At 65.0% G+C, this 56,824-nt stretch carries 52 protein-coding genes (2 of these 52 only partly in view); 14 read left to right on the top strand and 38 right to left on the bottom strand.

Annotation, left to right across the window (positions count from 1 at the left end; genetic code table 11):
* From N7E70_RS03325 to N7E70_RS03350, 6 genes are all read right to left on the bottom strand, one after another.
* Positions 1-360: the beginning of an SMP-30/gluconolactonase/LRE family protein gene (locus tag N7E70_RS03325; protein ID WP_263005534.1), read on the bottom strand. 510 nt of this gene lie to the left of the window's left edge; only the first 360 of its 870 coding nucleotides appear in the window; the start codon lies at positions 358-360; its stop codon lies beyond the left edge, outside the window.
* Between the two features lies 1 nt (position 361).
* Positions 362-997, bottom strand: coding sequence for a 2-dehydro-3-deoxy-6-phosphogalactonate aldolase (locus N7E70_RS03330; protein WP_263005535.1), 636 nt, complete (start codon positions 995-997; stop codon positions 362-364).
* Positions 994-1,935 carry a 2-dehydro-3-deoxygalactonokinase gene (locus N7E70_RS03335; protein ID WP_263005536.1) on the bottom strand — a complete coding sequence of 314 codons (942 nt, stop codon included), beginning with the start codon at positions 1,933-1,935 and terminating at the stop codon, positions 994-996. Before N7E70_RS03335 ends, N7E70_RS03330 begins: the two co-directional genes overlap by 4 nt.
* Positions 1,932-2,699: an SDR family NAD(P)-dependent oxidoreductase gene (locus N7E70_RS03340; protein WP_192312741.1), complete on the bottom strand. Its 768-nt coding sequence runs from the start codon at positions 2,697-2,699 to the stop codon at positions 1,932-1,934. Before N7E70_RS03340 ends, N7E70_RS03335 begins: the two co-directional genes overlap by 4 nt.
* A 255-nt stretch (positions 2,700-2,954) precedes the next feature.
* Complete coding sequence (locus tag N7E70_RS03345) at positions 2,955-4,298, bottom strand: putative bifunctional diguanylate cyclase/phosphodiesterase (protein WP_263005537.1); 1,344 nt, start codon at positions 4,296-4,298, stop codon at positions 2,955-2,957.
* A gap of 189 nt (positions 4,299-4,487) precedes the next feature.
* Positions 4,488-5,129 (bottom strand): ferric reductase-like transmembrane domain-containing protein, encoded by a 642-nt coding sequence (locus tag N7E70_RS03350; RefSeq protein ID WP_263005538.1) that lies wholly within the window; start codon positions 5,127-5,129, stop codon positions 4,488-4,490.
* A 106-nt stretch (positions 5,130-5,235) separates the two neighbouring features.
* On the opposite strand from N7E70_RS03350, the gene N7E70_RS03355 reads away from it, so the two are divergent.
* The 3 genes from N7E70_RS03355 (at position 5,236) to N7E70_RS03365 (ending at position 7,442) form a co-directional block, all read left to right on the top strand.
* On the top strand, positions 5,236-5,883 hold the full coding sequence (locus N7E70_RS03355) for a TetR/AcrR family transcriptional regulator (protein ID WP_263005539.1): 648 nt from the start codon (positions 5,236-5,238) through the stop codon (positions 5,881-5,883).
* Positions 5,884-6,030: 147 nt separating this feature from the next.
* Entirely contained in the window at positions 6,031-6,975 is a 945-nt protein-coding gene (gshB, locus tag N7E70_RS03360; RefSeq protein WP_263005540.1) for a glutathione synthase, read from the top strand.
* Between the two features lie 65 nt (positions 6,976-7,040).
* On the top strand, positions 7,041-7,442 hold the full coding sequence (locus tag N7E70_RS03365) for a VOC family protein (RefSeq protein ID WP_182574473.1): 402 nt from the start codon (positions 7,041-7,043) through the stop codon (positions 7,440-7,442).
* A gap of 124 nt (positions 7,443-7,566) precedes the next feature.
* Here the strand turns inward: N7E70_RS03365 and cml are convergent, their stop codons facing one another.
* Together cml and N7E70_RS03375 are read right to left on the bottom strand one after the other, a co-directional pair.
* Positions 7,567-8,751, bottom strand: a complete 1,185-nt coding sequence (cml, locus tag N7E70_RS03370; RefSeq protein ID WP_263005541.1) for a CmlA/FloR family chloramphenicol efflux MFS transporter — start codon at positions 8,749-8,751, stop codon at positions 7,567-7,569.
* Between the two features lie 350 nt (positions 8,752-9,101).
* A complete protein-coding gene (locus N7E70_RS03375) occupies positions 9,102-10,142 on the bottom strand; it encodes a sensor domain-containing diguanylate cyclase (protein ID WP_263005542.1) in 1,041 nt (346 codons plus the stop codon).
* A gap of 282 nt (positions 10,143-10,424) precedes the next feature.
* Between N7E70_RS03375 and N7E70_RS03380 the strand changes: the two genes are divergently transcribed.
* Positions 10,425-11,957, top strand: a complete 1,533-nt coding sequence (locus tag N7E70_RS03380; protein WP_067955681.1) for a YifB family Mg chelatase-like AAA ATPase — start codon at positions 10,425-10,427, stop codon at positions 11,955-11,957.
* 258 nt (positions 11,958-12,215) lie between these two features.
* On the opposite strand, the gene N7E70_RS03385 is transcribed toward N7E70_RS03380, so the two are convergent.
* The 9 genes from N7E70_RS03385 to dnaK all read right to left on the bottom strand — a co-directional run bounded on the left by N7E70_RS03385 (position 12,216) and on the right by dnaK (position 21,710).
* Entirely contained in the window at positions 12,216-12,845 is a 630-nt protein-coding gene (locus tag N7E70_RS03385; RefSeq protein ID WP_442866491.1) for a transglutaminase-like cysteine peptidase, read from the bottom strand.
* Between the two features lie 300 nt (positions 12,846-13,145).
* On the bottom strand, positions 13,146-14,417 hold the full coding sequence (locus N7E70_RS03390; RefSeq protein WP_067965868.1) for a polyhydroxyalkanoate depolymerase: 1,272 nt from the start codon (positions 14,415-14,417) through the stop codon (positions 13,146-13,148).
* A gap of 293 nt (positions 14,418-14,710) precedes the next feature.
* The gene (locus tag N7E70_RS03395) at positions 14,711-14,998 is read right to left on the bottom strand and encodes a DUF1330 domain-containing protein (RefSeq protein ID WP_055982026.1); all 288 of its coding nucleotides are present in this window, start codon (positions 14,996-14,998) and stop codon (positions 14,711-14,713) included.
* Positions 14,999-15,144: 146 nt separating this feature from the next.
* Positions 15,145-15,846, bottom strand: coding sequence for an orotidine-5'-phosphate decarboxylase (pyrF, locus tag N7E70_RS03400; protein WP_067955685.1), 702 nt, complete (start codon positions 15,844-15,846; stop codon positions 15,145-15,147).
* Positions 15,843-16,439 (bottom strand): NADPH-dependent FMN reductase, encoded by a 597-nt coding sequence (locus N7E70_RS03405; protein ID WP_263005587.1) that lies wholly within the window; start codon positions 16,437-16,439, stop codon positions 15,843-15,845. Before N7E70_RS03405 ends, pyrF begins: the two co-directional genes overlap by 4 nt.
* Positions 16,440-16,529: 90 nt before the next feature.
* Complete coding sequence (pmtA, locus tag N7E70_RS03410; RefSeq protein WP_263005543.1) at positions 16,530-17,135, bottom strand: phospholipid N-methyltransferase PmtA; 606 nt, start codon at positions 17,133-17,135, stop codon at positions 16,530-16,532.
* 99 nt (positions 17,136-17,234) lie between these two features.
* A complete protein-coding gene (dnaJ, locus tag N7E70_RS03415; RefSeq protein ID WP_192312766.1) occupies positions 17,235-18,368 on the bottom strand; it encodes a molecular chaperone DnaJ in 1,134 nt (377 codons plus the stop codon).
* Between the two features lie 165 nt (positions 18,369-18,533).
* Positions 18,534-19,625 (bottom strand): acyltransferase family protein, encoded by a 1,092-nt coding sequence (locus N7E70_RS03420; RefSeq protein WP_263005544.1) that lies wholly within the window; start codon positions 19,623-19,625, stop codon positions 18,534-18,536.
* Between the two features lie 168 nt (positions 19,626-19,793).
* A complete protein-coding gene (gene dnaK / locus N7E70_RS03425; RefSeq protein WP_067955694.1) occupies positions 19,794-21,710 on the bottom strand; it encodes a molecular chaperone DnaK in 1,917 nt (638 codons plus the stop codon).
* Between the two features lie 214 nt (positions 21,711-21,924).
* On the opposite strand from dnaK, the gene N7E70_RS03430 reads away from it, so the two are divergent.
* Positions 21,925-23,037 carry a zinc metalloprotease HtpX gene (locus N7E70_RS03430; RefSeq protein WP_263005545.1) on the top strand — a complete coding sequence of 371 codons (1,113 nt, stop codon included), beginning with the start codon at positions 21,925-21,927 and terminating at the stop codon, positions 23,035-23,037.
* Positions 23,038-23,361: 324 nt separating this feature from the next.
* Here the strand turns inward: N7E70_RS03430 and N7E70_RS03435 are convergent, their stop codons facing one another.
* From N7E70_RS03435 to infC, 13 genes are all read right to left on the bottom strand, one after another.
* A complete protein-coding gene (locus N7E70_RS03435; RefSeq protein ID WP_067955699.1) occupies positions 23,362-24,060 on the bottom strand; it encodes a spermidine synthase in 699 nt (232 codons plus the stop codon).
* 116 nt (positions 24,061-24,176) lie between these two features.
* Positions 24,177-25,115, bottom strand: coding sequence for an IS481 family transposase (locus N7E70_RS03440; protein WP_263005546.1), 939 nt, complete (start codon positions 25,113-25,115; stop codon positions 24,177-24,179).
* A gap of 87 nt (positions 25,116-25,202) precedes the next feature.
* Positions 25,203-26,189, bottom strand: coding sequence for a Gfo/Idh/MocA family protein (locus tag N7E70_RS03445; protein ID WP_263005547.1), 987 nt, complete (start codon positions 26,187-26,189; stop codon positions 25,203-25,205).
* Between the two features lie 90 nt (positions 26,190-26,279).
* On the bottom strand, positions 26,280-26,858 hold the full coding sequence (locus N7E70_RS03450) for a YceI family protein (protein ID WP_263005548.1): 579 nt from the start codon (positions 26,856-26,858) through the stop codon (positions 26,280-26,282).
* A gap of 69 nt (positions 26,859-26,927) precedes the next feature.
* Positions 26,928-27,506, bottom strand: a complete 579-nt coding sequence (locus N7E70_RS03455; RefSeq protein WP_442866492.1) for a cytochrome b — start codon at positions 27,504-27,506, stop codon at positions 26,928-26,930.
* Between the two features lie 57 nt (positions 27,507-27,563).
* Positions 27,564-28,163 (bottom strand): nucleotidyltransferase family protein, encoded by a 600-nt coding sequence (locus N7E70_RS03460; RefSeq protein ID WP_263005550.1) that lies wholly within the window; start codon positions 28,161-28,163, stop codon positions 27,564-27,566.
* Positions 28,164-28,181: 18 nt separating this feature from the next.
* Positions 28,182-30,587: a phenylalanine--tRNA ligase subunit beta gene (pheT, locus tag N7E70_RS03465; protein ID WP_263005551.1), complete on the bottom strand. Its 2,406-nt coding sequence runs from the start codon at positions 30,585-30,587 to the stop codon at positions 28,182-28,184.
* Positions 30,584-31,015 carry an ASCH domain-containing protein gene (locus N7E70_RS03470; RefSeq protein ID WP_067955708.1) on the bottom strand — a complete coding sequence of 144 codons (432 nt, stop codon included), beginning with the start codon at positions 31,013-31,015 and terminating at the stop codon, positions 30,584-30,586. The genes pheT and N7E70_RS03470 overlap by 4 nt, the downstream gene beginning before the upstream one ends.
* On the bottom strand, positions 31,012-32,097 hold the full coding sequence (gene pheS / locus N7E70_RS03475) for a phenylalanine--tRNA ligase subunit alpha (protein ID WP_263005552.1): 1,086 nt from the start codon (positions 32,095-32,097) through the stop codon (positions 31,012-31,014). The genes N7E70_RS03470 and pheS overlap by 4 nt, the downstream gene beginning before the upstream one ends.
* 114 nt (positions 32,098-32,211) lie before the next feature.
* The gene (gene rplT / locus N7E70_RS03480; RefSeq protein WP_067955711.1) at positions 32,212-32,613 is read right to left on the bottom strand and encodes a 50S ribosomal protein L20; all 402 of its coding nucleotides are present in this window, start codon (positions 32,611-32,613) and stop codon (positions 32,212-32,214) included.
* 34 nt (positions 32,614-32,647) lie between these two features.
* The gene (rpmI, locus tag N7E70_RS03485; protein WP_018430570.1) at positions 32,648-32,851 is read right to left on the bottom strand and encodes a 50S ribosomal protein L35; all 204 of its coding nucleotides are present in this window, start codon (positions 32,849-32,851) and stop codon (positions 32,648-32,650) included.
* A 209-nt stretch (positions 32,852-33,060) separates the two neighbouring features.
* Positions 33,061-33,687 (bottom strand): methyltransferase family protein, encoded by a 627-nt coding sequence (locus N7E70_RS03490; protein WP_192312789.1) that lies wholly within the window; start codon positions 33,685-33,687, stop codon positions 33,061-33,063.
* Positions 33,688-33,814: 127 nt separating this feature from the next.
* A complete protein-coding gene (gene infC, locus N7E70_RS03495; protein ID WP_192319763.1) occupies positions 33,815-34,351 on the bottom strand; it encodes a translation initiation factor IF-3 in 537 nt (178 codons plus the stop codon).
* Between the two features lie 199 nt (positions 34,352-34,550).
* Between infC and N7E70_RS03500 the strand changes: the two genes are divergently transcribed.
* The 4 genes from N7E70_RS03500 (at position 34,551) to N7E70_RS03515 (ending at position 37,883) form a co-directional block, all read left to right on the top strand.
* Complete coding sequence (locus N7E70_RS03500; protein WP_192312792.1) at positions 34,551-35,324, top strand: alpha/beta hydrolase; 774 nt, start codon at positions 34,551-34,553, stop codon at positions 35,322-35,324.
* 4 nt (positions 35,325-35,328) lie between these two features.
* Positions 35,329-36,471 (top strand): benzoate/H(+) symporter BenE family transporter, encoded by a 1,143-nt coding sequence (locus N7E70_RS03505; protein WP_263005553.1) that lies wholly within the window; start codon positions 35,329-35,331, stop codon positions 36,469-36,471.
* Between the two features lie 121 nt (positions 36,472-36,592).
* Positions 36,593-37,033 carry a DUF2852 domain-containing protein gene (locus tag N7E70_RS03510; RefSeq protein WP_067955719.1) on the top strand — a complete coding sequence of 147 codons (441 nt, stop codon included), beginning with the start codon at positions 36,593-36,595 and terminating at the stop codon, positions 37,031-37,033.
* A gap of 91 nt (positions 37,034-37,124) precedes the next feature.
* Complete coding sequence (locus N7E70_RS03515; RefSeq protein WP_192312798.1) at positions 37,125-37,883, top strand: M48 family metallopeptidase; 759 nt, start codon at positions 37,125-37,127, stop codon at positions 37,881-37,883.
* 131 nt (positions 37,884-38,014) lie between these two features.
* Here N7E70_RS03515 and N7E70_RS03520 read toward each other — a convergent pair whose 3' ends face one another.
* Positions 38,015-38,902, bottom strand: coding sequence for a LysR family transcriptional regulator (locus tag N7E70_RS03520; RefSeq protein ID WP_246340766.1), 888 nt, complete (start codon positions 38,900-38,902; stop codon positions 38,015-38,017).
* A gap of 296 nt (positions 38,903-39,198) precedes the next feature.
* Here N7E70_RS03520 and N7E70_RS03525 point away from each other — a divergent pair, with 296 nt between their 5' ends.
* The 5 genes from N7E70_RS03525 to N7E70_RS03545 are packed head-to-tail and all read left to right on the top strand — an operon-like array spanning position 39,199 to position 44,310.
* Positions 39,199-39,858: a phosphoribosylanthranilate isomerase gene (locus N7E70_RS03525; protein ID WP_263005554.1), complete on the top strand. Its 660-nt coding sequence runs from the start codon at positions 39,199-39,201 to the stop codon at positions 39,856-39,858.
* Between the two features lie 29 nt (positions 39,859-39,887).
* Positions 39,888-41,138 (top strand): tryptophan synthase subunit beta, encoded by a 1,251-nt coding sequence (gene trpB / locus N7E70_RS03530; protein ID WP_067955725.1) that lies wholly within the window; start codon positions 39,888-39,890, stop codon positions 41,136-41,138.
* Positions 41,139-41,140: 2 nt separating this feature from the next.
* On the top strand, positions 41,141-41,983 hold the full coding sequence (trpA, locus tag N7E70_RS03535) for a tryptophan synthase subunit alpha (RefSeq protein WP_067955727.1): 843 nt from the start codon (positions 41,141-41,143) through the stop codon (positions 41,981-41,983).
* A 36-nt stretch (positions 41,984-42,019) separates the two neighbouring features.
* Entirely contained in the window at positions 42,020-42,943 is a 924-nt protein-coding gene (gene accD / locus N7E70_RS03540) for an acetyl-CoA carboxylase, carboxyltransferase subunit beta (protein ID WP_182574466.1), read from the top strand.
* Positions 42,944-42,978: 35 nt separating this feature from the next.
* On the top strand, positions 42,979-44,310 hold the full coding sequence (locus tag N7E70_RS03545) for a bifunctional folylpolyglutamate synthase/dihydrofolate synthase (protein WP_067955730.1): 1,332 nt from the start codon (positions 42,979-42,981) through the stop codon (positions 44,308-44,310).
* A gap of 76 nt (positions 44,311-44,386) precedes the next feature.
* On the opposite strand, the gene trxA is transcribed toward N7E70_RS03545, so the two are convergent.
* The 7 genes from trxA to ahcY all read right to left on the bottom strand — a co-directional run.
* Entirely contained in the window at positions 44,387-44,707 is a 321-nt protein-coding gene (trxA, locus tag N7E70_RS03550) for a thioredoxin (RefSeq protein WP_067955731.1), read from the bottom strand.
* 74 nt (positions 44,708-44,781) lie between these two features.
* A complete protein-coding gene (gene addA, locus N7E70_RS03555) occupies positions 44,782-48,312 on the bottom strand; it encodes a double-strand break repair helicase AddA (protein ID WP_263005555.1) in 3,531 nt (1,176 codons plus the stop codon).
* Positions 48,309-51,434 carry a double-strand break repair protein AddB gene (addB, locus tag N7E70_RS03560; RefSeq protein WP_263005556.1) on the bottom strand — a complete coding sequence of 1,042 codons (3,126 nt, stop codon included), beginning with the start codon at positions 51,432-51,434 and terminating at the stop codon, positions 48,309-48,311. Before addB ends, addA begins: the two co-directional genes overlap by 4 nt.
* On the bottom strand, positions 51,431-52,135 hold the full coding sequence (locus tag N7E70_RS03565) for a nucleotidyltransferase family protein (protein ID WP_263005588.1): 705 nt from the start codon (positions 52,133-52,135) through the stop codon (positions 51,431-51,433). The genes addB and N7E70_RS03565 overlap by 4 nt, the downstream gene beginning before the upstream one ends.
* Before the next feature lie 35 nt (positions 52,136-52,170).
* The gene (tsaE, locus tag N7E70_RS03570) at positions 52,171-53,679 is read right to left on the bottom strand and encodes a tRNA (adenosine(37)-N6)-threonylcarbamoyltransferase complex ATPase subunit type 1 TsaE (RefSeq protein ID WP_263005557.1); all 1,509 of its coding nucleotides are present in this window, start codon (positions 53,677-53,679) and stop codon (positions 52,171-52,173) included.
* 5 nt (positions 53,680-53,684) lie between these two features.
* Positions 53,685-56,234: a sensor histidine kinase gene (locus N7E70_RS03575; protein WP_263005558.1), complete on the bottom strand. Its 2,550-nt coding sequence runs from the start codon at positions 56,232-56,234 to the stop codon at positions 53,685-53,687.
* Positions 56,235-56,429: 195 nt separating this feature from the next.
* Positions 56,430-56,824 carry the end of an adenosylhomocysteinase gene (ahcY, locus tag N7E70_RS03580; RefSeq protein ID WP_067955742.1) on the bottom strand. It continues 1,006 nt past the right edge of the window, so the window shows 395 of its 1,401 coding nt (coding positions 1,007-1,401); the start codon falls outside the window, past its right edge; its stop codon occupies positions 56,430-56,432.

Raw genomic sequence — 56,824 nt, forward strand, 5'->3', positions numbered from 1 at the left:
CTCGGCCTTCTTGCCCATGGTGCCGAACCACAGCGCGCCGCACGGATGCACGCGCGCGTCGTTCGAGCGTGTGCCGGCATTGGCGGCCTCAACCGACATATGCAACGTCAGCTTGCCGATTGCAGCATCGCGGACATGCAGCCCGGTTTCGGTCAGCAGCAACTGGCGCTCGCCGTCGATCGTGGCAATCGCGCTCGCCATCTCGGCGAGCTGATGGATGCGCGTCTGTCCGCCGGACAGCTTCTTCTCCAGCATCCGGCTGTTCAGGATGTCGAACCAGTAGAGCGTGTCGGTGGCGGGATCGTAGGTCGGGCCCTCGCCGAGCTCGCAGGCCTCGTCGGACAGGATGCTGGCCGCCATGTCAGGCACCCTTGCCGATGGCGTCCCAGCCGGCCACTGCCGCCCGGGCGCGCTCGCCGACGTCGGCAGCACTCATGCCCGGCTTGTAGAGGCTGGAGCCAAGGCCGAACAGTTGCACGCCGACCTTGGCGTAGGCGGCGAAATCGACCTCGGACACCCCGCCGACAACGCCGATCTGCGTCTCCTTGGGCAGAACGGCTCGGATCGCCGAAATGCCGCCCGGCCCGAGCACGCTCGCCGGGAAAAACTTCAGCGCCGAAGCGCCCAGCCGCAGTGCCAGGAACGCGTCGGTCGGCGTCATCACGCCGGGCATCGTCACCATTTTGTGCGCACCCGCGCGGCCCATCACCTCGGCATCGATGTTGGGGCTGACCAGCAGCCGCCCGCCGGCATCGTGAAGCCGATCGACATCCTTGGCCCACACCACGGTGCCGCCGCCAACCAGTGCCGCAGGCAGCGCCCTGGCTAGGATCTCGATCGAGCGGAACGGATCGGGCGAATTGAGCGGCACCTCGATCGCCTCGATACCGGCATCGAACACCACCTGGCCAACGCCAAGCGCCTCCTCCGGTTTCAGTCCGCGCAGGATGGCAACCAGCCCGCGACCAAGCTCGGGGAACGGTGCAGTCACGCTCATTCAGCCACTCCTTCAGCCAGCATCCCATTGCGGCGGGCAGCGGCCACCAGGCCGGCCAGCACCGCTTCATCGGCATCGGCGATCGTCACCGCAATGCCGGCGAGGCGCATCGCCTCGGCGTAGAGCCCGCCCAGCGCGCCGGAGACGACAAGCACGACAGGCGTTTCGCGCCGGCCGAAGCGCCTGACCGCCGAGGCAACCTCGGCGCCGATCAGCAGGCCCGAAAGTGCCGCTGCCGCATCCTCCTGGCCGAGTCCGGAGAGCAGGCCGGCGGCGCGGATGCCGAACAATCTCGCGCCGATGTCGCCGTCGGACAGCGCTTCCCCGCACCAGTCGCGGAAGACCTTGCTGTCCGGCGACACCTTTGCCGGCTTGTCGCCGATCGAGTGGCGCAGGATCGAATGCTGAGCCAGCACCGAGAACATCTCGCCGGTCGGCCAGGTGCCGAAACCCTGGATGGCGCCGCCCGCGGCGGTCACCCATTTGCAATGCGTGCCGGGCATGCAGACGAGATGGCTGCCCGCTCCGATCAGGGCGGCAATGCCGGCGAGCTGGGTCTCCTCGCCGCGCATGACATCGGGCGCCCGCGGGTCGCGCTGGGCCAGTCCCGGCACGATGCGGACGTCGCGGCCGGCACCCGACACGGGCACGGCGGCGCCCAGAATGTCGCCCAGCGACGACGGCACGTCGACATAAGGCGCCTCGACCCAGCCCTGGCGCGCACCTGCCATGCCGCAGACGATCGCCGGCAGGTCCTTCACAGCGCCCATGTCCTGCAGCTGCCTGTCGAGAACCGTGGCAAAACCCTTGTGCTGCGCCGTGAGCAAGCCCTCGTCGCTGCGCCGTTCGTCCAGCACCGCGCCCTTGGCGTCGAGCAGCCAGACACGCAGCCTGGTCGTGCCCCAGTCAACGGCCGCTATCGTAGGAGTAGCACTCACAAGATACCTCCATCGACGATCAGCGTCTGTGCCGTCAGCATTTTCGACGCGTCCGAAGCCAGGAAAAGCACCGGCCCGACCATGTCTTCCGGCAGCATCATCCGCTTGATGCACTGGCGCGAGATATGCGCCTTGAGCGACTTCTCGCTGACCCACAATTCGCGCTGCCGCTCGGTGATCACCCAGCCCGGCGCCACCGCATTGACCCTGATGTTGTCGGGGCCGTAGCGCCCGGCAAGCCCCTTGGTCAGGCCAACGATCGCAGCCTTTGCCGCCGTGTAGGCCGGCATGGCGCCGATGTTGAGCATATAGGAGGTCGAGCTGAAATTGATGATCGAGCCGCCGCCGGCCTTGACCATGCCCGGCGCCACCGCCTGGATGGTGAAGAAATGCGGCCTGATGTTCACCGCCTGGTTCTCGTCCCAGCTCTCGGGAGTGACATCTGATACCTCGTGGCGCAGGTCGTTGGCAGCGTTGTTGACCAGAACCGTCACCGGGCCATGCTCTTCCTCGGCCCGGCCGACGGCCCGGCGCAGCTCCGAGATGTCGCGAAGGTCGGCGCGCAGATAGAGCGGCCGGTTGCCGGTCGCCTGCTCGATCTCGTCACACAGCTCCTGGCTCGGCTTCAGCGCGATGTCGATGAAGGCGACCTTCGCGCCCTGCCGGGCAAACGCCTCGGTCAGCGACGCACCGATGCCGGTGCCGCCACCAGTGATCAGCACCGACTGGCCCTCGAGATCAGGAAAACGTGCCGATGGCATCATGATCTTTCCCCTCGCCTCGCCCACTTCCCCCCAAAACCGGACATGCCCACCGTCATAGAGCAAGATCGCAAGAAGTGAGAACCGGTTTTCGGAAAAGATCGTGCTCGCTCACGGAATATTCGGAGCATCCTGCCGGAGCCTCGAACGGGAACAGTCTATCACGCCATGCTCCCGGACCGGCGCCCCGACCTTGTGTTCGCGACGGGTGCAGCACAGCCACCGCGCGACGCGAGAAGTGATGTCAGGACATGGCGGTCAGACCGCCCGGGCGAAGCTCCCGCCGCGATGGGCTTCGCGCAGATAGCCAAGCGTGGCGGCGGCGTCGGCCGGACGGCCGAACAGATAACCCTGCCCGCCGGCACAGCCGAACTGCGTCAGCCGTTCCGCCTGCGCCTCCATCTCGATGCCTTCGGCGACGACATCCATGCCGAGGCCTTCGCACATCGCCAGGATGGCGCGGATGATGTGTTCGGATGGCCGGTCTTCGAGGATCGAGGCAACAAAGGCGCGATCGATCTTGAGCTTGTCGAAGCGGAATTCGCGCAGGCGCCCGAGCGACGATTGGCCGGTGCCGAAATCGTCGAGCGAGACACGGATGCCGACGCGCCTGAGATCCTCGACGATCTTTTCGGCCGAGGCGGGATCGGTCATCAGGCCGGTTTCGGTGATCTCGATCTCGAGGCGGCGCGGGTCGAAGCCGGTGCGCTCGAGGATCGACAGAATGTGCAGGCCGGTGTTCTGGTCGACCAACTGCGACGGCGACAGATTGAATGACAGGAACATTTCCTTCGGCCAGCTGCGCGCCGCTTCCGCCGCCTTGCGCAGCACCAGCTGCGACAGCGGGCCGATGATGCCGCGCTCCTCGGCGATCGGGATGAAGACTGCCGGCGAAACGAAGCCGAGGTCGCGGTCGGTCCAGCGTGCCAGCGCCTCGAAACCGATGGTGCGGCGGCTGTTGAGATCGACGATCGGCTGGAAATGCGGCGCGACATCGCCGGCGGCAACCGCACGGCGCAGCGCCTGCTCGATGCGGGTGACGCGCTTGGCCGCCTCCTCCATCTCGCGGGTGTAGACGACGACGCGGCCGCGACCCGAGCGCTTGGCGTGGTAAAGTGCTGTCTCGGCCTTGCGCACCAGCGTCTCTGTGGTGTCGTCGCTCGAATGGAACAGCGAGCAGCCGACCGACGCCGACAGGCGCGCCGTGCGCTCGCCGACATCGTAAGGTGCCGACAGGATTTCGATCAGCATGCGCGCTTTCTCGGCCGCCGCATCCTCTGAGAACACCAGCGGGTAGAGGAAGGCGAACTCGTCGGCGCCGATACGCGCCACCGCCGAATAGCCATCGCAGGCGGCGCTCAGCCGCATCGCCACCTGGATCAGGATGTCGTCGCCGGCGCGGTGTCCGAACAGGTCGTTGATCGGCTTGAAGCCGTCGAGATCGAGGATGCCGACGGTGAACGGCGCGGGGTCCTCGGCGCGGTCGCCGATCAGCCTTTCGACCTTGTCGAAGAAACGACGCTGGTTGCCCAGCCCGGTCAAGGCATCGGTGAAGGCCAGATCCGCCGTTTCCCTGTCCGAATGGCTGACGCCGATAGGCATGCTTTGTCTCTGTTCTGCTAATATTTGCAACTGTTGCAGCACAGTGCCAGCAAAGCGTTTAGGAATTGTATTCAATCAGCTTGCCGTCCGGATTTCGACACGGCGTCGAAACCGGTTTCAGCGATGGCAATCCGGCGCTGCCAAAATGCTGGATCCAGGCGCCAGTCAGCCATCAAATTGACGCGCAAGCTAAGCGCCTTGCCCGGCCACGTCGCGCTTGCGGCCACACAATTGGCTCATCAACCGGAGCGCGATCGCGGCAAGGATCAGTGCCATGTAAGGCCAGTACATTCCCGGGTTCAGCACCGCCCGGCGCCCGAAATTGACGACAAAGAAGACAGCCAGGAACCAGGCGCCACCGCCGTGGATGATGCGCCAGGCTTTCGGCCCGATCGCGGCAGCCGTCCGGTCGAACGACGTTGCCGCCATCAGGATGATGGCGAGATAGCCGGCGCCGCCGGCTATGAAGGCGGCGGGCGCCGTGAGCTCGTCGAACAGCACCGGGTCGAGCTGCGACAGTGCAATGATGGCGGCGGCATGGACGCCGTGCGAAAAGGCGAAGGCCAGGCCGAAATGGCGGCGGTTCGCCCTGATCCAGCGCGACATGGCCGATGGCCAGAGCCAAGCCAGGCTCGAGGCGGTGAAGGCGAGCACGAACAGCATGAGTGAGGCGCGTGCGGTGAGCCTGATCACCATGCGCGCGCCGTCGACTGGATCGCCTGCCAGGCCGGCAGCAGCGCCGCACGCCGCCAACACGACCAAGCCAAGCCAGGCTGTCAGCCGCCAGCCGCTGGGCGGCCATCTCGAGGTGCTTTCGGGCCAGACCCGCATGATTTTTCCTCCTATGTAATCGCTGATTACATTCGGTTGCAAAGAACTGTCAAGTCGATGTTTACGCCGCTTACATTTCGGCCCGCCGACCGCTACTAGAAGAGGCATGACCAACTCTTCCCGCGCGGCGTATCATCACGGCAACCTCGTCGAGGAGCTCATCGCCGCCACCATCGGGATGATCGAGGAGAAGGGCGTCGACGCCGTTTCGGTGCGCGAAGCCGCAAAGCGCGCCGGCGTTTCGCCTGCGGCCCCCTTCCGCCATTTCGCCAACAAGACAGCTTTGATGACTGCGGTGGCCGAGCAGGCGATGGGCCGCTTGACCTTGTCGGTCCAGCAGGAGCTGTCGGCGACCGGCGACGCCGACCCGGTCGAGGGCCTGCGCGCCATCGCGCGGGGCTATCTCGCCTGGGCGCTCGCCAATCCGACGCATTTCGACGTCATCGCCTCGCGCACGTTGATCGACTTCCACGGCTCGCCGAAACTGACCGGCGAAACCGAGGCGATCCGCCTGGTCATGCTCGACCTGATCGCCCGCGGACAAGCGTCTGGCCGAATATCTGCAGCCCTTGCCCCCGACGCGTTGATGCTGTCGGCGCGCGCCTTCATCTATGGCCTGTGCCGGATGTGGATCGACGGCCACTTTGCCGAATGGCATGTCGAAAAGCCGGCCGGGCAGGCCATGGCCGAAGCGGTCGAGCTGTTCATCGACATGATCGGCGGGCGCCATGCGACGAACCTCTCCGGGACCTAGCATCGGCCAGCCGATGCATCGGGTGAACTTGTTCGCACCCGCCGCCATTGCATAAGGACGGCAAATTGCTACATCCTCGTCACCGCAGAGCGCGACCGGAGCCCGGCTCGCGCGACAAGATTACCGAAAGCCGCGCCGGAGACGTCCATGCCGCTCAAGATCGCCGTCCAGATGGACCACATCTTCACCGTCAACATCGCCGGCGACACGTCGTTCGCGCTGTCGCTGGAGGCCCAGCGACGCGGCCACGAACTCTACCACTACACGCCCGACCGGCTGTCGATGCGCGATGGCAAGGTCTTTGCCCGGATCGAGAAGCTCGAGGTCCGCGACGTCAAGGGTGACCACTTCACCCTCGGCGAGCCCGTCCGCACCGACCTGTCGGAGATGGACGTGGTCCTTTTGCGCCAGGATCCGCCCTTCGACATGAACTACATCACCACCACCCACATGCTCGAGCGCATCCACCCCAAGACGCTTGTCGTCAACGACCCGGCATGGGTGCGCAACAGCCCGGAAAAGATCTTCGTCACCGAATTCGCCGACTTGATGCCGGAGACGCTGATCACCAAGGATCCGCAGGAAGTGGCCGCCTTCCGCAAGGAGTTCGGCGACATCATCGTCAAGCCGCTCTACGGCAATGGCGGCGCCGGCATCTTCCACCTGCACGAGGCCGACCGCAATCTGTCGTCTCTGCTCGAGATGTTCGGCCAGCTGTTCCGCGAACCCTACATCGTCCAGCGCTACCTCAAGGACGTGCGCAAGGGTGACAAGCGCATCATCCTGATCGACGGCGAACCCGCCGGCGCCATCAACCGCGTGCCGGCCGAGCACGATGCCCGCTCCAACATGCATGCCGGCGGGCGGGCCGAGAAGACCGAGCTGACCGCACGCGAGCGCGAAATCTGCGCCCGCATCGGCCCGTCGCTGCGGGAACGCGGTTTCATCCTCGTCGGCATCGACGTCATCGGCGACTACATGACCGAGATCAACGTGACCTCGCCGACCGGCATCCGCGAGGTCAAGAAGTTCGGCGGCGCCGACATCGCCGCGCTGTTCTGGGACGCGGTGGAGAAGAAGCGGGCGAAATAGCCCCTTTCGCCTGCGGCGACATCACGACCCACGTCGATGAAGTTGACCAGCATGGAGGCAAGACAATGGAACTGAAGCGCGGTCGTTTGATCGACCATCTGCATTTGCGCACCCGCGACCTCGCGGCAAGCAAGCGGTTCTATACGGCCGTGCTTGGCGTCCTGGGGATTCCGATCATCGATGGCGGCGCGCATTTCTACGCCGACGAGCTGTGGGTCGACGCCGGCGAGCAGTCCAGCCGCGTGCATGTTGCGTTTCAGGCTACCGACCGCAGTGTCGTCGACCGGTTCCACGCCGCAGGTCTTGCTGCGGGCGGCAAAGACAATGGCGCGCCCGGCGAGCGCGCCTATCATCCCGGCTACTACGCAGCCTTCCTGTTCGATCCCGATGGCAACAACATCGAAGCCGTGTTTCACGGCCCCGCCAACCGCTCGGTCGACGCGGTTACGATCACCTGGGCTCCATAACAAGGACAGCGTGAACCCGTCGGTGCCGCCGGCGGAGATGGCTGCAACTCCGGCTTCAAGCGCCGCGCCCCTGACGAGGGGACGCGGCAAAAGGCGGCCTGCAAGGCCCCCTGGAGTCACAGACTTACCCCACCTGCAACCACCTCAGGCCGCACAGCGTCGCAATTGCCATGACCGCGCAATAGGCGGCGAGCGGCCAGGCTGTGTCGCCGCCGAGCATGACCACCGCCAGCGTGCCCATAAGGCCGACGATCAGGCTCTGAACGCAGAAATAGAGCGCCACCGCGGTGCCTGCGGCATTGCCGAACGCTTCGAGCGCGCCATTCGCCGTCACCGCGCCGGCAAAGACGATACCGATGGCGATCACCCACATCGGCATGATGAAGGTCGCGAAGGAGGGTTGGCCGAAAAGCTGGCCAAGACAGAGCAGCACTGCGCCTGCGAGCAGCATCGCCATGCCGCGCTTCAGGCTGCCGGGTATCCCCCAACGCGCCACGAACAGTTTGGCGAAGCGCGTGGTGACGATCATGGCCACCGCCGCGGTGGCAAAGGCAAGGCTGAAGCCGAGCTGCGAATAGCCGGCGCGATCGATGAGCACGCGTGGCGCCGTCGAAAAGAAGACGAAGAACGCCCCCATCGCGGCGCTGAAGCCGAGTGTATGGACGAGGAAGGCCGGGCTCTTGAGGATCGCCCGGAAGGCGGGGCGCGACTGGGTCGTTTCGGGCCGGGTCTCGTGCCAACGCAGAAGCGCATTGACCATGGCCAACACGGCGAGCAGGCCGAGCGTGGCGAAGATCGCCCGCCAGCCCAGGCCATGAGCAATAAGCGCGCCGGCGATCGGGCCGAACGCCGGCACGCAGGCCAGCATGGCGCTGAACAGGCTGTAGATAACAGCACCTTCCGGCCGCTCGGCATAGGCGTCGCGTACCGTGGCGAAGGTGGCGACGAGTGCCGCGGAGGCGCCCAGAGCCTGGACGACGCGCAGGGCGACGAACAGCGGCGCCGAGCTGGTGACGGCAAGCAGGAACGAGGCGGCAGCAAACAGCAGCACGCCGCCAAGCAGCACCGAGCGGCGGCCGATCCTGTCGGAGATCGGGCCGAAGATCACCTGCCCGAGGCCGAGCACGATCATGTAGAGGCTCAGCGTCAGCTGGACGACGTCGGGCGTGGTGGCGAGGATTGCCGGCATCTCCGGCACCACCGGCAGGTAGATGTCCATGGCCAGCGAGGCCAGGATGTCGAAGGGCGCCATCAAAAGCAGCGCCGCGGGCAGGGAATGGCTCCACGTAGGAGAGTTTCGATTGGGCATGACTCTTCATCCGCACAAATGAATTTCATCTGGCGGCGATCTGCCACTTCGCTTGTCGATTACATCGGCTGGATGTCAGGAAACGATTTCCCGCAACCGCGCCGGACCGATCAGTGATCAGGAAATGAGGGGGCAGGGCGCCGCAACAACGTCTTGGTGTTGTTGCGGCCTACCTGTCTGCGGACTTGGCTGTACCCATGTTCGTCTCGCGGAGAAGCGCGGTGGCGTCTTGATTGGCTCGCGGCTTCCTAGCAGCCCGCCTGGCCCGGAACAACCCCGGGCCTCGGAAGGACGCGGCTCGGGCGGCTCCGCCGAAAAACCAGCTCGCCAGCAAAAAGCGCAGTCGCGCCTCAGGCGGCGCGCGGGTTTCTCACTGCGGCGGCCTCGGTCGCCTTGAAGATCCGGAAGGTGTTGCGACCCGCTGATTTGGCGGCATAGAGCGCGGTATCGGCTCGCACCAGCAGATCCGAGGGGCTGCGCACTTCATGAATCGCGATGCCGATCGAGGCGCCGAGCTTCAGGGCCCGGCCGCCGTGGTCGACCGGTCTGCCCAGCCTGTCGATGATCTGGCGCGCCAGTTCCGAGATCGCCGCAAGCTCCAACTCCGGCCCCACCAGCACGGCGAACTCGTCGCCGCCGATGCGCGAGACGAGCTCGACGCCGGCGCAGGCGTTTTGCAGACGCCGGGCTACTTCCTTCAGGCACTCGTCGCCGGCGACATGGCCAAAGGTGTCGTTGATCTGCTTGAAGCCGTCGAGGTCGACCAGCAACAGCGCTCCGAGCGGAGGCCGATCGTCGGCATCGGCCGTCAGCTCCGCCAACTTGGTCTGGAACCGGCTGCGGTTGGCGAGCCCGGTCATGACGTCATATTCGGCGAGATAGCGGGTCTGGTCGGCCAGAATCTTCTCTTCGGTGATGTCCTGCTTCATGCCGAAGATACGCACGGCAACGCCATCCTCGCATTCGACGCTGGCAGTGATGCGGATCCAGCGGCGATTGCCCTTCGCAGTCACGATCTCGGCGTCGAGGCCGAAGCCGGTGCGCTCCGCAATGCCCTTGCTGCGCTTGGCATGCAGCTCGATGGCGGAAGCCTCGGTGTAGCATTTGACGATGTCCTCACGGACGAGCGGTGCTCCACGCGGCAGGTCGAACAGATCATAGACCACGTCGGTCCAGTGCAGCGCCTGGTCGGCGAGGTTGCATTGCCAGACGCCGATGCGGGCAGCGGCCGAGGAGCGGTCGAAAATCTTCTGGCTGTGCGCCAGCGAGGCCGCTTGTTCGCGGATCAGCGCCGTCTGCGCCTCAAGCCTTGCCTCGAGCCCCGCGATGATGGCGTCGCTCTGCCTGAGAACGGCCCGCCGCCGTATGTGCCGCGATGACGGACTGCGCATGTGGATAGCCCCTGTTTCGGGCAGAGCTTCGCGCGGCGGCGCTTAATATTCCCTCTCTCTAATGCCGCAAGGGCAGATTGCTGCGCACCAGGGTTAACGTATCCCGAACGCACCATGCCGACGTGCATGTTCTTGAATTGTTCTTGCGCACCTTTGCAATCTATGCTTGTCTTTGGCTGAGACTTACGCAGGCGAGGGGCCGCCTGCCGGAAGCAACGTGCATGAATTCGCCACAGCGCATCCGTGCGGCCCCAAGGAGCGCGGTGCTACAGGGAGGGCAGCATGGTTTCGCGCGTGCGCACTGTCGCGTTCCAGGGCATCGAGGCGGTTCCCGTCGACGTGCAGGTGATGGTCGCGCCCGGCAAGGTCGGCATGCAGATCGTCGGCCTGCCCGACAAGGCGGTGGCCGAAAGCCGCGAGCGGGTGCAGGCGGCGTTGCACGCGTCCGGCCTGTCGATGCCTGCCAAGAAAGTCACCATCAACCTTGCCCCGGCCGACCTGCCCAAGGAAGGCAGCCATTACGACCTGCCGATTGCGCTCGGGCTGATGGCAGCACTCGGCGCCCTGCCGGGCGATGCTCTCGCCGCCTATGTCGTGCTCGGCGAGCTGTCGCTGGACGGCACCATTTCGGCGGTCGCAGGTGCGTTGCCGGCGGCAATCGGCGCCAATGCCGAGGGCAAGGGGCTGATCTGTCCCGCCGCCAGCGGACCGGAAGCCGCCTGGGCCGGTGCCGACATCGACATTCTGGCGCCGCGCAGCCTGATTGCCATCGCCAACCATTTTCGCGGCACCCAGGTACTTTCCCGACCCGAACCCGGCATTCGTGCTGCGGCGCGCGACCTGCCCGACCTCGCCGACATCAAGGGCCAGGAAAGCGCCAAGCGAGCGCTCGAGGTCGCCGCCGCTGGCGGCCACAACCTCTTGATGGTCGGCCCGCCTGGCGCCGGCAAGTCGATGCTGGCGGCGCGGCTGCCCTCGATCCTGCCGCCTTTGTCGCCCAAGGAACTTCTCGAAGTGTCGATGATCGCCTCGATCGCCGGCGAACTCGCGGAAGGCAAGCTCACCGACCGGCGCCCGTTCCGGGCACCGCATCATTCCGCCTCGATGGCGGCAATGGTCGGCGGCGGCTTGAAGGCGCGACCGGGCGAAGTATCGCTCGCCCATCACGGCGTGCTGTTCCTCGACGAGCTCCCCGAATTCACACCACAGGTGCTCGATTCTTTACGCCAACCGCTCGAAACGGGCGAATGCATGATCGCCCGCGCCAATCACCGCATCACCTATCCGGCGCGCATCCAGCTGGTCGCGGCGATGAACCCGTGCCGCTGCGGCATGGCCGGCGAACCCGGCTATCGCTGCCTGCGCGGCACGCGCTGCCAGTCCGACTATCAGGCACGTATCTCCGGGCCGCTGCTCGACCGCATCGACCTGCGCATCGAGGTGCCCGCGGTCTCGGCCTCCGACCTCATCCGCGGCAGCCGCTCGGAAGCCAGCGCCGATGTCGCCTTGCGTGTCGCCCGGGCGCGGACGATCCAGCGCGAGCGCCTCGAACGCCATGGGGTCACAGGTGCCACCACCAATGCGCAGTGCGCCGCAGGCCTGATCGAAGACATCGCCGCGCCCGATGCCGCTGGGCTTTCGCTGTTGCGCGACGCCAGCGAAAAGCTCGGCTTTTCCGCCCGCGCCTATCACCGCGTGCTCAAGGTGGCACGCACGCTGGCGGATCTCGATGGCAGCGAGACTGTCGGCCGCATTCACCTCGCCGAGGCGATTTCATATCGCATGAGCGCCGAGCGCATGGCGCAGGCAGCGTAGGAAGAGGAGGGGCGCCGCAAGCGCAGTTCAGGCTGTCGCAAGGAAGGTGAAGGCGGTAGACGAGCCCAATGAAAGCGAACAGCGGACATGCAGCGTCCGCGGCGCTGGCGGAACTCAACCTCACCGCTCGGTAAGTCTAACGGGACGGTGGCATATGGCCGCCGTTTTGCCTCGCCAGAGGACGCGGCCAGGACCACTTGGCCACAAGCCGCCCTGCGAAACACGAAGGAACAGCGGTTACCGTATCCGCAAGAGACGCTACTTGACCGAGCCGACCAGCATCGGCTGGCCTTCGCGGATCGTCACCCAGCGGCCGGTGTTCTCGCTCGACTGGCGCTTGAGGTAGCTGTAGCCGGTCTCGTCCCACTGGCGCACGGCATCGGTCAGATTGTCGAGGATGAAGTCGCCCTTGGAGGTGCGCACGGTCAGCACCGCATGACCCTCGCCATCGGGCTTGCGCACCACCGTGATCAGCAGGTTGGACAGCTTCAGACCTTCGCGGTTCAAGGTCCGGCGCTTTTCCAGCACATAGTCCTCGCAGTCGCCTTCACTATTGTCGGGGTAGGTCCAGACCTCGTCGCGGCCATAGATTTCGATATCGTTCATTGGTTTGACGGCGGCGTTGACCGACACGTTGACGGCGACGATCTTGCGCCACATCGCGCCTGTCATCTGCTCGGGCCCGGTGTCGCGCGACCGGATCGAGCACTCGGCCGGATTGAGGCGGCAGAAATCGTAATGGCCGATCGGCTGCGACGTCAGCCCACCCGTAATCATCGGCTGGGACGCAGCAAAGGCTGCGCCAGCGGACAAAACCACGCCCGTCATCAGCCCGAAAAACACACCGGCACGCCCCGCCGCGCACCGTAAGCCTGCTGCGGAAATCATCTGCCCCGCTCGCCCCATTTACATCGTTAATAAAACGTTAAGAGCGAGGGGCAGGCGGAGTCAATCAAAGCTCGCTGCAGATTGCAGACATGGTTACCGCAGCGGCGGCCAAGCGATAATTGTGCAACAGACGCACGGCACGGCGGCCGGACAACCGGAGCCGGCTTTCGCCAGCCGCGCTGCACGAATTCAACGAGTTAGGGTGCCCTGTACCCGAAAAGGCGCACAGAACGCAGAAAGGCCCGGCGTTTGCACCGGGCCTTGCCTGTGGAAAAGATGAACCTGGCTGGGCGGCGGCCGTCAGGCCTTGCGCACCAGCCGAGGCTTGGCCGCCTTGCGTGCGGATGCGCCATAGCTTGCCATGAAGTCGACGATGCGGGGCACGATTTCGGCGCGGAAGCGTGAGCCGTTGAAGACGCCGTAATGGCCGACAGCCGGCTGCATGTAATGCGCCTTCATGTCCTGGGGAACGTTGACGCACAGATCATGCGCTGCCTGCGTCTGGCCGAGGCCCGAAATGTCGTCGTTCTCGCCTTCGACGGTGAACAGCGCGACGTTGCGGATTGCCGAGGTGTCGACGGGCTGGCCGCGATGGGTCATCTCGCCCTTGGGCAAAGCGTGGCGCACGAACACGGTGTCGACCGTCTGCAGGTAGAATTCGGCGGTCAGGTCCATCACCGCCAGATATTCGTCATAGAAGTCGCGGTGCTTCTCCGCCCCGTCGCCATCGTTCTTCACCAGGTGCATGAAGAAGTCCTTGTGGGCGATGATGTGGCGGTCGAGGTTCATGGTCATGAAGCCCGACAACTGCAGGAAGCCCGGATAGACCTCGCGGGCAAAGCCGGGCGCCGGCCACGGCACCTGCATGATGACGTTGTCGCGGAACCAGTCGATGCTCTTCTTCTCGGCCAGTTGGTTGACGGCGGTCGGATTGCGCCGGGTGTCGATCGGGCCGCCCATCAACGTCATCGTCGACGGCGCGAAGCGGTCGCCGCGCGCCTCCATCACGGCGACTGCGGCGAGCACCGGCACCGAAGGCTGGCACACCGCCATCACATGGGTGTCCGGTCCCAGCGCGTGGAACATGTCGATGACATAATCGATGTAGTCGTCGAGATCGAACTTGCCTTCGGTCACCGGCACCATGCGGGCATCGGCCCAATCGGTGATGTAGACGTCGGCATACGGCAGCATTGCCTCGACAGTGCCACGCAGCAGCGTCGCATAGTGGCCCGACATCGGCGCCACGATCAAAAGCTTGGGGTCGGGGCGGCGGCCGGCGGGCAGGTCGCGCTCGAAGCGGATCAGATTGCAGAACGGCCGCGACCACGCGACCTTCTCGGTCACCGCCACCGGCTGGAAGTCGACAACCGTCTTGTCGAGACCGAAGGCGGGCTTGCCGTAGCGGCGCGTCGTGCGCTCGAACAGTTCGGCCATCGCCGCCACCGAACGGCCGACCGGCATGTGCGAGAACGGGTTGAGAGGGTTGGAGTAGAACAGCTTGACGGCGTCCGCATAGGCGCGGGCCGGCTGCAGCGCAGCATGGGTCGATTCATAAAGCTGGTAAAACATGATGTCCTCATACGGCCATTCGGGGAGGCGAGCCGGCCGGAGGCCCGTCATGCAATGCAGCGAAGTTAACAAACATCTGCTGCGATGCAATATCTCACTTGGTGTGAAACAGGGTCATTCTTTGGTCCAAGCTATTGAAAATCCGTTTTCAATCGCGCCGCCGGCTCAGCACCTGTCGCCCTTGACGTTGTGCGACGCCGAAAGACCCCGAATCAGCCCGGCGGCCAAACACCATCGCCCCGCCGGGCAAGACTGCACGGCGGAGCAGGACAATTCAGAGTGTTGTGAAGCTGCTAGATGCCTTCGACCAGCATGATTTCGCCATCGGCAAACTGCTGGCGGATCGACTTGGCGTGCTGGTATTCGGGCGAGAAGTAGCAGTTGCGCGCGTCGTCCATCGAGGCGAACTCGATGATCACATTGCGGGCCCGGCCAGGCCCCTCGACCGCCTCATGGGCGCCGCCACGGGCGATGAACTTCGCACCGAAGCGTTCGAAGGCCGGCTTGGCCGCAGCGACATAGCCCTTGTAGCCCTCGGGGTCGCGAACATCGACGCGTGCGATCCAGTAAGCCTTGGTCATTCTTTCCTCCCGGGCTGCCCCATCTTCAAAACGCGCTGTGACGAGCCGACTGGTGTTGTTGTCGAGAACCGGAGCACAGTGGACATTCAGGTCCGTGAGCACCGGAAGCGGAGACAACCGCGGCGGGCGTTCGTCACAGAGGAATCTTAGGCTTTTGCCATTTCCTCAAGGATAGCCTGCGCCGCAGCCTTCCTGTCAACCGCGCCGACGATCGGGCGGGCAACGACGAGGTGGCTCGAGCCGTTGCGCATGGCGTCGGCCGGGGTAACAACCCGCTTCTGGTCGCCATGGTCGCTGCCTGCAGGGCGGATGCCCGGCGTCACCACCGCCATGCTTGGCCCGACGATGCGGCGCACTGCCGAGGCTTCGCTGGCCGAGCAGACGATGCCGCCCATCTTTGCCTGCAGCGCCTGTTCGGCGCGGCGCAGCACCAGCGTGTGCGGGTCGTATTCATAGCCCGCGTCGATCATGTCCTTTTCGTCCATCGAGGTGAGGACCGTTACCGCGAGCAGGCACAGGTCGCTGCCTTTGGCTGCCTCGACCGCCGCCTTCATCGCCTTGGGATAGGCATGCAGCGTCAGCATGGTCATGCCCATCTTGACGATGTTCTCGACGCCCTTGGCCACCGTGTTGTCGATGTCGAGCAGCTTCATGTCTAGGAACACCTTGGTGCCGCCGCTGGCCAGCTCGCGGGCGAAGTCGAGCCCTCCGGCAAAAGCCAGCTGGTAACCGATCTTGTAGAAGCTCGCGGTGCCTTCGAGTTCGCGGACCGCTCTTTCGGCTTCCTTGACGGTGGGCAGGTCAAGGCCGACGATCAGCCGGTCGCGTACAGTGTCTATGCTGCTCATGGTTCTACCCTTCGCGACATCATGGTGGCTCGTTCGACAAGCGTTTGGCACAGCCGCTGCATGCCCTTGCGCAGGCGCTCCTCGCGGAATTCGCCATTGCCGTCGAAGGCTTCGCTGCCATGCGGCACCGAAACCTGCGGCGAAATCACTTCCATCTGGATGTGCGACAGCACCGCGCGCAAATGGGTGGCGCTGCGGATGCCGGCGAAATGGCCGTCGGAGGACGAGCAGATCGCCACCAGCTTGCCGGCATAGGGTTGCAGCCGCTTGCCGCCGTCGCTGCGCACGCGGCTGACCCAGTCAATTGTGTTCTTGAGCAGCGGCGGCATCGAGCCGTTGTATTCGGGCGTCGCGATCAGCACCGCGTCGTGCATGTCGATCAGGCGGGCGAGTTCGACGGCATTATCGGGCACGCCGTCGCGTTCCTCGAGGTCTTCGTCCATGATCGGCAGCGGATAGTCGGCGAGCGAGATACGCGTGACCTCGGCACCCTGCAGCGCCAATTCCTTCTGCGCTATGTCGGCCGTGCGGCCGCTATAGGCGCCGGCCCTGATCGAACCGGCAAAGACGAGAATTCTGGGAACGAGCGGCATCATCCATCCTGTGGCACGCTCGGCAAGACGCGCCAAACATCGTGGCGACGGTATAGGGGCGATCAGCCGGCCAAATCAAGGCCGCTGTGCTCAGTGCTTGGCGCGGCGATAGACCCAGAGCTGCGTCGGCGGAATGTTGCGGATGATGAAGTCGAAATGCTCGACGGTGTAATTGCCGAGGCCCGGCGGGATCGGCGATTTCGGGCCGTAGGTCAGCTGGATCACCGGCCGTCCGGCAGGGATGCGCTTGAGCAGGCCCTCGAGATAGGCAACGCGGCTGGTGACCGGAAAGTTGAGCAGCGGCACGCCCGAGACGACCGAATCGAAGATCAGGTCCTTCTTGTCGCCGAGCGTGTTGTCGAGGTCGAAGGCATCGCCCTCGATCACGTTCACGCGCGGGTAGAGGCGGCGCAGGTGCTGGACGAAATCGGCCGAATATTCGACCGTATAGAGATCCTCCGGCTGTACGCCATGGGCGAGGATCGCCTTGGTGATGACGCCGGTGCCGGGCCCGACTTCGAGGACCGGCAAGCCGGAGCGGGTGTTGACGACGGAGGCCATGCGCTTGGCGGTGACCGAGCTGGTCGGCACGATCGAACCGACGGCCTTGGGCTTGTCGATCCACCCCTTGAAGAACTTCAGTTCGTCATCGAACTTTGCCGCAAGGGTTTTGCGCAATCCGGAACCGCGTGGCATCGCTTCGATCTCCTCACCGCTGCTGGGGGGAGAAATAACAGCAAAGTGGGCCAGCGCAAGCAGAAAGCTGGCTCAATTTCCGTTACGGCAGAAACATCCTCATTTATCGCCGAAGGACTCGAAAAAGTCCTTCATGCGCGAGAAGAAACCGCTCGACTGCGGCGAGTTCTCGGTCGACGACAGCTTCTCGAATTCCTCGAGCAGCTCACGCTGCCGCCGCGTCAGGTTCTGCGGCGTCTCGACCGCCGTCTGGATGTAGAGGTCGCCGACCTGAGGCTGGCGTAGCACCGGCATGCCCTTGCCCTTGAGACGGAACTGGCGGCCGTTCTGGGTGCCTTCGGGCACTTTTACGCGGGTCTGGGTGCCGTCGAGCGTCGCCACCTCGAACTGTCCGCCCAGTGCGGCGGTGGTCATCGAGATCGGCACCTTGCAATAGAGATCGGCACCATCACGCTGGAAGAACTCGTGCGGCTTGACCGACAGGAAGATGTAGAGATCGCCCGACGGGCCGCCGCGCAGGCCGGCCTCGCCTTCATTGGCGAGACGGATGCGGGTGCCGTCCTCGATGCCCGAGGGGATGTTGACAGACAGCGAGCGCTCTTCGGTGACGCGGCCCTGGCCGGCGCACTTGCCGCACGGGTCCTTGATCGTCTGGCCGCGGCCCTGGCACTGCGGGCAGGTGCGCTCGATCGAAAAGAAGCCCTGGCTGGCGCGCACCTTGCCGTGGCCCTGGCACATCGAGCAGGTCACCGGCTGGGTACCGGGCTTGGCGCCCGAGCCAGCGCATTCGGTGCACAGGATCGAGGTCGGCACGCGGATTTGCGCGGTCTTTCCGGCAAAGGCTTCCTCGAGCGAAATTTCCATGTTGTAGCGCAGGTCGGCGCCGCGCTCGCGGCCACCCGAGGAGCGGCGGCGCCCGCCGCCCATCATGTCGCCGAAGATGTCCTCGAAAATGTCGGCGAAGCCGCCGGCACCGAAACCGCCGCCGCTGCCATTGCCCATGCCGCCATTCTCGAAGGCGGCGTGGCCGAAGCGGTCATAGGCGGCGCGCTTCTGCGGGTCCTTCAACGTCTCGTAGGCTTCGTTGATTTCCTTGAACTTGTGCTCACACGCGTCGTCGCCCGGATTGCGGTCGGGGTGGAACTGCATGGCAAGCTTGCGGAAGGCCGACTTCAGCTCCTTCTCGTCGGCGCCCTTCTGGACACCCAGCGTTTCGTAGAAATCAGCTTTCATATCTTCCCGTCACTGCCTCGGCGCCAGCCACCGGATTGCGCCATCGGTGGTAATAGGCCCCGATTTAGTAAACCATGCGCCGGTATGCCATAGGGCGTACCGCCGGAGCGGCAGATTTCATCAGAAAATCGGCTAAATTTGCAGCCATTGTGGCCTCGGAGCCGCTCAGGCGATGCGGCGACGCACTGCTTTGGGCTTTTCCATCCCCAACCGGGAATTGAGATACTGGCTCACAGGCCCCTCAAAGTAGCGGTCCGAGGCCATCGCCACCACCAGGACGGTTGCCGCCGGCAGCAGCCAGAAGGTGTAGAAGCCGATCACCTCGAGCGGTTCGACCAGCTTGCGCCAAACCAGCGCCAAAAGCAGCGTCTCGATGACAGGGTGGATCATGTAGATGCCGAACGAGACGCGGCCGAACGGATGCAACGGCTTGAGATAAAGCGCGCCGTCGGGATTGTTGCGCTCGGCAAGGGCGGCGAGGAACATCGCCGCCGCCAGCAAGAGCACGATCACATAGGCGTTCTGCTGGGTCGCCATGGCCGCGATCGCCAGGGCAAAGGTCAGCCAGCCGGGCAGGTGGCTCGACAACTTGAGCCTGGAGTCCCGCATGGCCACCGCCACCATCGCGCCGAGTGCGAAATCGGCAAAGGCGCGATAGGCGCCCCAGGTGTTGGCCTCGAGCCAGCTCGGAAACGGGATCCAGCCCAGCATCACCGCCAACTCCAGCCCAGAGACGGCGGACGCCGCCACCACAGCCAGTCCCGACCTGCCGTGGCGGCGATAAGCCAGGACGATGACGGGCAGGGCGAGATAGCAGAACCACTCTGCCGACAGCGTCCAGCTGACATAGTTGAAGGTCAGATTGTCGGTCAGGCCCCAGGCCTGGACCAGCAGCAGGTTGGCTGGCAGCGCCGCCCAGGCATAACGCTCGGGCTGCTGGGTCTGCACCAGGCCGAAATGCAGGGCCGCGGCAACCACGCAGAAAAACAGCAGCGTCACCAGATAGAGCGGATAGAGCCGGGCCAGACGGCGCACGATGAAGCGGCGGAACGATCCCGGCTCGGCCATAAGCGTGTCGGCATAACGCAGCATGATCAGGAAGCCGGAGATCATGAAGAACATTTCCATCAGCGGCATCAGCCGGTAGAGCGCATTGCTCGCCGCCTCGTGTCCGGGCGGCGCATAGCGCAGGAAATGCCACATCATCACGGTAAGAGCTGCGGCCAGCCGCCAGATTTCGAGCGTCCTGAAGTGCATGCCGCCCTCCACCACCGCACCGCCGAGGTCAATTCTCGGCCGGGTCCAGCCACAGCCTGCCTGTACATTCTTTCCTTAAGCTTAAACGCCGACAGTTTCTGTATTTGACGCAAAAGAAAAGCCCGGCGCAATGGCCGGGCTTTCCGATTAGACTGGATGTCGATCCGATCAGGCCGACTTCTTCTTGTCGTCGTTGTCGTCGATCTCTTCGAAATCGGCGTCGACCACGTCGCTGTCCTTGGCAGCATCGGCGGCGGCGTCGGATTCGGCCGCTTCCTTCTGCGAAGCCTCGTACATGGCCTGGCCGAGCTTCATCGAAGCTTCGGCAAGCGCCTGCGACTTGGCGTTGATCGCTTCGGCATCGTCGCCTTCGGTCGCGGTCCTCAGGGCTGCGATCGCATCCGAAATCGCAGTGCGGTCTGCTTCGGTGACCTTGTCGCCATATTCCTTGAGCGACTTCTCCGAGGAATTCAGCAGGCTTTCGGCCTGGTTACGTGCCTCGACCAGTGCCTTGCGCTTCTTGTCGGCCTCGGCATTGACCTCGGCGTCCTTGACCATCTTCTCGATGTCGGCGTCGGACAGACCGCCAGATGCCTGGATGCGGATCTGGTGCTCCTTGCCAGTGCCCTTGTCCTTGGCCGAGACGTTGACGATGCCGTTGGCGTCGATGTCGAAGGTCACTTCGATCTGCGGCACGCCGCGCGGTGCGGGCGGAATGCCGACCAGGTCGAACTGGCCGAGCATCTTGTTGTCGGCAGCCATTTCACGCTCGCCCTGGAAGACGCGGATGGTCACCGCCGACTGGCTGTCCTCGGCCGTCGAGAAGACCTGGCTCTTCTTGGTCGGGATCGTGGTGTTGCGCTCGATCAGGCGGGTGAACACGCCGCCCAGCGTCTCGATGCCCAGAGACAGCGGGGTCACGTCGAGCAGCAGCACGTCCTTGACGTCGCCCTGCAGCACGCCGGCCTGGATGGCAGCACCGAGAGCAACCACCTCGTCGGGGTTGACGCCCTTGTGCGGCTCCTTGCCGAAGAACTGCTTCACGATCTCCTGGATCTTGGGCATGCGGGTCATGCCGCCGACCAGGACCACTTCGTCGATCTCGCCTGCCTTCAGGCCGGCATCCCTGAGCGCTGCCTTGCACGGCTCGATCGTGCGCTGGACGAGGTCGTCGACCAACTGTTCGAACTTGGCGCGCGAAAGCTTCAGCGTCAGGTGCTTCGGGCCGGTCGCGTCAGCGGTGATGAAGGGCAGGTTGATTTCAGTCTGGGTCGTCGACGACAGCTCGATCTTAGCCTTCTCCGCAGCTTCCTTGAGGCGCTGCAGGGCAAGCTTGTCGTTCTTCAGGTCGATGCCCTGTTCCTTCTTGAACTCGGCCGCCAAGTACTCGACCAGGCGCATGTCGAAGTCTTCGCCGCCCAAGAAGGTGTCGCCGTTGGTCGACTTCACCTCGAACACGCCGTCGCCGATCTCGAGAACCGAGATATCGAAGGTGCCGCCGCCAAGGTCATAGACGGCAATCGTCTTGCCTTCGGTCTTGTCGAGGCCATAGGCCAGCGCAGCTGCGGTCGGCTCGTTGATGATGCGCAGCACTTCCAGACCGGCAATCTTGCCGGCGTCTTTGGTGGCCTGGCGCTGGGCGTCGTTGAAATAGGCCGGAACGGTGATGACGGCCTTCTCGACCTTCTCGCCGAGATAGGCTTCCGCCGTTTCCTTCATCTTCTGCAGGATCATCGCCGAGATCTGGCTGGGCGACTGCTTCTTGTCGCCGGCTTCCACCCAGGCGTCGCCATTGTCACCCTTCACGATGTGATAGGGGACCAGCTTCTTGTCCTTTTCGGTGACCGGATCGTCGTAGCGACGGCCGATCAGGCGCTTGACCGCGAAGACGGTGTTTTCAGGGTTGGTGACCGCCTGGCGCTTGGCCGGCTGGCCGACGAGACGCTCGCCGTCGCCGCTGAAGGCGACAATGGAAGGGGTCGTGCGCGCGCCTTCCGCGTTCTCGATGACTTTCGCGTCCTTGCCGTCCATGACGGCGACGCAGGAATTGGTCGTTCCCAGATCGATGCCGATAACTTTTGCCATTTTAGTACTTCTCTCCGCTAAGCAGGCTCTCTGGACCCATGAAGGCGTTCCGACGAAAGCCCCTGTTCACTCGAAATGCCGCTCCAGATACCGGTTTTCCGGGCCGAAGCGGTGTTGCGGCGTATATAAGAACAGGCTCCTGACAGCGCAAGCGTTCTGCAACTTTCCGTGCAGGGGACTCGGCAAAAGCCTGTGACAAGCTCATATTTGGGGCATGAGCGAGCTACAATCCATCAACCTTTTCGAACGCCGACGCAATCGCGCGCTGAACACGGCGCAAACATGGCTGCTCGGCGCGGGCAGCCTGCTCCTGCTCGGGGTCACCGCCTGGGCCTTCGCAGGCAGCACCGGCATCCTCTATGCCCTTGTCTTTGGCGCGCTTTCCATGTGGGCGGTGCGGCGCATCAGCCCGCAGATGGTGCTGTCAATGTACAAGGCGCGGCAGGTCACGCCGGCCGACTTCCCCGCCGGCTTCCGCATCGTCGAAGAGCTCGCCCGCCGCGCCGAGCTGCCTGCGGTGCCAAAACTCTATGTCATCCCGTCGAAGATGATGAACGCGTTTGCCGTCGGCCGTCGCAACGACGCGGCCATCGCCGTGACTGACGCGCTTGCCCGTAACCTGACCCCGCGCGAGTTCGCCGGCGTGCTCGCCCATGAGATCAGCCACATCGCCCATGAAGACGTGAAGGTCATGGCCTTCGCCGACATGGTGTCGCGCTTCACCTCGTTCATGTCGACTGTCGGCCTGGTCTCGCTGTTTCTCAATCTGTTCGGTTTTGCCGGCGGTTTCGGCACCCAGGTGCCCTGGCTCGCCGTGCTGGTGCTGCTTGCCGCACCCACCGTCGGCGGCCTGCTGCAGATGGCGCTGTCGCGCACCCGCGAGTTCGACGCCGATCTTGGCGCCGCCATCCTCACCGGCGACCCGGACGGCCTCGCCTCGGCGTTGACCAAGCTCGAACGTGCCCAGGGCAGGGTGTGGGAAAACATCCTCCTGCCCAGCGGCCGCATCCCCGACCCCTCGGTGCTGCGCACCCACCCGCTCACCGCCGACCGCGTCGCCCGGCTCAGGGCGCTGAAAACCACCGGGGCGCCGGAGCCCATCGTTACAGCCGACAGCGCCGCTGTGCCGCATGTTGCCCGACAGTCGATGATCCCCAAGATCCGCGCCCGCCCCGGCACGTATTTGCCGCAAGGCGCGCGCGGCTTCATCAATGCCGCCAACACCGACTTCGCCGACGACAGCCGTCCCGCCTGCGACGCCTCGCTCAACCCACCCGACAAAGGCCGCCCGCGCATCCGGGTGACCCGCGGCGGCGTGTGGTGGTGATTTTTTGCGCCGAAGTGAAGAGATTTTGAACAGGGTGGCTCGTCACCAACGATCCTTCTGATCTGCAGGCGATCTTAGCTGTCATCGGCGCCGCGACCAATCGATAAGGCCGCAAAGCTTATCCCTGCAATACAGCAGGATGAGCACCGCCGGCGACGAGACCAATCTCCCTCCTTGTGTGGGAGATGGCCGGCAGGCCAGAGGGGGGTGCGAAGGATCGCAACTTGGCTTCATGGATGGCCGAACCGATCAATCGCGCCCGGGTGTCGCTTCGCTCACCCGGAGTGAGTGACTTCCCATCAACACTGAAGAAGGGGCGCCGCCCTATCTCCGCCCCTTCACCGCCGTCGCGCCGCGATTGGCCGCCACCCAGACGACATGGCGAGCGCCGCTGCCCTTGGTGCTGGCACGGACCTTGACCTCGTCGGTGACGAAGCCGCTTTCATGCAAGCGCCGCGAAAACGACTTGTCGGGGCCTTGCGACCAGACGATCAGCACGCCGCCCGGCTTCAGCGCGGTCTTCGCCGCATAGAGCCCGGTATAGTTGTAAAGACTGTCATTGGCGTCGCGCGACAGGCCCTCGGGACCGTTGTCGACGTCGAGCAGAATGGCGTCATAGTCGCCCATGCCATCGCGGATGAGCTTGCCGACATCGCCCTCCACTATTTCGACGCGCGGGTCGTCGAGGCAGCCGGCGAAGAGTTCGGCCATCGGCCCGCGCGCCCAGGCGATGACCTCTGATACCAGTTCGGCGACGACGATGCGGGCATCCCGGCCGAACAAGGCAAGGGCTGCGCGCAAGGTGAAACCCATGCCGAGGCCGCCGATCAGGATGTTGGGCTTGGAACGGCCACCGATGCGCTCATGGGCGAGTTTGGCCAGCGCTTCCTCGGAGCCGCTCAGCCGGCTGTTCATCAGCTCGTTGCTGCCGAGCATGATCGAGAACTCGGTGCCGCGCTGCTTGAGCCGCAGTTCGCCGCCGCCGGGAATCTTCGCCGTGTCGAGCACTACCCAGGGAATCATCGCCGCGCGCCTTCATTGTCCGACTTCATGCGGCGCTCCCTAGCACAGCATGGCGCAAACGACAGCCTTCGCCCGGCCGATGGTGGGCAGGCTCGAAAGCCCGGAGGCCCAATGGCCTAGATGTCGTTTCCAAGAAGGTTGTTCAGTCTTTGGAACGGGCTGATGCCTCCAAGGGCCGAGTGTGGGCGTGCCAGGTTGTAGTTGGCTGCCCATTGGTGAATGGCCTTGGCGCGTTCGTTCGATGAGGCGTATGGCCTGGCATAGGCGCATTCGCGCAGCGAAGTCTGGATGAAGCGCTCGGCCTTGCCGTTGGTGCGCGGGGTGTAGGGCCTTGTGCGGATGTGTCGGGCACCGGCACCTTGGAGTGCCTGGGCGAACAGTTTGGAGCGATACGCCGAGCCGTTGTCGGTCATCACCCGCTCAACCCTGGCGCCCAGCCTGGCGTACCAGGCCAGTGCCCGGTTGAGGAACCCGGTGGCATCATCCCGGCCCAGGCTGGGCAGCAGTTCGACATAGGCGAGGCGCGAGGCATCGTCGATGGCGACATGCAGGTGTTCGTAGCCGATGCCTCGGGCGCGATGATGGCCTTGGTGCTGACCCGTGATCCGATGGCCAACGCCGTCGATACGGCCCAGGGTCTTGATGTCGATATGGATCAGTTCGCCCGGCCGCTGCCGCTCGTAGCGCAACACCGGGGGCCGGGGATCGAGCCAGGCCAGCCGGTTCAGTCCTAGCCGGCGCAGCACAAGGCCCACCGTCGAGCGCGCCAGGCCCAAGGACCGGGCAATTGCCGGCCCGGTCATGCGCTGGCGCCGCAACTGCTCGATCCGCGACACCTGCATGGCTGCCAGCCGATGCCGGCAGCGGTGCGGCGCCGAACTGCGATCGTGCAGAACCCGGTCGCCGGCCCGGTAGCGGTCGAGCCAGCGATAAGCCGTTCGTTCCGAAACCCCGGCCGAACCGGCAGCACGCCGCACGCTCCAGCCCTGTTCAATTCGTTGCACCAAAAGCACTCGACCTGACGGCGTCAGACGCGCATTCTTATGGACGTTCATTCGGGGAGCTCCACTGAAGGTTGGTTGGCTTCGCAACCCCAGCTTCTCAGTCCCTCCTCGAATGAACAACCTTCATAGCTTCGACACCTAGACCTCCTCCCAGCCGTCACGGTCGCCGGCGCGGAAGATGGCATCGATGACCTTCTGGTTGAGCACCGACTGCTCGAGCGAGAAGACGTGGTCTCCACCCCCTTGCGCTGCGCGGACAAAGGTCTCGACCTGCAGCCGGTACTGCTGAGCGCCGGGGAAGCGGAACACCGTCGCCTCGTTGTGGCCGGCATTGTGCAGCTCGACGCGGTGATGGTCGTAGAGCCCGGCATTGAACGGCGCATGGATCTCGATGAAGCCCTTGTCGCCGTGGAAGACCATCAGCTGGCGGTTGGCGAGCTGGGTCGAGAGATAAAAGGAAAGTTCGAAATCGCCGAAATCGGCGCGGACACTGGAGTAGATGTCGGTACCGAATTTCGGGTCGCGTTCGATGCTCGCCTGTACCCGCACCGGCTCCTTGCCGGTCGAAAAGCGCGTCGTGACCGTCGGGTAGACGCCTATATCGGGCAGGGCGCCGCCGCCAAGATCGAGCTGGTTGCGCATGTTGTTGGGGTCGACGTTGAAATAGGAAAACGCGCCCTGGACGTGCTTGAGCTTGCCGATGGCCCCGGCTGCGATCAGGTCGCGCACCTTCAGCCATTGCGGATGATAGGTGACCATGAAGGCTTCAGAGACGATCACCTTGTTGCGGTCGCGGATGGCGATCAGCGGCACGATGTCCTCGGCCTTCAGCGCCAACGGCTTTTCGACCAGCACGTGCTTCCCGGCCTCGGCCGCCTTTGCCGCCCATTCGAGATGTTGCGAGGTCGGCAGCGGAATGTAGACGCCGTCGACGGTGTCGGAGGCAAGCAGCGCGTCATAGGAGCCGAAGGCATGTGCTGCGCCGAAGCGGTCGGCCAGGGCGCGCGCCTTGCCGACGTCGCGGCTGGCGACCGCGGCCAGCACGCCATTGTCGGAATCGGCGATCGCCGGCAACAGCTGGTCACGGCCGATCTTGGCTGTCGAAAGTACGCCCCAACGAAACATCTGGCCTCCGGAAACAAGGAAAAAGCTGGCCCACTTGCCCGCTTCGGGAGATTGGCGGAAGCCGCCGCCAAATGCCAGAGCCTATCTGGTTTAGCCGCGGCGGCCACTGAACTCCATGTCGAAGGCAACGATGTTGGAATAGATCGGCGTGCCGACATCCATCTGGTAACGCGAGCGGAACACCTGGCCGCTGACCCGGAAACGGATCTGTCCGCCCTTCAGGCCCTGCAGCTCGGCGGTGAACTTTTCGGTGTTGGTGTGGCCGCGCGCCGTCAGCTGGCCGGTGATGACAGCCGAATTGTCGCCGGTGCGCCGGACACTGGTCGAGCGGAAGGTGATCTCACGTGAATTGGCGACGTCGAAGACGGCGTCCGACTTCAGGAAGGCGTCGATACGGCCCTGACCGGTGCCGACGCTTTCGGGAAAGATGGTGATGTCGACCTTCGAACGGGCAATGTCGCCGCCGTCGATGCGGATCGTGCCCTTGAACTGGCCGAAAGCGCCGGAGAGCCCTCCGCCGCCGATCTTGCCGATGGCAAAGCGGATGCTCGAACCATTGTTGGAAACGGCATAACGCCCGGCCGCATCGGACAACGCCACCGCCGAGGCAGTGTCGCCGAGAAGACTGACCGCAATGAGGGCTGCAGCGCCCAAGACACGCAAGGACATCTCATCATGCTCCCTGATGGCAAGGCCCATCCGGGCCATGCACCGAGACAAACGAACGGATTGCAGCTGCTATTCCGGCTTTCGTGGGGACCTCGCGAAAAATGGCGAGATCATCCGTACCAGCACGACATCACGCAGCCAGAAATGGTGCCGGAGCGCCGCCAGAATGTGCAGCACAACCAGCGCGATGCCGGCATAGGCCAGCCATTTGTGGCCGAAGACCCAGAATGTCTCGGCCGCATCGGAAACCTGCAACGGCAGATGCGGCATGACGAAAAGATTGAACGGCACCGACGGGATTTCGAGTACCGAAACCGACACCAGCGCCCAGCCGGACAACGGCACGGCCAGCTGCGCGGCATAAAGCAGCAGATGCACCATGGGTGCTGCCTTGCGTTCCAGCGGATCGACCTCCTCGGGCAGCTCGGGATTCATGTTGCCCAGCCGCCAGCCGACGCGGACCAGCACCAGCCCGAGCAGCAGGAAGCCGAAGGACTTGTGCAGCTGGATCAGCTCGAAGGAGGTGCGCTGGCTGGCAATGCGGACCATGACGAGCCCAAGCGCGAACTGGCCAATGAACAAAGCCGCGATCAGCCAGTGCAGGACAATCGCGGCCCAGCCATAACGGGTAGTGGTGTTGCGCAGCATCGACGGCACCTCCGTCGCACAACAAATCTGGGGCGGAATTCGTCCCGGAACAGGGGCCTACCAGTCCAAGACGGTGACCTCCGGCCACATCGCCCTGGCGCGCCGGCCCTTGGCTTCGTGGGTGGCGCGGTTGTCGTTGCGATGATTGGGCGTGATCCGGAAGGCAAAAACATCGTCGAGGCCGAACGGCGCCCAGACCCGCGCAGCGCCGTCGACAAGGGCGAGGCCGACTGCATGGGTGCGCGAAGCGAAATGCTCGAGCGACTCGGCGCTCGACCCGAGCGGAGCGCGCGGCGAGCCGAAATGATCCTCGAACCAGAGATGCACGCGGGCCTGGTTTCGGATCTCGACCGGCAGCGGCAGATGCGCAAAGGCCTCGTTGCCCCGGCGGATATGCACGTCTTCGGCCTCCCAGGAGAGGTCGGCGCCGTCGAAATAGAACAGGTCGAGATCCTTGATGCCGTGCCCGGCCGGGCGGCCGGTCAGATGGTTCCAGACGCTGTTGTAGAGCGCACCCGAAACCAGCATCCACTGTGGCAGAGCGAGTTTCTCGGCCACGGCGAGTGCCGGACGGACGATCGGGTCGGCAAGGAGGATATCGAGCAGGACCTGCCGCTGGTCTTCAAACGGCAGGCCCTTGTATCGCAGATGCTCCATCCTGCACCCCGAGAACGATCAGCTCCTGAGCGCGCCGCCGGTCTGCTTCTTGACGTTCTCGACGATGCGCGCCGCGAGCGCCTCGAAATCCTGGTCGGTCAGCGTCTTCTCGACCGGCTGGATCGACACCTCGATGGCGATCGACTTCTTGCCTTCGCCGAGCGATGCGCCTTCGAAGACGTCGAAGACCGAGACGCCCGTGATCAGCTTCTTGTCGGCGGAGAGGGCGGCACGCGTCAATGTGCCGGCCTCGACCGCCTTGTCGACGACGAAGGCGAAGTCGCGCTTTACGGCCTGGAAGGCCGACAGTTCGAGCTTCGGCTTGGTCTTGGTCGGCTTGGCCTTGGGTTCGGGGATGGCATCGACATAGACCTCGAAGCCGCAGAGCGGGCCCGACACGTCGAGGCCTTCGAGCGTCCTCGGATGGAATTCGCCGAAGGCGCCGAGCACGACCTTGGGGCCGAGCTTGATCACGCCCGAGCGGCCCGGGTGATACCATGCCGGCGCGCCGGTCTCGATCTGCAGCCGGTCGACGGGTGCGCCGCAGGCTTCGAGTGCGGCGATGGCATCGGCCTTGGCGTCGAATACGCCGACATTGCCGGCATTGCCCGACCAGTTGCGGCCCGAGCCCTCAAGCTTGGCGGTGCCGCGGCGGACACCAGAGGCGACGCGACGCTGGCCTTCGGCCGTGTCGTTCTCATAGGTGCCGGAGACCTCGAACAGGGCGACGTCGCCGAGGCCGCGGTCGGCATTGCGCTGGGCAGCGGCGATCAGGCCGGGCAGCAGCGACGGCCGCATGTCGGACATGTCCGCTGCGATCGGGTTCGACAGCTTGAGGCTGTCCTGGCCGCCGCCGAACAGCTCGGCGTGCCTGGCCGGGATGAACGACCAGGTGACGGCCTCCATCATGCCGCGCACGGCGAGCGCGCGCCGCGCCGAGCGGGTGCGAATCTGCAGCGTGGTCAGGATCTTGCCGTTGACGGCGTCATGCGCGCCCAGCGGCTGCGGCGCGATGTTGTCGACGCCGTGGATGCGCATGACCTCCTCGACCAGGTCGGCCTTGCCGTCGACGTCGGGACGCCAGGACGGCACGGAAACCTCGACGACGTCGCCATCGCCGCTCACGCCAAAGCCGAGGCGGGTGAGGATGTCGAGGCTCTCGGCCTTCGGCACCTCGATACCGGTCAGGCGCTTGACCTCGGACAATGGCAAGGAGACGACCTTGGCCGTGTGACCGGCATAACCTGTCACGTCGGTCCTGGTCGGCTGGCCACCGCAGAGTTCCAGCACCAGCTTCGTTGCCAGCTCGACACCCGGAACCATGAATTCGGGGTCGACACCACGCTCGAAGCGGTAGCGCGCATCGGTGATGATGCCGAGCGTGCGGCCGGTACGGGCGACGTTGAGCGGGGCCCACAGCGCCGACTCGATCAGCACGTCCGTCGTGTTCTCGTCGCAGCCCGAATGCTCGCCGCCCATGACGCCGGCGATGGATTCGACGCCATTGTCATCCGCGATGACGCACATCTCCGATGTCAGCGCGTATTCGCGGCCGTCGAGCGCCAGCACCTTGTCGCCTTCGCGGCCACGGCGGACGACGAGATTGCCGGCAACCTTGCTGGCGTCGAAGACGTGCAGCGGACGGCCATGGTCGAAGGTGACGTAATTGGTGATGTCGACCAGCGCGTTGATGGGCCTGAGGCCGATGGCCAGCAGGCGCTGCTGCATCCATTTGGGCGAGGGACCGTTCTTGACGCCGCGCACAAGGCGCAGCGCGAAACCCGGGCAGAGCTCCGGCGCCTCGATCGACACCTTGACCGGGCATTCGCCATCACCGGCGACCGGCTCGACCTTACCGCCCTTGAGCGTGCCGAGGCCGGACGCCGCGAGATCGCGGGCGATGCCATGGACGCTGGTGGCGTCGGGACGGTTCGGCGTCAGGTTGATCTCGATGACCGGGTCGTCGAGATGCGCGTAGGCCGCGAAGGACGTGCCGACCGGCGCATCAGCCGGCAGGTCGATGATGCCATTATGCTCATCCGACAGCTGAAGCTCGCGCTCGGAGCACATCATGCCGTGGCTTTCAACGCCGCGGATCTTGCCGACCGACAGCGTCACGTCGATGCCGGGCACATAGGCGCCGGGAGCGGCGAAGGCGCCGATCAGCCCGGCCCGTGCATTGGGCGCGCCGCAGACGACCTGGACGGGCTTGCCGTCACCGGTGTCGACGGTGAGAACCTGCAGCTTGTCGGCGTCGGGATGCCTGTTTGCCGTCAGCACCTTGGCAATGACGAAAGGCTTGAGGGCCGCCTTGTCGTCGACGGACTCAACTTCGAGGCCGATCGACGTCAGGCGCTCGACGATCTGGTCGAGCGAGGCGTCGGTGTCGAGATGATCCTTGAGCCAGGAGAGGGTGAATTTCATGGGTTCACTCGTTTCGTGTCGTTGCGGTCGAGCACTTCCACCACCCGGAACCGCTCACAAACCAAAATCATGTCAGGCGAAAAGCCGCCATTGCGGGCGAAATAGGCCTCGTGGGCCTGACGCCAATATTCATAGGACAGGTCACCCTCGCCTTCCGCGGCGGCAAACTCCGCATCAACCTCGTCGAAGCGGCGCTGGATCGCCTCGACGGTTTCGATGACAGCGGCACGGCGGCCCTGGCCGTCGAGCACGACATCCCTGCGGCCGACCTCGGGCACCGGCTCAGCGCCGCCGTAGTCGCGCAAGGCGCCGCAGGTCGCGGTCTTACGCCCTGACAGCACCAGCGCCAGCAGCTCGTCGGCGAGCTCCGGGCTGTCGCCGAAGGCGAAGGTCACCGCACCGGCATATCGGTCGGCAGCGTCACTCATGCGCTCAGGCCACCGAACAGGGTCGGCATGTCGAGCGGGCGGAAGCCATAGTGCTGGAGCCAGCGGACATCGGCGTCGAAGAAAGCGCGCAGATCGGGCATGCCGTATTTCAGCATGGCGATGCGGTCGATACCCATGCCCCAGGCGAAGCCCTGATACTCGTCGGGATCGAGGCCGCCATGGCGCAGCACGTTCGGGTGCACCATGCCGCAGCCGAGGATCTCCATCCAGTCGTTGCCTTCGCCGAAACGTACTTCGCCGGGACGCGAACGGTCGCATTGGATGTCGACCTCGAGGCTCGGCTCGGTGAACGGGAAGAAGGACGGACGGAAGCGCATCTTGACCGAGGGGACCTCGAAGAACGCCTTGCAGAACTCCTCCAGCACCCACTTCATGTTGGCGATGTTGGCGGTCTTGTCGATCACCAGGCCCTCGACCTGATGGAACATCGGCGAGTGCGTGGCGTCCGAATCCTGGCGATAGGTCTTGCCGGGAATGACGATGCGGATCGGCGGCTTCTGCGTCTCCATGGTGCGGATCTGCACCGGCGAGGTGTGGGTGCGCAAAAGCTTGCGCTCGCCATTCTGGTCGGGCGGGAAGAAGAAAGTGTCGTGCATCTCGCGCGCCGGGTGGCCGACGGGGAAGTTGAGCGCGGTGAAATTGTAGTGGTCGGTCTCGACATCGGGACCTTCGGCGATGGCAAAGCCGAGGTCGCCGAAAATCGCCGCGATCTCGTCGATGACCTGGCTGATCGGATGGATGCGGCCGCGCTCGGCCGGCGACTGCCGCACCGGCAGGGTCACGTCGACCTTTTCGGCGACGAGGCGGGCGGCGATGGCGACATCGCGCAGCTCGGTCTTGCGGGCCGAGAGCGCGTCGGTGACGCGGTTCTTCAGGCCGTTGATCGCCGGCCCCTTGGTCTGGCGCTCTTCGGCGCTCATCGCGCCAAGGGTCTTCAGCATCTCCGAGACCGAGCCCTTCTTGCCGAGGGCGGCGACGCGCACCGCCTCGATCGCCTGCTCGTCGGAGGCGGAAGCGATGTCGCTCAGCAGCGATTGTTCGAGAGTTTCAAGATCGCTCATGGTCCAGTTCCGTTGCGGCCCTACGGCCCTTCGTTGCGGCAAAAGAAAAACCCGCGCCAGCCGTGCCAGCGCGGGTTCCCCAAATCAAGTCTGCGATGCTTGGGAAGGCGCTGGTTAAGCTACAGCGCTTTCAAAAGCATTCGGGGTGGTGTTCTTGAGGTACTCAAGAGCAACCTTGGCCTTGGCCACGAGTGCGGCGAATGCCTGCGGCTCATGGATAGCCATGTCGGAGAGAATCTTGCGATCGATCTCGATGTTGGCCTTGTTCAGGCCGTCGATGAAGCGGCCATATGTCAGGCCGTGCTCGCGGACCGCGGCGTTGATGCGCTGGACCCACAGGGCGCGGAAGTTGCGCTTGCGGTTCTTGCGGTCGCGGTAAGCGTACTGCTTCGACTTTTCCACCGCCTGCTTGGCAATGCGGATGGTGTTCTTGCGGCGGCCGTAGAAACCCTTGGCCTGCTCGAGAACCTTCTTGTGCTTGGCGTGGGCGGTTACGCCCCTTTTTACGCGTGCCATGTCATGATCTCCTTAAACGTTGTCCAGGCCGGGCTCAGAGGCCGTTCGGCAGAAAATTCTTGATGACCTTCTTGGCATCCGGTTCAGCCAGAACCATCGTGCCGCGAGCATCGCGAATGAACTTGTTGGAACGCTTGATCATGCCATGGCGCTTGCCAGCGGCAGCCGCCAGGACCTTGCCAGTCGCGGTAACCTTGAACCGCTTCTTGGCAGCCGATTTGGTCTTCATCTTGGGCATTTTGCTACTCCGTTCTTCAGGATCCCGCGGCACCCGAAAGTGCTTCGAAATCCCTTCATGTTGTTGTTTTCAGGCCGACCAAAGCCCGAAAAGCAAATGAAACCGCCACGGCATGCCCTGCCGGGCGGTTCTGGGACGCGGCTATATACGCGGAAGTTTGGCGCAGTGCAACACCCTGAAACGGCCGCAACCGCAATGTTTCCGCGGCCTCAGGGGAGGCGGAACAGCACCGGCAGCGCGCCGGTGACCTGGGCGTGGTCGATCAGCTCGAAAACGGGCAGGGCGACGAGAAACACCAGGCCGTCGAGCAAGGTGTTGAGCAAAAGCTTGGGCCGGAAACTGCCAGTGTCGCCTTCCTGGTAGAGCGAGAGCTTCGGGAAGAAGCGCGGCACCCTTTCGACATAGGCCTTGTAGGCGGCGCCGAAAAGCGCTTCGAGATGCCGCTCCTCACGCAGAATGACCACATGGAAGGCCAGCGCGCACAGTACGGCAAAGCCGATCGTGGCGACGATCGAACCCATCTGCGCGCCGACGCCGGCGGCCGCCAGCGTCGAAAAGACGTAGAGCGGGTTGCGGGTCATCGAATAGGGCCCGCCGGTGACGACCTCACCCGATTTGCGCCCGCCGATATAGAGCGTGCACCACAGGCGGCCGACGATGCCGAGGAAGATCAAAAGGATGCCGACCATCTCGACGACTTCGTGGACGGTGGTGTCGGGCGGAAAGGTCGACTGGCCGAACAGCAAGGCCGCGAACATCGCAACGATCAGCACGGCCAACACGAGGCGGCGCATGCTCTGGTACCGGCCCAGGCCTGATGTGTCGTTGTTGCTCATGCGGCCAAACACTCCAGCCGCCCTGCGCGGGCAGGTCAGCCTTTCGGCACCACTGTCGGGGAAAATAGCCCCGGCGGATCCCGGGGCATCGGTGCATTGCGCGCCCGTCTGGGCGCGCAACATGGCATCAGCGTGGCGCCAGCACCATCATCATCTGACGGCCTTCGAGCTTGGGCTCGGCTTCGACCTTGGCGATGGTGGCGACTTCCTCGCGCACCTTGTTGAGAAGCTGCATGCCGAGTTCCATGTGCGCCATTTCGCGGCCACGGAAACGCAACGTCAGCTTGACCTTGTCGCCTTCCTCGAAGAAGCGGCGCACCGCCTTCATCTTGGTCTCGTAGTCATGGCTATCGATGTTCGGGCGCATCTTGATCTCCTTGATCTCGATGACCTTCTGGTTCTTGCGCGCCTCGGCCGCCTTCTTCTGGTTGGCGTATTTCAGCTTGCCGAGGTCAAGGATCTTGACGACGGGCGGCGTGGCGTTGGGGGAAATTTCTACGAGATCGAGGCCTGCCTCTTCGGCGGCCAGGAGTGCGTCGTTGATGGAAACATCGCCACGGTTCTGTCCGTCGGCGTCGATCAGCTGGACCCGGGGAACCCGGATGTCACGGTTGGAGCGCGGGCCGTCCTTGGTGGGCGCGGCTGCTTTGAAAGGTCTGCGAATTGTCGTGGTCTCCTCGAGCCATTGACGTTGTTGAATGTCTGACGCGCCAATGTGGGTAGCGCGCGGGCGAAGTCAATAACACAGCACTCACAACAAATCACCTGCTTCTGCGCATGCGAACTGCCCCAAAAGAACGATTCTTGGGGCACTTTCCGCATCAGGCCGGCTGTGCCACAAGTCCCAGCCAAGGGGATTTGACATGACTGCAAGCGCACCGGACTTCATCGAGGTCGAAGGCAACCGTATCGCCTTGAGGTACCAGCCGGGCCAGGCGCCAGGCGTGGTCTGGCTCGGCGGCTACAAGTCCGACATGCTCGGCACCAAGGCCGAAACGCTGGCCGCTTGGGCAGCGGGCGAGGGGCGCGCCTTCCTGCGCCACGACTATTCCGGCCACGGCGAGAGCGGCGGCGCCTTTGCCGACGGCACGATCTCCAGGTGGCTGGCCGAAAGCCTTGCGGTGTTCCGCGCGTTCACGACAGGGCCGCAGGTGCTCGTCGGCTCGTCGATGGGCGCCTGGATCGCGCTCAGGATGAACGCCGAGCTCAACAAAGCGGGCGAGGGTGACCGCGTCGCCGGACTGGTGCTGCTGGCGCCGGCGCCGGACTTCACCGCCGAGCTGATCGAGCCCGAACTGACCGAGGCCCAGCGCAGGGACCTGGCCGAGAAGGGCTATTTCGAGGAACCGTCGGACTATTCGCCGGAGCCCTATATCTACACCCGCGCGCTGATCGAGGACGGCCGCAACAACCTTGTCATGACCGGGCCGATCCACACCCATTGCCCCGTCCACATCATCCAGGGCCTTGCCGACCCCGACGTGCCGCACAGCCATGCGCTGAAGCTGATGAGCCTTCTGCCCGCCGACGACGCAACGCTGTCGCTGGTGCCGAACGGCGATCATCGCCTGTCACGGCCGGAGGATCTCGAGCTGCTGACCCGCGCAGTCGGCGAAACCATCGCGCGGGCCGGCTGAGCCGATGCGCATCTCGATCCCGATCTCGGCCTTCGTCGCAGCCATCGTCGGCTTCGGCAGTACACTCGCCATCATCGTCGCCGCCGCCGATGCGGTCGGCGCGACGCAGGTGCAGACGGCGAGTTGGGTCACCGCCATCTGCCTCGCCATGGCCTTCGAGACGGCCTGGCTGTCTTGGCGGACCCGGATGCCGGTCATCTCGGCCTGGTCGACGCCGGGTGCGGCGCTGATCGCCGCGAGCAGCGGCTTCACCATCAACGAGACTGTCGGCGCCTTCCTGGTGGCAGGCGTGCTCCTGGTGCTGACCGGGCTGATCAAGCCGCTGACGCAGCTGATCTCGCGCATCCCGGCCTCCGTCGCCTCGGGCATGCTGGCCGGCATCGTCGTCACCTTCGCCATCAATGCCGCCAAGGCCGTGCCCACTGACCCGTGGCTGATCCTGCCGCTGATCGGCGCGTTCTTCCTGGTCCGGCTCTACAATCCGGCATTGTCGGTGCTGGTGGTGCTGGTTGGCGGCGGGCTTGCTGCATTCCTCACCGGCCGCGTCGGCACTCTGCCCGTGCCGGAACTGTCGACACTGACGCTGATCGCGCCCGAATTCACGCTGACCGCGACGATCGGCCTGGCGCTGCCGCTCTATCTCGTCACCATGGCCTCGCAGAACCTGTCCGGCCTCGCCGTGCTGCGCGCCGCCGGCTACAACCCCGAGCCCGGCCCGCTGATCGGGGTGACCGGGCTGTTTTCGGTGCTGTCGGCGCCATTCGGCGCCTCGACCACCAACCTCGCCGCGATCTCGGCTGCGATCTGCACCGGTCCAGACGTGCACCCCGACATGAAGGAGCGCTGGAAGACCGGGCCATTCTATGCGCTCGCCTATCTTGTCTTCGCCGCGTTCGGCGCGTCTCTGGTGGCGGTGTTTGCCGTGCTGCCGCCGAGCTTGATCGTGCTTGTTGCCGGGCTCGGGTTGGTGTCGTCGCTGGCCAATGCACTCGCCATTGCGCTCAAGGACGACCATCACCGTATGGCGGCGACGATCGCTTTCGTCGTCACCGCATCGGGGCTGACTTTGCTCGGCGTCGGCTCGGCCTTCTGGGGACTGGTCGCAGGGCTTGTCGTGCTGGTGCTCGAGAACTTCAAAAAAGGCTAGCTTTCCCAAAGCCTTGTCCGGTTTTGGCCGGCGTCGTCTTGAATCGCCATTTTTGCTTTCCCATGTCGATGTGAGCAGCATTTTTCCCCTGCTGCCTCGAACAAAGGAACGGCAATCTACTATGAACACGACTGCACTGATCCGTCCGGCTTGGACGCCGGCAACCATCGCGTTGATGGTGATCGGCTTCATGGTGTTCTGGCCGCTCGGCCTCGCCATGCTTGCCTACATCATCTGGGGCGACCGACTTGACGGTTTCAAGCGCGACGTCAACCGTGCGACCGACGGCATCTTCGCCGGCTGCCGCAAGGCTTCCTACCGCGCCAACACCCAGACCGGCAACGTCGCCTTCGACGACTGGCGTGAGAAGGAACTCGAGCGCCTGAACGAAGAGCGTCGCAAGCTCGACGAGATGCGCGACGAATTCGACGCCTATGCCCGCGAACTGCGCCGGGCCAAGGACCAGGACGACTTCGACCGCTTCATGGCCAACCGCAACAAGCCGACGGCTCCGACCGTCACGCCTAAGAAGGGCGGCAAGTCGGGCCTGCTTGACGACTGAGGCCACCCCAAGCCGCTGAATGCCAACGGCGCCGTGATCGCGGCGCCGTTTCTATTGCGCCGATGTCACTCGAATCATCTAGTCTCGCACCATGTCCTTTGGCTTCTTCCGCAAGCTGACCAAGCCGGCGCCGACACCCGTCCTGGAACGGGACCATGTCGTGGCCGGCCGCACGCTGCCGCTCAGGATCGTCGAGAACGACCGGGCGCGGCGGCTGACTTTGCGCATCGACGCCGGCGGCCGCGGCCTGCGCATCACCGTGCCGCCCGGCCTGCGCCAGGGCGAGGTCGACCGCTTTCTCGACCGTCATCAGGGTTGGCTGGAACAGCGCCTCGCCAAGGTGCCCGACCGGCCGCAGGTGCGTCCCGGCATCAAGATTCCGATCCGCGGTGTACCGCATCTCATCGTCCATGAGGGCGGGACGCGCGGCACCGTGCGCCAGTCGCAGGACGAAAGCGGGCCGACGCTGGTCGTCCACGGCGACCGGACGCATTTGCCGCGACGCATCGCCGATTTCCTCAAGCGCGAGGCCAAGCGCGACATAGAGGCGATGGTGGCCAGGCACTGCGAGGCCGCCGGCCGCCGCGCCAAGGCGATCCGCTTCCGCGACACGACCAGCCGCTGGGGCTCCTGCACCTCTGATGGGGTTCTGTCGTTCTCGTGGCGCATCATGATGGCGCCGACGCCTGTCATCAACTACCTCGTCGCCCACGAGGTCGCACATCTCCGCGAGATGAACCACGGCCCGAAATTCTGGAAGCTGTGCGAAGAACTCTGCCCCGACACCGAGCGCTGCAAGGCCTGGCTCAAGCGCAATGGCGGAGCACTGCAGGCGATCGTGTTTGAGTGAGTAGGGCTTACCCTCCCGCTTGTGGGGAAGGTCGACGCGAAGCGGCGGGGCGGGGGTCGGAAGCGCCAACCATCCGACGAAGCGCTCGCTGATCGCTACCCCTGCGGTCCGACCCTCCCCACAAGGGGTGACTACGCCTCCAACCACTCTCCCATGAAATCCAGAAACGCCTGAACCCGTGGCGCGCGGAAACGACCCTTGGGCATGACGGCCCAGAGCGAGATCGGGTCCGAGCGGTTGATGTCGGCGAGGATTTCGATCAACCGGCCTTCGCGAACCGCCTGGCCAACGACAAAATCCGCCAGCCGCACGATGCCATGGCCCTGGACGGCGAGGTCGAACAGCATGCCGACATTGTCGCAACCGAAGTTGCCGGAGGGCTGGAAGCGCACGAGATCGTCGCCACTCGCCAGCGGCCATGTCGTCATCGACGACTGACCCGAAAGCGGAATGCAGTTGTGACCGGTAAGTTCGGTTGCCGAACATGGCGTACCGGCACGCGCCAGATAGGACGGTGCTGCGCAGATCACCCGGCGGCTTTCGGCCAGCTGGCGAGCCACCATGTCGGACCCTGATGTCGGGCTGCCGCGCAGGACGACATCGACTTGCTCGGCGACCGGATCGATAAGCTTGTCAGTGAGGCTGAGATCGACAGTCACTTCGGGGTAGCGCCTGAGAAACTCCGGAATGGCGTGCAGCAGTGTCTGGCGCGCGAAGCCGGTGCTGGAATTGACGCGCAGGAGCCCCTTGGGCCTGGCGCGCGCCGACGCGACGTCGGCTTCAGCGAGATCGATGAGTTCGAGCACCTCGCGCGCCCGCTCGAGGAACAGCGTGCCCTCCGAGGTCAGCGCCAGCCGGCGTGTCGTGCGCGTCAGCAATCGGACACCGAGCCGGTCCTCGAGCCGCGACACCAGTTTCGACAGGGCCGACGGCGTGATGCGCAGGTCGTCGGCGGCTTTGGCGAAGGAGCCGAGATCGACGATCCGCACAAAGGCCTTCATGTCTTCGGATGACGCCATATTGCTGATCTCAGTTCATGAATGTACCAATAGGATAGCTGATTATGTACAGAACAGGAAATGATACGTCTCGGGCATGGTTTCACCGAGGACCCAGCCATGACGTCCCGTCAGCACCACCCCGCATCAGTTCCGTCAGCGCACGACACAATCGACTACAACCGCTTCCGGGCGATCGCCGCACATCAGCGTCGCCTGGCGATCGCCCATTTTTCCCGTGCCGCGCGTCGCTGGCTGACGCTTGCATTTCGCAAGCTGTTCTCGACTTCGCCGCCTTTTCGTGCCAATTCCGGCGCATGGCACTCGACATCAAGATCTGCGGCCTCAGCACCGCTGAAACCTTCGACGCCGCTCTAGGCAATGGCGCGAGCCATGTCGGGTTCATCTTCTTTGCCAAAAGCCCGCGCAACGTCTCGCCCGCTCTCGCCGGGCAGCTGCGCCAGGCCGCTACAGGCCGCGCCGAGGCGGTAGCCGTCACGGTCGACGCCGACGACGCCTTTCTCGACGCGATCGTGGCTGCCGTTAAGCCCGACATGCTGCAGCTCCACGGCAAGGAGGCGCCCGAGCGCGTGGCTGACGTAAAGGCCCGTTACGGCCTGCCTGTGATGAAGGCCTTCTCCATTCGCGAAGCCCAGGACTTCGACGCGATCGTGCCTTATGGCGAGGTCGCCGATCGTCTGCTGTTCGACGCCAAACCGCCCGCGGGGTCCGAATTGCCCGGCGGCAACGGCGTTTCCTTCGACTGGCGGTTGCTTGCGGGCCTTGACGCCTCCGTCGATTACATGCTTTCCGGTGGTTTGAACGCCGCCAATATCGGCGACGCCCTCAGGCTCGCAAACCCGCCCGGCATCGACATTTCCTCGGGCGTGGAAAGCGCACCCGGCGTCAAGGATGCGGCGCTGATCGACAATTTCTTCAGGGCCGTCCGGGCCGCGCGCGAAGACAGCGCCGCCTGAGTGAGCCTCCAGCCGCAAGGAGATCGGCCTTGAACCAGCCGGCAGAGCCCAATTCCTTCCGCACCGGACCCGACGAGCAGGGGATGTTCGGCATCTTCGGCGGCCGTTTCGTCGCCGAGACGCTGATGCCGCTGATCCTCGACCTGCAGCGCCACTGGGACGAGGCCAAGAACGACCCGGCCTTCAAGGCGGAACTCAACGAGCTGTCGACCTTTTATGCCGGCCGGCCGTCCAAGCTCTATTACGCCGAAGGCCTGACCCGGCATCTTCGTGACGTTTCCTCGGCGAAGGGCCTCGGGGGCGGCGCCAAGATCTATTTCAAGCGCGAGGACCTGAACCACACCGGCTCGCACAAGATCAACAATTGCCTGGGCCAGATCCTGCTCGCCAAGCGCATGGGCAAGACCCGTATCATCGCCGAAACCGGCGCCGGCCAGCATGGTGTTGCTTCCGCAACCGTCGCCGCCCGCTTCGGCTTCCCCTGCTTCGTCTATATGGGCGCCACCGACGTCGAACGGCAGAAGCCAAACGTCTTCCGCATGAAGCTCTTGGGTGCCGAAGTGCGCCCGGTCAGCGCCGGCCACGGCACGCTGAAGGACGCCATGAACGAAGCGTTGCGTGACTGGGTCACCAACGTGCACGACACCTATTACCTGATCGGCACCGCCGCCGGCCCGCACCCCTATCCCGAGCTCGTCCGCGACTTCCAGTCGGTGATCGGCACCGAGGCGCGGGCCCAGATCCTCGAGCAGGAGGGGCGCCTGCCCGACATGATCGTTGCTGCCGTCGGCGGCGGCTCGAACGCCATTGGCCTGTTCCACCCTTTCCTCGACGACCGCAGCGTCAAGATCGTCGGCATCGAAGCCGGCGGACGTGGCCTCGACGGCATCGAGCACTGCGCCTCGATGAGCGCTGGTCGCCCCGGCGTGCTGCACGGCAACCGCACCTACCTGTTGCAGAACAATGACGGCCAGATCCTCGACGGCCACTCGATCTCCGCCGGTCTCGACTATCCCGGCGTTGGCCCCGAACATAGCTGGCTCCGCGACAGCGGCCGCGTCGACTATGTGCCGATCCTCGACGACGAAGCGCTGGAGGCGTTCCAGCTGACCACCAAGGTGGAAGGCATCATCCCGGCGCTCGAATCCGCCCATGCCATCGCGCATGCGGTCAAGGTTGCGCCTACGATGGGCAAGGACAAGGTGATGATCGTCAACCTCTCCGGCCGTGGCGACAAGGACGTGCATACGGTGGCCAAGATGCTGGGCATGGAGATCTGATCATGACGACCACCCGCATCGACCGCCGCATGGCAAAGCTGAAGGCCGAGGGACGCCCGGCGCTCGTGACCTATTTCATGGGCGGCGACCCTGACTACGAAACCTCGCTGTCGATCATGAAGGCACTGCCCAAGGCGGGCAGCGACGTCATCGAGCTCGGCATGCCGTTTTCCGATCCGATGGCCGATGGCCCGGCGATCCAGGCCGCCGGCCTGCGCGCGCTGAAGGCCGGCCAGACGCTGGCCAAGACGCTCAAATTGGCGCGCGAGTTCCGCCAGGGCGACAACGACACGCCGATCGTCATGATGGGCTATTACAACCCGATCTACATCTACGGCGTCGACCGCTTCCTGACCGACGCTGTCGCCTCGGGTATAGATGGGCTGATCATCGTCGACCTGCCGCCGGAGATGGACGCCGAACTGTGTATCCCTGCACTCAAGGCCGGCATCAACTTCATCCGCCTGGCAACGCCGACGACCGACGACAAGCGCCTGCCGAAGGTGCTCGAAAACACGTCGGGCTTTGTCTACTACGTCTCGATGACCGGCATCACCGGTTCGGCGCTGGCTGACACGACCAAGGTGGCGGAGGCGGTGAACCGCATCAAGGCGCACACCGATCTCCCCGTCTGTGTCGGCTTCGGCGTCAAGACCGCCGAGCAGGCACGCACCATCGGCGCATCGGCCGACGGCGTGGTCGTCGGCACAGCGATCGTCAATGCCGTGGCCAACGTCCTGGGCCCGAAGGGTGAAAAGACCGCCGACCCGGCCGAAGCCGTGGCGACGCTGGTTACCGGCTTGTCCCAAGGCGTTCGCGCCGCACGCCTTGCTCCCGCCCAATAAATACCCCATGTCCTGGGCTCGAAGAGGACCACTGCCATGAACTGGATTACCAATTACGTCCGCCCCAAGATCAACTCGATGCTTGGCCGCCGGGAAATGCCCGACAATCTCTGGATCAAGGATCCCGAGAGCGGCGAGATGGTGTTCCACAAGGACCTCGAGGAAAACCAGTACGTCATCCCGTCTTCGGGCCATCACATGAAGATTTCGGCGAAGGAGCGGCTGCGCTTCTTCTTCGACGATGGCCGCTACGAGATCATCGAGAACCCCAAGGTCGTGACCGACCCGCTGAAGTTCCGCGATGAGAAGCGCTATGTCGACCGCCTCAAGGACGCCAAGACCAAGACCGGTCTCGAAGACGCGATCCTGTCGGGCACCGGCAAGATCGAGGGCCTGCCCGTCGTCGTCACCGTGCAGGACTTCGCCTTCATGGGCGGTTCGCTCGGCATGGCCGCAGGCGACGCCATCATCCGCGCCTTCGAGGTTGCGCTGGAGAAGAAGCGTCCGCTGATCCTGTTCGCTGCCTCGGGCGGCGCGCGCATGCAGGAAGGCATCTTGTCGCTGATGCAGCTGCCACGCACGACTGTCGCAGTCGACCGGCTCAAGGAAGCCGGCCTGCCCTATATCGTGGTGCTGACCAATCCGACGACCGGCGGCGTCACCGCCTCCTACGCGATGCTGGGCGACGTCCATATTGCCGAGCCCGGTGCGCTGATCGGCTTCGCCGGCCCGCGCGTCATCGAGCAGACCATCCGCGAGAAGCTGCCTGAGGGCTTCCAGCGCTCGGAGTACCTGATGGACCACGGCATGGTCGACATGGTGGTGTCGCGGCTCGAGATGAAATCGACGGTTGCCAACCTGCTCAAGATCCTGACCAAGGCACCGGTGGCGGCCAAGGCTGTCGAAGCCGAGATTCTGCCACCCGTCGTGCCGGTGCCGGAACGCCGCCCGCAGGCCTGATACGACCGCAGCAGCGTAGCGCCCGAGGAAATGCCATGACCACGCTCGAAGCCGATCTCGAAATCGAGCGCCTGTTGGCGCTCCATCCGAAGGGCTTCGACCTTTCGCTCGACCGCATCACCCGGCTGCTCGAAAGGCTGGGCAATCCGCAGGACCACATGCCGCCGGTGATCCACATCGCCGGCACCAATGGCAAGGGCTCGTGCGCGGCGTTCTCGCGTGCGCTGCTCGAAGCCCAGGGTCTGCTGGTCCATGTCCACACCTCGCCGCATCTGGTGAACTGGCACGAACGCTACCGCCTGGCAGCGCCGGGCGGCGGCAAGCTTGTCGCCGACGACGTGCTGGCGGATGCCGTACGCCGCGTCGGCGAAGCCAATCGGGGCGAGAAGATCACCGTCTTCGAGATCCTCACGGCCGTCACGTTCGTTCTGTTCTCGGAGCATCCGGCCGACGCCTGCATCATAGAGGTCGGGCTTGGCGGGCGCTTCGACGCTACCAATGTCATCAAACGCTCGGCGGTGTCGGTGATCATGCCGGTGTCGATGGACCACGAGGCCTATCTTGGCGACAAGGTCGAGCTGATCGCCGCCGAGAAAGCCGGCATCATCAAGCGCGGTTGCCCGGTCGTCGTCGGCGCGCAGGAGACCGAGGCGGCACAGCAGGTGCTGATCGACACTGCCGAGCGGCTCAATTGCCCACTTGAGGTTTATGGCCAGGATTTCGTCGCCTTCGAGGAAAACGGCCGCATGATCTACCAGGACCAGACCGGCCTGCTGGACCTGTCACCGCCACGCCTGCCCGGACGTCACCAGTTCGCCAATGCAGCCGCCGCGATCGCCGCGGTGAAGGCCGCCGGCTTCCCGGTCGACGAACGCACCGCCGACAAGGCGATGGCGTCGGTGGCCTGGCCCGGTCGCATGCAGCGCCTGCCGCAGGGCGCACTCAGCGAGCTGGCGCCGAAGGGGGCCGAGGTCTGGGTCGACGGCGGCCACAATCCCGGCGCCGGGACCGTCATTGCCGAGGCCCTGACCGAGCAGGAGGAGAAGTTCCCGCGCCCGCTGTTCCTGATCTCCGGCATGATCAACACCAAAGACCAGACCGGCTATTTCAAGCCGTTCCACGGCATGGCGCGCCATGTCTACACCGTGCCGGTGACGATGAGCGACGCCGGCGTTCCCAACGAGGAACTGGCTGTGCGCGCCACCGAGGCCGGGCTGTCGGCCGAGCCGGTGAGCTCGGTTGCCAATGCACTGATGCTTTTGCGCGATACCTGGGACGAGAAAGAGCCGGCGCCGCGCATCCTGATCGGCGGCTCGCTCTATCTGGTGGGCGAGGTGCTGGCGGCCAACGGCACGCCGCCGACCTGAGGGCCTGTCCAGCGGCCATTCGAGATACAAAAAAGCCCGACCAAAGCCGGGCTTTTCATTTGCTTGATACGGGCGATCAAACGTTGCCGCTGATCCAGTGCGACAGCGCGGTCTTGGGCAGCGCGCCGACCTTGATGTCGGCAACTTCGCCGTCCTTGAAGATCATCAGCGTCGGAATCGAACGCACGCCGAACTGGGCGGCAATCTCGGGGTTCTCGTCGATGTTGACCTTGGTGATCTTGACCTTGCCGGCGAGCTCGTTGGAAATCTCTTCGAGCGACGGGCCGATCATCTTGCAGGGGCCGCACCATTCAGCCCAGAAATCGACGACGACGGGCTCTTTGGCCTCGAGCACGCCGGACTTGAAATTGCTGTTGTCGATCTTGACGGTGGCCATGATACGATCCTCTTGGAGTTGTCTGTCGCGCCATATGTGGTAGTGCGCGGACCCTTGGTCAAGCATCCGTTGTGTCACGCTTGGGTGAGTCGAACAAGGGCGGCATCCATCGCCTCGGCCGGTACGGCGATCAGCCGCGGCGCCTCTGTGAACAGCAGGGCCGCGGCAACCGTCTTGCCGGGATAGAGCGGCCGGAGCAGCGCGCGGTAGAGCGCAAGCTGCACGACATAGGCGTTTGGCACCTGCTCGAACGAGGCGGGTGGCGGCCGGTTGGTCTTGTAGTCGACGATCAACACCTCGCTGTCGGTGACCGCCAGGCGGTCGATCTTGCCCGACACCGAGCGCGGCTTTCCCCTGACCACGAGGCTGCCCATAACAGACACTTCGGCGCGCGAGGAGGGCGAAAACAGCGGCGAAAACCTGGGGTCGTCGAGGACTGCAAGCACGGATGCGAGCGCGCTGGCACGCTCCGCATCCGGCCAGTCCTGGCCGACACGGACGAGGTAGCGCTCGGCGGCGGACTGGCGTATCTCGGCGTCGAGCCGCGGCAGCATCTGTAACAGCCGGTGCAGGGCCGAGCCGCGGGCGATGGCAAAGCCCGGCTCGCCCTCGGCGTCGAGCACCGGCGAGCGGCCCGAGATCACGGCCTCCTGCGTCTCCTCGATCAGCGCCGAAGCGCCCGACGGGGACAGCGGCCGCGGCAAATCCTCGAAGGCCGGCGGCGCGCCAAAAAGGCTTTCCGGCAAGGGCTCGATGCGGGCTCTCTCGCTGGCCGCCGGTTCCGGCGCCGACAAAGGCGTTGCGGGCAATGGCGTGACGCGGAAGCGGTGGACAGGCCTGTCCGTGATGACGGGATGGCCGCGCTCCGCGCTTTCGGGCGCCACCGACAACGCACGGCTGACAATCGAATGCCAGGTGTTGAGGCCGGGCTGGCGCTTGCCGTGATAACCGCAGATGATCAGCCGGTCCTCGGCGCGGGTCATGCCGACATAAAGCAGGCGCCGGTATTCGTCGTCGGCGAGATCGCGGGCCAACGCGCTGGCACCCTTCGAGAAGGCGTTGGCGACATCGGCGCCAGCGCGCCAGAGATAACCCTTGCCCTGCCAGTGTCGGCCTTGCGGGACGAACGGCATCAGGCGCGGCAAATGCTGATCGCTGAACGGGGCCGAGCCGCTGTCGACGAGGAACACCACCGGCGCCTCCAGACCCTTGGCGGCGTGTACGGTCATGATGCGGACCTCGTCACGCGTCTGATCCATCTCGCGCTTGATCTCGGGGCCGGCACTTTCGAGCGTCGACAGGAACGATTCGAGACCGGGCAGGCCGGTGCGCTCCTCGGCCAGGCAGAAATTCAGGAACTCGTCGAGAATGTCGCCGGCCTCCTGGCCAAGGCGCGAGATCATCTTCTTGCGCACGCCGTCGCGGCTGGGTCCGCCCGACAGCACGCCCGAATAGAACTCGAAGATCGGCCGGAAGGCAGCCTCCGTCGCCCAGGCCTCAAGGACGGCGGCCGCCTCGGCGAAAACAGCATCTCTCGCCGCATGATCGCGCAGCGAGGCGATCAGCGACCTTCCTTTGCCCCGATTGGCCGAGAGCACAAACAGCGCATCTTCCGACATGCCGAAGATCGGGCTACGCAGCACGGCGGCCAGCGACAGGTCGTCCTCCGGCTGGATCAGGAAACGCCCAAGCGCGATCAGGTCCTTGACCGCGATATGGCCGGGCAGGCTCAGCCGGTCGGCGCCGGCTACCGGGATGTCGCGGCGCTTCAGCGCCCGCGACAGCGCATGAACGAAGCGGTCGCGCTTGCGCACCAGCACCATGACGTCGCCCGCGCGCAGGCGCTTGCCGGTGCCTTCGATGACCTCACGCTCGTCGAGCCATTTGCGGATGGTGGCGGCGACCTGTTCAGCAACCACCACTGCAGGCGCATGAGCATGGTCGATAGGGTTGCGCCAGTCGTCGGGCTCGTCGACGGCATCGGCGCCGACCGAGGGCCAGACCTCGACGTAACCTGCCGCCCCGGCGCGGATCGCCTTATGGCTCGGCGGCTCGGGCGCGCGGGTGACGCCGCGACGAACGCTGGTGTCCTCGAAGACACGGTCGACGGCCGACAGCACGTCGTCTGTCGAGCGGAACGACCAGGTCAGTGTGACGTCCTCGAAACGGGCATCGGCATCACGGATGCGGCCGGCGAATTCGTGCTTGGAGTTGTCGAAGGATTCGGGCGCGGCACCCTGGAACGAATAGATCGACTGCTTCTCGTCGCCGACGGCGAAGACCGTGCGGTGAACGTTGTCGCGGGCGCTGAAGCCGGAGAAGAACTCTTCCGCCAGCCGCTTCACCACTTCCCATTGGTCGGGGCTGGTGTCCTGGGCTTCGTCGAGCAGTATGTGGTCGATGCCCTTGTCGAGCTTGTACTGCACCCACGGCCCGGCGTCGGGACGCGCGAGCAGGTTGACGGTGCGGGTGATCAGGTCGTTGAAATCGAGGAAGCCGCGGCCGGTCTTCAGCCGCTCGTAGCGGGCAATCAGCCAGTCGGCGATCGTCAGTGCCGCCTGCGTTGCCTCCAGCATGCGAAAATGGGCGAGCCGGTCGGCTGCCTCGATGATGGCCGCTGCCGTCGCCGCATAACGCTCGGGCAAATCTGGCAGCCGGTCGAGCAAAGCCTTCTTGAACGCGCTGGACGGATTGTACGGATCGCCGTCGGCCTTGAGGAAGGCATTGCACAGAAGCGACAGCCGGCGCATGGGGTCGGCCTCGGCATAGGCGAGCCGGGCGTAAGGCAGGATATTGTTCAGCACGCTGCGCGCGTCTGTGGCTTCGGCTGCTATGGCGAATTCGGTGAAGAAGGTCGGCTCGAGGCCCGGCAGCGGCCAGATCGAAGCGGCGATGGCCTCGGCACTGTCCCTGGGCGAAAAACCGAACTCCTCGTAGAGCGCTTCGAAATTGAAGTCTTGAACCTGGGCGATGAAGGCGCGCAGCCCATCGCGCTTGCGCACGATCTCGGTGAGCAGCGCATCGAGCCCGGCCTCGCCGCCACGCTCCAGCACCTTGGCGAAGGCCTCGGCGAGTTCGGGATTGTGCTCGCCGGCGCCGGTGACCATGTCGCGCCTCGCGGTGGCGAACAAAGTCGCCTCCATCTGGCTGTCGAGCATCTCGAAATGGGCGGCGATGTTGGCCTCGAGCGGGAACTGGTGGAGCACCGACTCGCAGAAGGCGTGGATGGTCTGGATCTTCAGCCCGCCCGGCGTTTCCAGCGCCTCGGCGAACAATCGGCGCGCGCGGCGCAGCTTGGCAGCGTCAGGGCGGACACCGTCGAGTGCCGTGATGCGTGCGGCCAACTCGGCGTCGGCCAACATCGTCCATTCCGACAGGTTGGCGAAGACGCGATTCGACATGTTGGCGGCGGCGGCGCGGGTATAAGTCAGGCACAGGATCTTCGATGGATCGGTGCCACGCAGCAAAAGCCGCATCACGCGCTGCGACAGCACGTGCGTCTTGCCGGAGCCGGCATTGGCCGACACCCAGACCGAATTGCCCGGATCGGAGGCGCGCGCCTGGCGCTCTGCCGTCTCGGTGGGGACGAAGAACGCCTTCTTCATTCATCGCCCTCCGCACTGCCATCACCGCCGGCCGACCATTCGAGCACGCGGGCGAGATGGTCGTAGTCGCCGTCGGTCTCGCCTTCGCGGAAGGGCAAGGCGCGCGAGAGATAACCCGTGGTCGGATCGTTGTAGTGCAGCAAAAGCTGCTCCAAGCGCTCCCAGGCCTCTTCGGACAGTTCGACGGCTGATTTTGGCTTACGGTTGTGCTCGAGGATCGATTCTTCGAACACTTCGCCATTCGGCTTCAGGCGGACGAACGCCAGCTGCGAGGGCTCGCGCTTACCAAGCTCGCGGAAGGCGCCACGCCGCAGAAGCGCGCCTTCGAGCGCCAGCTGGGGCGAGATCAGCGTGTGCGCCTGCGCCTTGGATGGCGACGAGCCGGTCTTGTAGTCGAGGATGTCTGCCATGCCGCCGGCAAGCACGTCGACACGGTCGGCGCGACCGGACAGCGTCGCGCCGCTGAGCCCGACTTCGACAGCCGAGGCGCCTTCCTCGGCGTGGCGGGAAACCACGGCGTCGGCGCGGCTGCGCTCCCACTCCAGGATGTTGACCGCCAGTCGCTCGAAGCGTGGCCACCAGACGGCCTCGACGTCGGCGGGCAGGGCCGCCTCGGCGAAGCAATGGCGGCCGGCGGCGATCAGTGCGCCGAATGCGGTGGGATCACGCGGATCGACGATGGTCGCCGAAAACAGGTGCAGGATATCGTGGAACAACGTGCCCCGCTCGGCGGCACCGGGATCGCGCACCAGCGGGTCGAGCGCCGACAGGCCGAGGATACGCCTGGCATAGACGGCATAGGGATCGCGGCGCAGCGTCTCGATCTCGGTGATGCTGAAGCGGCGCGGCCTGACCTCCACCGGCGGCCTGGGCTCCGGACGGGTAGCGAAATCGGTCTTTTGGCCGGCATCGAGCTGGCGCGCCCAGTGAAGCAGGTTTTCGCCGCGCTTGCGCAAGACGGCCGCGTGGTCGGGGCCGAGATAGGTGAGCAGGCGCTGCAGCCAGCGCGACGGCACGGCGGGCGCATCGCCCGAGCGGGCGGAACGCGACAGGACGACGTTTTTCGCCCCCATCGCCATCTGGAAATCATGGGCGGCGAGGCCGATGCGGCGTTCCGGCGGTTCGAGGTCGATGCCCGTCTTCATGACGCGCGACATGAAGCGGTCGGCCTCTGCCTTGCGCGGCCAGGTGCCCTCGTTCAGCGCGCCGATGACCAGCGTATCGACCGTCTGCAGGCGGGCTTCGAGCGCACCCCAAATGGCGATGGCGCGGTCGGCACCTTGCGCCGGCTTGACCGCCTCGGGCGCCACCAGCGCGTCCATGACGTCGGGCCACTCGTCGGCGGCGAAACTGAACGAGGCCTGTGCTGCGACCAGCGAGCGCAGCGCCTCGGCGAGCTTGGCACCGGCATCGCCGTCATAGAGTGTGCCCAGGCCGCCATGCTCGTCGCGTCCGAGATTTTCCAGCGCCTCGACGGTGGCACGGACGATCGCCGCGAGGTCGACTTCCGGATCGCCACGGAAAACGAACAACGGTGCCAGGCGGGAGACGAGCCTGCCTGCGATGTCGCGAGCTTCCTCGATGCGGCGTACGCTGATGCGGTCGAACCAGAAGGGTTTGCGCGAAGCATCGCCGATACCGGTGAGGCGCGCTTCAAAATCCTCGGCGAGCCCGGCAATGTCAGGCCGGCCGACGCCGCCACGCAGGACGACCAGTTCGATGGTCTCGGCCGCACGCCGGACGGCCGAACGCTCGCGGCCAAGGCGCAGCAGCGGATGCTTGAGCAGCGACAGCACCGCCACCGGATCGCCCGGACGGAAGGCGGCGGCGAGCATGGTGCGCAGAAGGGCTGCCGGCGGCGTGTTGGCCAGCGGCACGCCACCGGAATCGTCGGCCTGGATGCCGAAGCGGCGAAGCTCCGAGGCGACGCGGCGGGCAAGGTTGCGGTCGCTGGTGACCAGAGCAGCGCGATGGCCTGGCTGGGCCACCGCCTGGCGAAGCGCGATGGCGATCGCCGCCGCCTCATCGCGCTCATGGGCGGCTTCGAGCAGTGTCACGCCGGCGAAGGCATCGGCGATCTCGGCATCGCCGACTGTGCTGCGCTTCTCGGCCCAGGCGTCGGTGGTCTCGGCCGGCCGCAGCGCTTCGCCGACGATGGCGGCGCGGCGGGCCATGGCGCGGGTCGGGGCGCCCAATTCGTCGACGTCGTCGCGCAGGATGCCTATCTTGCCGATGAGCTTGGCGAGACCATATTGCGGATGGCCGAGCACCGAGGCCCTGGCGCCGATCTCGGTGATCGTCTCGTAGGCGCGCTGGTCGAGCGTGGCGTCCAGTCCGGGAAGCACGACGGCACCACGCGGCAGGCGCGATATGGCGGCGAGAAGCTCGGCGGTAGCGGGAATGGAGCCGGTGGAGCCGGCCGCGATGACCGGCCCGGAAGGCGGGTAACGCTTCAGCCGCTCGGCTTCGAGACGGATCAGGGCGCTGCGGTGGGCGGCGGGGTTGGACTGTCCGCGCTCCTTCAGCATCTCAGGCCAGGCGCCGGTGACGATGGACAGGAAGTCGAGCGTCACCTGCCACCAGCCTGACAGCTCACCGGTCACCAGCCCGGCAAGCCGCGACCAGTCGGAGCCTTCGGTCTCAATCTCGTCCATCAAACCGGCGAGATCGCGCGCCAGCCAGATGGCGTCCGCCGCCGAGGCCGGCACGACGATCTCCTCCTCGAAAAGCGCCGCGACATGGGCGGGAAGACGGCGCTTCCAGGCACGCACCAGGGGTGCGAGCAGGAGCAGGCGGTCGGTGGCCGAAACTGGCGGGGCAAGGTCGAGCGCCCCAGCGCCCTCATCCTCGAAGGCCGCCTCGTCCTCGTCGAACTCGCCGAGCGGCTTGATGACAGGCAGGATCGCCGAGCTGCCGCCGGCAGCGTCGACGAAGACCCCGCGCAGCGCGCGCGCAGCGCGGCGCGTCGGCACATAGATGGTGACGTCGGCCAGCGCCAGCGGATCGCCGTCGAAGCGGAAGTCGGGGATCAGGCTGCCGTCGAGCAGCGATGCCGCCAGCGTCGGCAGGAAGGGGGTGCCGGGCGGGATGGAAAAGACGCGTGGCGACGCGCGGCCGCTCATTGCGCCTCCGCCAATGCCCTCTTCACCGCGGCCTCGGCAGGTGCGATGGCATCGGGGGTGCCGACGGTGATCCAGCTGCCCGACATGCGCATGCCGTGAAGCCGACCGCTGGCAATCGCCTCGTCGAAGTAGCGGTTGAGCGAATGGGAGGTCTCGGCGGCTGCAGCGAACAGGCGTGGGTGGACGATCGCAGCACCGGCATAGATCAGTCCGTCGGGCGCGCCCCTGGTGCGGCTCAACGTCCCGTCCGACGCGACGAGAAAATCGGTGCTGCCCGAGTGTCCGGTCGCCTGTTCGAGGTCCGCCAGCATCAGCAGAATATCCATGCGCCCGGCATCCCAGGCAAGGGCAAGGCGGGTCAGGTTCGGCACACCCTCGTCGATCCAGAAGGTGTCGGCGTTGACGATGTAGAAGGGTGCGGCGCCAAGTCGAGGCAGCGCCTTGACGATGCCGCCGGCGGAATCGAGCAGCCCGTCGCGCTCGTCGGAAATCTCGATGCGCGGTGTATGGCGAGAGGCGATGTGCTCGACGATCTGGTCGGGCAAATAGTGGACATTGATCACGGCCCGTTCGACGCCAGCCGCAGCGAGGCTGTCGAGGCCCCAGTCGAGCAGGGTCTTGCCCGATATCCGCACCAGCGGTTTGGGGATCGTCTCGGTGATCGGCCGCATGCGCTTGCCGAGGCCGGCGGCGAGAACCATGGCCACGGCGGGATTTTGGACAGGCCCACTCACCGTCAGAACTCCTCGAGCAGGCGGTTTTCGCGGTAGAAGTCGCGTAGTTCGGCGAGTGCCGGGTGAGAGAGCGCGCGCTGCAGATAGTCCCTGATGCGCGGCAGGTGCCTGAGATATTGCGGCTTTCCATCGCGCCGGTCGAGGCGAACGAAAATGCCGAGGATCTTCGAATTCCGCTGCGCCGCCATGATGGCGTAGGCTTCGCGGAAGGAAGCCTCGTCGAAATCGCCTGTCTTATTGCGAGCGGCGACATAGGCATCGACGGTGCTGCGCTCGATGTCAGGCGACACGGTGACCCGCGCATCCATGGCGAGCGAGGCGACGTCGTAAGCAACGGGGCCGATCAGCGCGTCCTGGAAATCGACGATGCCGAGGCGGTCGTGGCCATGGCGATCGCTCCGCCAGATGATGTTGGGCGAATGGTAGTCGCGCAGGACAAGGCCATGTTGCTTGTCGGCGAGGCGGTCGAAGACGGCGTTCCAGGCTGTGCGGTAGCCGTCGCACAGCTCCGCCGAAGCGGGCGCACCTGTGACCGCCTTCACATACCATTCGACCAGCAGCTCGACCTCGATCATCAAAGCGTCGCGGTCGAAGGGCGGCACCTGGTGGACGACACCGGGCGCGGCCTCCAGCCGGTCGTCCCAATGTTTCCCGTGGATCATTGCCAGCAGTTCTGCCGCAGCTGCGTAGCGCTCGGTGACCGGCCTGCCCTCGGGATCGAGGAAAGCGCCTGAGCCGAGATGCTCGAGCAGCACGAAACCCTGGTCGAGGTCCTGGGCGACGATGCCCGGCACGGTGACGCCACCGGCGGCAAGCGCGCGATCGATGGCGGCGAAGGCGGCGACGGTCTGGGCGGTGTGCGCGATCTCGGCGTAGGGCTTGCCGTCACGCACGGGCGGACCGAGCGTCAGTCTCGGCGAGTTCATCAGCACCAGCGGTGCATGGCCTTCCCTGGTCACCGTCTCATAAGACCGCGCCGAGGCGTCGCCGATGAAACGGGCGCGATGAGCATCGCTGCACGCCGAGGCTACGAGGAAGTCGCGCATGGCGAGTGAGCGGGCGACACGGTCGAAGGCCGGTCCATCGCCTGTAATCGTGATGCGGCGGCCATCGCCCTCATGCTGGAACGCGATGCGCAGGCTGGTTGCCGGCATGGCATCAGTGGCGCGCTCAGGCCATTCGACCAGCGCCACGCCCGAGCTAACCGCCTCGTCGAAACCAAGCTCTTCCAGCTCCTCTGGCGAGGACAGGCGATAGAGGTCGAAATGATGGACGGCGACAGGCGTGTCGTAGCTCTGGACCAGCGTGAATGTCGGGCTCGGCACCTCATGGGCGGGATCGGCGGCCAGGGCGCGGATCAGGCCGCGCGCCAAAGTGGACTTGCCGGCGCCGAGATCGCCGTCCAGCAGGAACACGTCGCCAGGCCGCACGGCCATGGCGAGGTCCTCGCCCAGCTGCGTCGTGGCGGCCTCGTCGGGCAGGTGCCGTTCCAGCGATCTGGCCGTCGTCAAACCTGCTACTCCGCCGCGACCCGGACGCCGGCGGGCATGTCTGGGAACAGGCAGATGACGGTCGTGCCAAGATCCTTGCCGCTGTCGATCCGGACGGTGCCGCCATGCAGCTCAACGAAGCTCTTGACGATCGACAGGCCAAGGCCGGCGCCGCGCTTGCGGCCGCCGTTGACGCGGGATTCGAAGCGCTGGAACATGGTGTCGAGCACCTCGGGCGGCACACCCGGGCCGTCGTCATGGACCGAAAATTCGACGCCTTCGGCGCGCTGGCGGCAAGCGAGCGTGATGGTGCTGGCAGCCGGCGCGTAGTTCACCGCGTTGCTGAGCAGATTGTAGAGGATCTGGCGGACGCGGGTCTCGTCGCCGTTGAAGCTCTTCGGCGCGCCCTTGATCTCGATGGCAAGCTTGATCGAGTGCTCTTCCAGCCGGTCGGCGACGAGCTCGGCAGCAGCCTCGATGGCGCGATGGACATGCACTTCGGAGATATCGAGCTGCATGATGCCGGCGTCGACGGTAGCGAGGTCGAGGATGTCGTTTACGATGGTCAACAGCACGCCCGACGACGAGCCGATATGCTCGACATATTCGCGCTGGCGCGGCGACAGCGGTCCGGTGCCGGGCAGCGACAACAGCTCGGTGAAGCCGATGATGTTGGTCAGCGGCGAACGCAGCTCGTAGGAGACGTGCTGGACGAACTCGTTCTTGATCTGGTCGGCGCGCTGCAGCGCCTCGTTCTTGTCCTTCAGCGCGCGCTCGACATTGACGCTGTCGGTGACGTCGACGAAGGTCAGCATCACCTGGCCGTTGGGCAGGTGGATGACGGCATGCTGCAGCACCGAGCCGTTCTTGAGCTCGGTCTGGCCATGGCGGTCGCTGCGTTCGTCAAAGCCGGTGACGGCGGAGACGAAATCGCCCCACGGGCTGTTGTCGGCACGCGTGTCGCATTCGGCGCGGATGGCCGAGATGTGCGTGTTCTGCCGCAGCACCTCGTGCGAGACGCCCCAGAGCTGGCCGAAGGCCGGATTGAACAGGCGGATACGGCCATCTGGGCCAAAGACGACGACGCCTTCGGCAAGATTGTCGAGGGTTTCGCCCTGCACACGCACGGCTGTGGTGTAGCGGCTTTCGAGATCGATCCGCTCCGTCAGGTTCTCGAACACCCAGGTGACGCCGCCCTTGGGCTGCGGATTGGCGACGACGCGGATGGTGCGGCCGTCGGGCAGGTGCCAGAGGTGCTCCTGCGGATCGACGGCGCGATAGGCCGACAGCAGGTTCTCCTTCCAGCGGCGCCATTCCTGCTGCTCGGGCAGCTTGCGTTCGCTGCGCAGGCGGTCGAGCAGCAGCGCATTGTCGGGCGCGCTCGAAATGTAGCCGGCGTCGAGATCCCAGAGCTTCTGGAAGGCGTTGTTGTAGAAGCGCAGCTTCTGCCCGGCGTCGAAGGTGGCGACGGCGGTGGCAACCTGGTCGAGCGTATCGGCATGGCTGCGCACGACCTGGCTGTATTCCTCGCGGATGGCGTCGGCAGCGCTCATGTCGGCGGCGATGCCGGCCGAGCCTTCCTTGCCGACCAGATCGGTGACGGCAAACATCTTGCGGTCGCCATCGATGACGGTCGACAGTGTCTGCTGGAACAGCGGCTGCGTCTGGTGCTGCTGGACGATCGCCTCGCGCGATTGGGTGCCGAGAAATTCCTTGCCGTCGCGAATGGCGGCGGACGAATCCACCGCCTCGACGGCCTTGGCGAAGGCCTTGTTGACCCATTTCAGGCGGCCGTCGGCATCGCGCATCCAGAACGGCATGTCGATTGCGTCCAGCAGGCCGATCAGCGTCTCGTATTCGGCGCTCAGGCGCTGGTTTTCGAGCTTCAACCGCGCCTGCCCGCGCTGCGCTTCGGAAATCGAGACAAAGCGAACGATGACATGGGCACCGCTCTTGCGGCCATGGACCTCGAGCGCAGCATTGGCGTGGGTTTCGGCAATCAGTTCGAAGGCCGTGCCCTTGTCGCGCAAGGCAGCGATGGCGTTTTCGAGCGCTGCGGCCGAACGCGGCATCAGCCAGCGGCCAAAGCCAAGGAAGGCGGCACGATCATCCGGGGCCCCTGTCTCGATCGGCAGCGAACCGACGAGTTCGGGCTTCTTGTTCTCGTTGGCCCAGACGATGACGCGCTGGTCGCGCAAATTGAGCAGGGCCTCGGAGCGCTGCAGCGAGGCATTGAGATCGGCAACGCGGCCGCGCAGCTCGACATTCTCGGCGCTGATGCGGCCCTTCTCGCGGATCAGCGCGATTGCCGAGATCAAGGCAGCGCCCATCACGCCGACGAACATCGCAAGCTGGATGACTTCGACGGTGCTCACGGGCAGGCCGGCAATCGATGCCTGCTGGGCGTGGGCGAAGCCGAGAGGCGTGCAAATCGCAGTCGTGGCAAGGGCCGCGCTCGCCGCCCAACCGCCCACACGCCGCAAGGCATGCCAGGAGCGGCCTGCGGTCGCGTTCTGCGAATCCTCGTGGCCGCCGGAGACGGCCTGTCCCGCTGGAAGCGGGTATTCCCCCGGCATGTCTTGTTTCCTCTGTGCCGCCCGACTGCAAGACCGCCCCGTAGCGCCCGAAATTCCCGCCAAGAATGGGCGCGTGACGAATCATGTCACCATACCGCTTAGGCGAATCGACGTGAAGCAGGCGAGCCCCCAAAAAAGAAACCGGGCGAAAGTCAATCGCCCGGCTTCAATATCTAGTAGGTATTTTCGCTATGGTTAATAGCGGTAGTGTTCCGGCTTGAACGGACCCTTTGGCGTGACGCCGATATAGGTAGCCTGCTCATCGCTCAGCGTGGTCAGCTTGGCGCCGAGCTTGTCGAGATGCAGGCGCGCGACCTTCTCGTCGAGATGCTTGGGCAGGACATAGACTTCGTTCTTGTACTGGCCGGGCTTGGTCCAGAGCTCGATCTGGGCCAGCGTCTGGTTGGTGAACGAGGCCGACATGACGAAGCTCGGATGGCCGGTGGCGTTGCCGAGGTTGAGCAGACGGCCTTCCGACAAAAGGATCATGCGCTTGCCCCCCGGGAAGGTGATCATGTCGACCTGCGGCTTGACGTTGGTCCACTTCAGATTGCGCAGCGCGGCAACCTGGATCTCGTTGTCGAAGTGGC

This window comes from Aminobacter sp. NyZ550 (assembly GCF_025628925.2).
Taxonomy (GTDB): Bacteria; Pseudomonadota; Alphaproteobacteria; order Rhizobiales; family Rhizobiaceae; genus Aminobacter; species Aminobacter ciceronei.

Excerpts from the sequence above, each read along its gene's own strand:
- N7E70_RS03330 (WP_263005535.1), bottom strand. The coding sequence starts at position 997 with ATGAGCGTGACTGCACCGTTCCCCGAGCTTGGTCGCGGGCTGGTTGCC.
- N7E70_RS03340 (WP_192312741.1), bottom strand. The coding sequence starts at position 2,699 with ATGATGCCATCGGCACGTTTTCCTGATCTCGAGGGCCAGTCGGTGCTG.
- N7E70_RS03345 (WP_263005537.1), bottom strand. The coding sequence starts at position 4,298 with ATGCCTATCGGCGTCAGCCATTCGGACAGGGAAACGGCGGATCTGGCC.
- N7E70_RS03350 (WP_263005538.1), bottom strand. The coding sequence starts at position 5,129 with ATGCGGGTCTGGCCCGAAAGCACCTCGAGATGGCCGCCCAGCGGCTGG.
- N7E70_RS03355 (WP_263005539.1), top strand. The coding sequence starts at position 5,236 with ATGACCAACTCTTCCCGCGCGGCGTATCATCACGGCAACCTCGTCGAG.
- gshB (WP_263005540.1), top strand. The coding sequence starts at position 6,031 with ATGCCGCTCAAGATCGCCGTCCAGATGGACCACATCTTCACCGTCAAC.
- N7E70_RS03365 (WP_182574473.1), top strand. The coding sequence starts at position 7,041 with ATGGAACTGAAGCGCGGTCGTTTGATCGACCATCTGCATTTGCGCACC.
- cml (WP_263005541.1), bottom strand. The coding sequence starts at position 8,751 with ATGCCCAATCGAAACTCTCCTACGTGGAGCCATTCCCTGCCCGCGGCG.
- N7E70_RS03375 (WP_263005542.1), bottom strand. The coding sequence starts at position 10,142 with ATGCGCAGTCCGTCATCGCGGCACATACGGCGGCGGGCCGTTCTCAGG.
- N7E70_RS03380 (WP_067955681.1), top strand. The coding sequence starts at position 10,425 with ATGGTTTCGCGCGTGCGCACTGTCGCGTTCCAGGGCATCGAGGCGGTT.
- N7E70_RS03385 (WP_442866491.1), bottom strand. The coding sequence starts at position 12,845 with ATGATTTCCGCAGCAGGCTTACGGTGCGCGGCGGGGCGTGCCGGTGTG.
- N7E70_RS03390 (WP_067965868.1), bottom strand. The coding sequence starts at position 14,417 with ATGTTTTACCAGCTTTATGAATCGACCCATGCTGCGCTGCAGCCGGCC.
- N7E70_RS03395 (WP_055982026.1), bottom strand. The coding sequence starts at position 14,998 with ATGACCAAGGCTTACTGGATCGCACGCGTCGATGTTCGCGACCCCGAG.
- pyrF (WP_067955685.1), bottom strand. The coding sequence starts at position 15,846 with ATGAGCAGCATAGACACTGTACGCGACCGGCTGATCGTCGGCCTTGAC.
- N7E70_RS03405 (WP_263005587.1), bottom strand. The coding sequence starts at position 16,439 with ATGCCGCTCGTTCCCAGAATTCTCGTCTTTGCCGGTTCGATCAGGGCC.
- pmtA (WP_263005543.1), bottom strand. The coding sequence starts at position 17,135 with ATGCCACGCGGTTCCGGATTGCGCAAAACCCTTGCGGCAAAGTTCGAT.
- dnaJ (WP_192312766.1), bottom strand. The coding sequence starts at position 18,368 with ATGAAAGCTGATTTCTACGAAACGCTGGGTGTCCAGAAGGGCGCCGAC.
- N7E70_RS03420 (WP_263005544.1), bottom strand. The coding sequence starts at position 19,625 with ATGCACTTCAGGACGCTCGAAATCTGGCGGCTGGCCGCAGCTCTTACC.
- dnaK (WP_067955694.1), bottom strand. The coding sequence starts at position 21,710 with ATGGCAAAAGTTATCGGCATCGATCTGGGAACGACCAATTCCTGCGTC.
- N7E70_RS03430 (WP_263005545.1), top strand. The coding sequence starts at position 21,925 with ATGAGCGAGCTACAATCCATCAACCTTTTCGAACGCCGACGCAATCGC.
- N7E70_RS03435 (WP_067955699.1), bottom strand. The coding sequence starts at position 24,060 with ATGATTCCCTGGGTAGTGCTCGACACGGCGAAGATTCCCGGCGGCGGC.
- N7E70_RS03440 (WP_263005546.1), bottom strand. The coding sequence starts at position 25,115 with ATGAACGTCCATAAGAATGCGCGTCTGACGCCGTCAGGTCGAGTGCTT.
- N7E70_RS03445 (WP_263005547.1), bottom strand. The coding sequence starts at position 26,189 with ATGTTTCGTTGGGGCGTACTTTCGACAGCCAAGATCGGCCGTGACCAG.
- N7E70_RS03450 (WP_263005548.1), bottom strand. The coding sequence starts at position 26,858 with ATGTCCTTGCGTGTCTTGGGCGCTGCAGCCCTCATTGCGGTCAGTCTT.
- N7E70_RS03455 (WP_442866492.1), bottom strand. The coding sequence starts at position 27,506 with ATGCTGCGCAACACCACTACCCGTTATGGCTGGGCCGCGATTGTCCTG.
- N7E70_RS03460 (WP_263005550.1), bottom strand. The coding sequence starts at position 28,163 with ATGGAGCATCTGCGATACAAGGGCCTGCCGTTTGAAGACCAGCGGCAG.
- pheT (WP_263005551.1), bottom strand. The coding sequence starts at position 30,587 with ATGAAATTCACCCTCTCCTGGCTCAAGGATCATCTCGACACCGACGCC.
- N7E70_RS03470 (WP_067955708.1), bottom strand. The coding sequence starts at position 31,015 with ATGAGTGACGCTGCCGACCGATATGCCGGTGCGGTGACCTTCGCCTTC.
- pheS (WP_263005552.1), bottom strand. The coding sequence starts at position 32,097 with ATGAGCGATCTTGAAACTCTCGAACAATCGCTGCTGAGCGACATCGCT.
- rplT (WP_067955711.1), bottom strand. The coding sequence starts at position 32,613 with ATGGCACGCGTAAAAAGGGGCGTAACCGCCCACGCCAAGCACAAGAAG.
- rpmI (WP_018430570.1), bottom strand. The coding sequence starts at position 32,851 with ATGCCCAAGATGAAGACCAAATCGGCTGCCAAGAAGCGGTTCAAGGTT.
- N7E70_RS03490 (WP_192312789.1), bottom strand. The coding sequence starts at position 33,687 with ATGAGCAACAACGACACATCAGGCCTGGGCCGGTACCAGAGCATGCGC.
- N7E70_RS03500 (WP_192312792.1), top strand. The coding sequence starts at position 34,551 with ATGACTGCAAGCGCACCGGACTTCATCGAGGTCGAAGGCAACCGTATC.
- N7E70_RS03505 (WP_263005553.1), top strand. The coding sequence starts at position 35,329 with ATGCGCATCTCGATCCCGATCTCGGCCTTCGTCGCAGCCATCGTCGGC.
- N7E70_RS03510 (WP_067955719.1), top strand. The coding sequence starts at position 36,593 with ATGAACACGACTGCACTGATCCGTCCGGCTTGGACGCCGGCAACCATC.
- N7E70_RS03515 (WP_192312798.1), top strand. The coding sequence starts at position 37,125 with ATGTCCTTTGGCTTCTTCCGCAAGCTGACCAAGCCGGCGCCGACACCC.
- N7E70_RS03520 (WP_246340766.1), bottom strand. The coding sequence starts at position 38,902 with ATGGCGTCATCCGAAGACATGAAGGCCTTTGTGCGGATCGTCGATCTC.
- N7E70_RS03525 (WP_263005554.1), top strand. The coding sequence starts at position 39,199 with ATGGCACTCGACATCAAGATCTGCGGCCTCAGCACCGCTGAAACCTTC.
- trpA (WP_067955727.1), top strand. The coding sequence starts at position 41,141 with ATGACGACCACCCGCATCGACCGCCGCATGGCAAAGCTGAAGGCCGAG.
- accD (WP_182574466.1), top strand. The coding sequence starts at position 42,020 with ATGAACTGGATTACCAATTACGTCCGCCCCAAGATCAACTCGATGCTT.
- N7E70_RS03545 (WP_067955730.1), top strand. The coding sequence starts at position 42,979 with ATGACCACGCTCGAAGCCGATCTCGAAATCGAGCGCCTGTTGGCGCTC.
- trxA (WP_067955731.1), bottom strand. The coding sequence starts at position 44,707 with ATGGCCACCGTCAAGATCGACAACAGCAATTTCAAGTCCGGCGTGCTC.
- addA (WP_263005555.1), bottom strand. The coding sequence starts at position 48,312 with ATGAAGAAGGCGTTCTTCGTCCCCACCGAGACGGCAGAGCGCCAGGCG.
- addB (WP_263005556.1), bottom strand. The coding sequence starts at position 51,434 with ATGAGCGGCCGCGCGTCGCCACGCGTCTTTTCCATCCCGCCCGGCACC.
- N7E70_RS03565 (WP_263005588.1), bottom strand. The coding sequence starts at position 52,135 with ATGGTTCTCGCCGCCGGCCTCGGCAAGCGCATGCGGCCGATCACCGAG.
- N7E70_RS03575 (WP_263005558.1), bottom strand. The coding sequence starts at position 56,234 with ATGCCGGGGGAATACCCGCTTCCAGCGGGACAGGCCGTCTCCGGCGGC.